This window comes from Lysinibacillus antri, from assembly GCF_003977595.1.
GTDB classification, from domain to species: Bacteria; Bacillota; Bacilli; order Bacillales_A; family Planococcaceae; genus Ureibacillus; species Ureibacillus antri.
In genome coordinates, this window is sequence record NZ_RYYR01000028.1 from 1 (window position 1) to 53,146 (window position 53,146).

Below are 53,146 nucleotides of genomic sequence, written 5' to 3' on the forward strand. Positions count from 1 at the left end.
AGTGTTACGGGGACAATAGCTAATTTTTGTTGTGGCATAAGAAAGCACCTCCTTTAATTGATACATTTATAGTACCGGGAGGTGCTGCGTGTTACTATGCGTTGTTTGATTGGGGGCTTACCGTTTTCTTTTAAGTTTTGTTCTTTATTTAGAAGATGAAAACCAGTTCTACTGATTTTCTCAGGTCATTCGCTCTCAAACTCGGCCATTCGCTCTCAAACCCGGCCTATCCGCTCTCAAACTCGGCTATCCGCTCTCAAACTCGGCTTATCCGCTCTCAAACTCGACTATCCGCTCTCAAACCCAACTATCCGCTCTCAAACTCGGCTATCCGCTCTCAAACTCGGCTATCCGCTCTCAAACTCGGCTATCCGCTCTCAAACTCGACTATCCGCTCTCAAACTCGACTATCCGCTCTCAAACTCGGTCTCCTCACTTTTGTCCTTCATCAAGCTTATCTTCTAAAGAATACCTAAATCTCAATCGCCCCACCATCTACCCGTTTAAACCCTCTTAACTTCCCTAGCTCTTCCACAAGTTTTAAAGCTGCTTTGTCCTTTGCTTTAGCTTCGATCATAATATCCGCCGATCTGCCAAATGCCTTTAATGCTTTAATAAACGGTAATGCAAATTCCAAATTAACATAATCCGCATGGGCTCGTATTAGTTTTTCTGATTTTGGAGAAGATAAATGAAATTTAGGTGCCTTTCCTGTTCGTTCCCATGTAGCAAATATTCGAGGCAGTAATTCCTCAAACTGCTCTTCTCCTGGATTTACCCAGTGATGATGGTAATCAAAAACGAATGGTACTCCTTGCTCTTCACAAACTTCCAACGTTTCTTTCGCCGTATACGTTTTATCATCATTTTCAAGAGTTGTTTGAAATCGAATTGCTTGCTCGAGCTTTGGAAAATTCTCATTGAATCGCTTAATTGCCTCCTGTTTATTCCCATACGCTCCACCCACATGGATATTAATATTGGCGTCCTTATGTAATCCCATTGCTTCAAGCATCTCATAATGATAGGTCATATCAATAATGGCATTCGCTGTAATATGCTCCTGGGGACTAGTAAACAACGTGAACTGATTGGGATGAAAGCTGACTCGCAAATTATTGTTATGTACCAATGTTCCAATTTCTTTAAACACTTCATAAAAAGGCGTCACAAAATCCCATTTAACCTCTGGATGTGTGGCAAGGGGGACTAGTGATGAGGACATGCGATATAAATCAATGCCATGTGCAATATTGTAATGTAAAATTCGAATGGTGTTTTTCAAATTTTGTTCAGTAAGATGATAGAGCTTGTCCTTGCGATCTATACTATTTTGTTTTTTCCAATTCGTAAAAGTCATCGTCCGGGAAGGAGAAGCCTCCCACAACGAAAGCGCCGTTGAAACGTATCCAAACCTTAGTATCATCGTTTCACCCCACCTAACTTTAGATGGATGTAGTGTTTGTGATTTGGCAAATTTCATACGCATCCCATTCCACTACAAGAAAAAAGCAAAGCGCACAATTCACGCCTTGCTTAAGAACACATTAATTATTCGTGTTTCGAGAATTCGATTTGCCTTTACCTCTTCTTTGTTCATTCGGTATTTTAGGCTTTGCATCATTTGTTTTTTTCTTTGGTGCATGTGAGTCTTTTACCATGATAGTCGCCTCCGTTTTTCAATTGGGCTAATGCATCTTTACTTATTGCCCGGATAGATGAATATACCTTTCCTACTTGCAGACATTAAATAAAGAACAGGAGCCAATATTAGATTAACCGGATTATGTTTCATTATGCTGCGAGTAGGAAATAGCCTAAAATTACTAATGTTGCAAGATCTTAATCCCATAAAAAATTTAATGTTAGAAGATGAGTATGACGTGTTATGATAACAATAAACAACATATAGAGAGAATCGGGAGAAAGCATGAGAAGAATACTGACAACTGGGCTTTTCGCAATCATATTGTTATTCTTTAGTCATATGAATGAAGCCTCTGCGAAAGAATTTGACCGGGCAACATGGATATGGAATCCTTGGGAACTCGTTACAAATGAAACAAAAATAATTGATTTTTTGAACGAAAAACAAGTCACAAAAGTGTATCTTCAAATTGATGAAGAAGTATCACAAGATGTATATAAACGTTTTATTGAAAAGGCAAATGAAGCAAATATTACGGTGTTTGCATTGGACGGCGCGCCAAATTGGATACTAAAGGGTGGTTATAAATCCCAAGATAATCTTTTTCAGTGGCTTTCCACCTATCAACAAACACATTCTACCGCTTCATTTGCAGGTGTGCATCTGGATGTTGAACCATATTTAGCAAAGCAATGGACAACTAATCGCAAAGCAGCTATTACATCCTTCCAAATATTATTAACACGTGCCAAAACGAGTGCCAATCAACTAGGGCTTCCGCTAGAGGCAGATATTCCATTTTGGTACGATGAAGTGACGTATAAAAACGGCTTTGGTGGAGGGAATTTAGCAGAGTGGATCATTCGAAAAATGGATGGTGTCACAATTATGGCGTATATCGATAGTGGTAGACAAATCATCAATCAAACGAAATTAGAAATGTTCTATTCACTAAAGTGGAAAACGCCTATCACCATCGCGGTTGAAACAATTGATTCCCACGAAGGAGATGACGTCACGTTTTATCAAGAAGGCGAACGCTCTATGAACCGTGTACTTCTTCAAGTCAAAGAGTTTTATCAAAAAAATAATTATCATAGTGGAGAAGCAATTCATCATGTTGATAGTTGGATGACGTTAGGAAAATAGAAAGGAGGGATCTCATAGACTTGTGAGATTCCTCCCTTTTTTGAATCTATTTAAGTTGAGTGGTAATCTGTCAATAATAGTTAAAAAATAAAACATATTAAATTGTAATAACAACTTTCCCCTTCGAATGTCCTTTTTCAAAGTATCGGAATGCTTCTGAGATCTCACTTAAAGCATAGCTTCGATCAATGACTGGCCTTACTTTCCCTTCTTCAATTAGCTCTTTTAGGCAAACTAAATCTTTTTGATTGTGCCTTTGCAAAAATGTGATGAACTTCTTTTTCCCGAATATCGATAACCATGGTCCACGCATCATGGTTTGGTACATTTGACGATTCGCGCCACCAACATGAATAAATGCCCCATTGTCTTTTAGTTTCCTTTTATAAGTAGCAATGGATTGCGAACCATTAACACCGACAATCAAGTCATAGGTCTGTTCAAGGTTTTGGAAGTTTTCCATTTTATAATCGATGACATGGTCCGCACCAAGGGATCTTGCAATATTTACATTTTGCGTACTTACTACAGCTGTCACCTTTGCACCAAAAGCTTTCGCGATCTGCACAGCAAATGTTCCCACACCGCCAGAAGCACCATGTATCAAAACTTCCTGCCCCGCTTGAATCTTTCCTTTGTCTCGCAATGCTTGTAGTGCTGTACTGGCTGCCATGGGAACAGCAGCAGCTTCAGAAAAGGATAGATTACTAGGTTTCAATGCTATTTGGTTTTCGTCTACCACTACATACTCCGCAAAAGTTCCCCATCCGCTACTCGATAAGTCTCCGTACACCTCATCGCCGACTTGAAATTGTGTAACATCCTCACCCTTGGCCTCTACTATCCCTGCCATGTCCCCTCCAGGAATTACGTATTTCGGCTTCCTCAGACCAAACGCTAATCGTGCTGGAAGTGGATTCCCCGTGAGTAAAACAAGATTTCCAAAATTAATCGATGATGCATGAACTCTTACTAATACTTGGTTTTTCTTAGGTGTAGGCGTTATGACCTCCCTTAGTTTAAGTAAATCAGGTGAACCATATTTTTCAGAGATGATTGCCTTCATCTTTATCCCCCTCCTCTATCTTTTTATACAGAGTAGTTGAATAACAAGGATGGTGCATTGACTTAAGTTAAGATGAGAGAAATATTTATTGAATTCGCTTTTTAATTCTACTTAATGACTCTGGTGTGATACCAAGGTAGCTTGCCAATTGATGCTGGGGAATACGCGTAGGGAGATCTGGTCGATTTCGGATAATCGTCTTATATCGTTCTTCCGGGGATGCACGGACAAATTTTGCGAAATCATTTTGAGCATGACTTAGGTAGGTTTCCATCATACGACGGGTCATTGTTTCAAGTTCTGAATATTGTTGATACATTTCTTGTTCGGATTCAAGGTCCGCAACAACCAATAGACATTCTTCTACACAAATTAACGAATGTTCAGATGTTTGCGCTTCTGGTTCCTCAAAATTAAATAATAGTATAGGTTGCTCTTCTGTATAAAAATTAGTCGTAACCTCTTTTCCATCATCCTCTATATGATATTGTCTGACACACCCCTTCAATACAAAAAAGCATTTCTTCGTTGGCGAATCGCCCTGTTTGATTAGGTAGGTCCCCTTTTTAAACCTCTGTACTATTAGTTCTTCTAAAATAGACTGCTGCTCTGCCTGACTTAGCGATGTATGTCTAGTCATATATTTCATGAGTATCTCTTTCAAGTACAGTCTCCTATCTTGTTGGCATTATTTAAAACCATAATAGCATTTCTGTTCGTATCAGTATGTTAATTTCCCCAATTCAAAAAATCTCCATGGCAATAAATCTCCTTTTCTATTTTAAATCGATATTAATTTCCATATATTGATAGGAATCTCACATCTTGAAATCGAAATTAGTATAAAGAAATAGAAAAGGGGTGTAAAAATTATGAAAAAAGTGGGCTTTCTATTCGTGATGATTGTTATGTTATTGCTTCCACATGCTGCTTCAGCAGAAGAAAACCAACTTATTATTGTTAATAAGGCAACTAATCAACTAGCATTCTACGATCATGGGGAATTGGTCAAAACCTTCCCTGTTGGAACAGGAAAAAAAGATAACTTAACACCTGAAGGGACTTTCCCAATCGTGAATAAAATCAAAAATCGTCCTTATTATTCAGGTGGTATTCCTGGTGGTAGCCCCAACAATCCATTAGGCGATCGTTGGCTTGGGCTGAATGCACGCGGTACATATGGGACGACCTATGCCATTCATGGGAATAATAATGAGGATTCAATTGGTAAATATGTAAGTGGTGGTTGTATTCGCATGCATAATGAAGATGTACGCTGGCTTTTTGACCAAGTCGAGGTAGGGACGAATGTAAAAATCGTGAATTCATCAAAATCCTTTAATGACATTGCCAAAGCATCCGGCTATCAACTTACACCACCTATTAAGATTATGCTCGATGGGAAGGAAATAAAAGTCGATTCGGAACCATTCATCCAGAACAATCGTGTGTTAGTTCCGATGCGTTCAATTTTTACAGCCCTCGGAGCAGATGTACATTGGGATTCTTCTACAGGAACAATTACGGCTACAAAAAAATGGGATACGATCAAGTTAACAATCAATTCGAAACAGGCCATTATTAATGACCAAACACATGCTCTTGATGTGCCTCCACTCTTACAAAAGAATAGAACCTATGTACCAACACGTTTTATTAGTGAGGCGCTAGGTATCGAAGTGAAGTGGGATAACAAAAATCGAATCGTTTCACTGATCTCACCTAAACCACCCACTAGAGCAATAATTGATGTGACAATTAATGGGCAAATGGTGAAAAAAGGTGGGTTTATTGAAGGAGCTATTTCCCTCGTACAAGTTAACGCCATTCTCTCTTCCTTAGGGGTAACACCTCAATATGATGGAAAGAATTCAACACTAACGATTTCATATGACGAGACAACACTAGTTGTAACTTCTAATAAAAAACAAGGTACGCTCAATGGGGAGAACATTACTTTACCAAAAGCAGCAGTAATCGTTGATGGACATTTCTATGTGCCGGCAATAACAATAGCCGATGCATTTGCTGGTACTCTCCAATACGATTCAGCAACAAAGCATTTAGTGATGAGACTGCCAGAAATTGTTGAAGAGGAAGCACATAACGATGAACTATCTCCAATTGAAGAAACTGAGGTAGTAGAATAAGTGAATAATAACCGTATACTTCGATTTTTTTATCGGAATATACGGCTTATTTTTACGTATTATTTCATTCTATAAACGAGATCCTTCAACTTTGAAAAATCACACTAGATGGAGTATTTTTCTTTGAATATCGGATTTATCTCAGTACCCACTTTCCCTCTCTTAAACCCATTCACAATAAATTTTATTGAATATTATACATACAAATCTATAATTGGGGGGTACGTAAATTGAGGAATAATCATCAAAATACCTTTAATCAAAATAACTCAAATCAAAATACTGAAAGCCAATCTGCACAACTTGCTCTTATTGCAGCATTAATAACAACGCTAGGAGATGGGCTTGCTACAGTTGCTGCTGCACTTGCTTTACAGGAAGCACAACAAAGTTCACAGAACGATTCCAACAATAATAGTGACCTGCAAAAACAAATTGATGACCTATCTAGAGAAATAAAACAGATTAAGAAACTGCTTAGAACTAAGAGCATTTAATCTTTTACATATTCGTATCAAAACTTCACTCTCAACTTCTCCCTTTTTTCTTATCATACTTCATAAAAAAATGGGTGACTCATTGCGTATGAGCCCCCACTAGTTGAAGAACCAATGTTTTTATATCAACAAGTCGATTATATTCAGGAAATTGATCTGTTCCTGCAATAATAAGCGGAACAATCGAGTCTATTTTGTGTAGTGAACCATGCGCTCCCCCTCCTGCATGATCATGACTATGTTCTTCAATGAATTCATAATCTGGCTTGGCATCGACAATAATAAAGCGTCCTTCTTGTGAATAAAGCGCTCCATACAGCCTAGCAAGGGCATCAGGATAATTTTGATAGTGAATACGTTTTTCGCCATTAATTGTTAAATCTAAAATGGAACTATCCCCATCGATAACCCACGATTGCCCATACTCATCAACATACGGACCATTTGGCGAAAATGTTAATGCTTCCTCACTTTTGGGACTTACAACATAGTTCATTTGCTCATCTTTCCAGGCAATAAAAGCAATACGCTCATCTTCTTTTAAAATATTCACAACTTCTGATAATTCTACTTGTTTATCATTTACGTAAATGTACGCCATACGCTCATTAATCGCGATAGCAAGCTGGGCATTCCTTTTTTTGCCTTCCCAAAACGTATAGTTCTTTAGTAAGTCATTTAAATCAATTAAAGCCGTTTCCTTTTCTTTTTTCACGAATGATTGGCCACTATCCCCCAGTACAATCCACGTTACCTCTTGGATAGCTTCCTCCCAAGAAGAGTAGTTATTCAGCATGTCCTGTAACGCTGCATCAGCTTTTTCTATTCCCTTTAAATCATCCGGTCCATGTTTGTGTATCGATTGATCCGCATCGGGTAGATACGCAAATGTAAAGGCTGGCAACTTATTTTGTTTAATGAAATAGCTTAACTCATTTGCCGTGAATTTATTATTGACTCCCATACGGTTCCATACAAATTTATGACGATCATTCTTTGGATTATATTGAGATAACGCACCCAGCGAAAGTAATGTTGGACCATTTATCTCGATTTCATTTGGTAACAGATTGACCATTGAAATGAGTTTGGGCACATTCAACTGATGTTGAACACTTCCTCGGTATAAAAGACCATTAATTGAAGCCGATGAGATTTGACGGTTTGCTAGCTCTTCATGAATGGTTTGAACCTCATCACTTAAATGATTTTTATTCAAATGTACAATACTATCCAGTGCAACGTGCCTCACACCATTATTCACTATTTCACGAATGCCACTGCCATAGCTAATCATGCGATTTTCATCCGTCTTAAACCAGATCAATCCCGGTATTTTATGTTGATTTGGATAAGTCCCCGTTAGTAACGTACTATCAATGGCTACAGACATCGTTGGATAAGAGCTAATAAACTCAGGATATAGTTTTCCATTGTTTATTAAAAATGAAAATGCAGGGGCTTTTCCTTCTTCAATTGCTTTTTGTAATGGCTCACTCATTAATGAATCAACGGTAATTAAAATAACTGGTTTTGTTGTTTTGTCTAATACTATTTCATTTACTTTTTTTGTTGGTGACATGGACATTCCTAATGCAATTCCAGCACAAACAATAAGTAATATAATCAAACCTAGTAATAGTTTTCGTTTCAAAAGAGTCACCCATCTTCTAATTAATTAGAATTAGTATGGTGATAAGTAATGTGTCATTATACAAAAATTAGAGTAGATGTTTCAATTGATACTACTGTTTTATGAACATCCTTGGTAACTATTTAATTCTTTCCTTCTCTATTATTGTGATCTTGATATAAATCAACAAACAAATTCCCTTTAGAATCTACTTGAGCAAGAAATACATCCTTTAATGATTGGGCACCTTGCTTTTGAATTTCCTGCATCAACCACTTTTTTGAATATCCTAAAGTCGACATATTTTTGTTTAATATGTGACCATCAACAACTAAGAGAGTCGGAGCATGTTCAAGTGTTAATTTCATGCCAAGTAAACGAGGCGTAATTGGTTCGAGATCTGATTTTTTCATCACGCTCAGTTCTCCATTCGTTTCTAATATTGCGATTTCAATATCATCCACTTTAAATATGCCTTTTTCTCTCAGTAGCATCATCAATTCATCGATGGCAATTTGATTTTTCTTCATGCTTTCTTCCAACACTTCACCATTTTTAATTAAAATAGAAGGTCTACCATCTGTTATTTGTAAAAATTTTCTCGATTTCAAACCAAGAAAACCTAGCAAAATCGGGAAGATCCCCCAAATAGCTAAGGAAACAATTCCATTGGATATTTGAATATTTTTATCGACAGACATTGTTGCGGCAATAGAGCCTATTGTAATTCCTACTACGTAATCAAAAAATGTAAGTTGAGAAAGCTGTTTTTTCCCCATAATCCTAGTCAACACTAACAATAAAATAAACGCAATTGTAGAACGAATTAAAATTAATATAAAATCCGGCACTATAAATTCCTCCATATTTTTAGTGGAGTTGAGTAAGTTTTTTATATTATTGGTTAAAATTAACATAACTATTCAAATAAATGGAGGATGAAGAGATGATGAAAAAATGGGGTCTTCTACTGCTCCTTTCGATTTTTTTAAGTGCATGCTCAAAAATGAATGGAGAATATGAAATGTCTGAGAAAATTCATTCAATCGAACAAATTGTAAATGAACCTAATTGGGAGCAAATCCAGTCACTTGGTGATGAGTTAAAGCAACTGCATAAGCAAAATGAATGGAAAATACAATTATTGGGGGATGAAGATGAATATGAAAGCCTCCAGGAAAGCATTAATAATTTACTCGTTGCTATTGAAGAGAAAGACTTAACGGAAACAAAACTTGAACTTTCAACAATCAAGACGTATTTAGATGATATTTATTCATTATAAGTATCTACTTGTTAAACTTTGTATGATTTTGCATAGAAATTTCAAGTTATTACCACTCTTTTAATTAATTCATCCATTATACTTGTAAAAAGGTTATTTTTTCAGAGTTTTTTCATCTTAGTTTCTTATAATGACTAATCAACACATTTAAAGGTGGGGACATTTTGAAAATTTTAATTGCAGAAGACGACAATCGATTACGAAAAAACATCGTCCATATTATACAAAAGGAAAATCATCAAGTAGATTCGGTTGAAAATGGACAAGACGCATTAGACTATACACTTTTTGAGCAATACGATCTTCTTATTTTGGATTGGATGATGCCGGAATTAAGTGGAATTGACGTGTGCCTCGAAGTAAGAGAACGTGGTTTTTCAGGGGGTATACTCATGTTAACCGCAAGAGATGATAGTTCTGACATCATTAAAGGGCTAGATGCCGGTGCTGATGATTATTTAGTCAAGCCTTTCAAAATGGACGAACTGTTAGCTAGAATACGCGCCATTTTACGAAGAAAAGAAAAAGCTTTTGAACAAGTTATTCAAATCGGGAACCTAATACTACACCTAGATTCACGTACACTAATTCATGGAGGGAATAAAATAGCCTTAACAAGAAATGAATTTCTTTTATTAGAATATCTTTTTATTAATAAAGGAATTGTCCTTACAAGAGAACAAATTTGCTCACATGTTTGGGGGTATGACCACGACACGACAAATAACAACTTAGATGCATTAGTCAAACTTGTACGCAAAAAAATCGATGACGGTCATGAGAAATCAATCATTGAAAATGTTAGAGGCATCGGTTATAAAGTGCGTGAACCGAATGTTTAATCAAACACGAAAAAAACTATCCTCTTTTTATGCTATTTGTTTTTTCCTATTCTTCGTCGGCTTTATTATTATTCTATATTTTGCTCTTGTTCAATTAATGGAGCATCAACAACTAGAGGAACTTGAAACATACTATACCGAGGAACAACATGACTTTTTTGAACATTTAGATGAGCAAGATAAAAAAATTAAATATGCTCCAAATCGCACGTATTTTTATTATGTTTATACACAGGACCATAAATTTGTGCACGGTGATGAAACAGTGAAAGGTTTCTATCAAGAAATTGAAAAAATCTTTCAGTCTGAGGATATTTCACAACCGTTGATCAAACGTACAGAATGGAAAAACAATCATTTTCTTCTTTTATCAAAACCTATTATCGGTGAACAGGATTCTGGCTATATTATCTTAGGCAAAATGGTTACTTCACAGCATCACTTTTTTCAAAAAATGATTTGGCTATTTATTATCTTAACATGTGTTTTTACTATACTCCTTGGGTTGGTTAGTTATTTTATGGCCGGAAAAGCGATGATTCCGATTCAACAATCTTTTGAAAAACAGAAGAAGTTTGTTTCAGATGCTTCCCATGAGTTACGTACTCCCTTAAGTATTTTCTATAGTTCACTGGATATTTTAGAAGCAGACGAAATAGATAATTTAAGTTCATTTGGAAAAGAGTTAGTTTCTGATTTAAAAGAAGAAGCGGAGTTAATGAAAGACCTTTTAGAGAAGATGTTGTTCCTAGCACGCCATGATCAAAATCGTTTAGAAATTAAAAAAGAAAGTATTTTTTTATCTGAAATGCTTGAAAATATTAGTGGAAAATTTGAAAGAACTTTACCAAAAACAATAACATTTCATTCAGAAATTGAAAAAAATGTTCAATTGACGGGTGATTCAAAAAGCATAAATGAATTAATTTATATTTTATTAGAAAATGCCTCCCAATACACTCAGCAAGGCTCTATCATCATGAAACTAGCAACAACAGACACAGCCATTAAAGTCTTTATAGAAGATACAGGGATTGGTATTTCAAAAGAGGATTTGCCCCTTATTTTCGATCGTTTTTATCGGAGTGATCTTGCACGAAAAAGAGATGGTACAGGGTTAGGTCTTTCCATTGCCAAAGCGATCGTTGAAGAACATGGCGGTACGATACAAGTACAGAGTGAATTAGGAAAAGGAACATCCTTTTGTATCGAGTTTCCTTTTTCAAAAAATAAAGAGGCTGTCTAAGTGCTTATAAATTGTAATAGTAGATTTAGAAATGATAAAAATTCGCTCAATTACTATATACTAACAGAGTTTCGAAAAAAGTAGCGTAGTGAGCGGACTAAGCACACAAGCCGCAAAGCCACGTTGCACGTGTCTTTACGACTTGTCTTAGTGCTTTGTGGTAGGCCGCGCTTTCTTCATTTAGGTTATACTACTGTTGTTTTATTATAAGTAACTTATTGATTGAAACGAAGGTGGCGACTATGCGTGGGAACAGCAAAATTCTTTCTGCACTCAAAAGCATCCACCGTAGCGGAAATCAACATGCTCCAAAAGCTAAAAGGACATAAGTAGATTTTTTAATAAAGTGAAACTTCAATCAGTGGGGGTTTTCCACATCCCCCACTGATTGTTAGTTGAACCAATCGGGCTTTTACGGGCAGTTGATCTCCCACCTATCCTTTTCGTTTTACTTAAGTCTTGAGGTGGGAGTCTTACTGCCCGTTAATGCGGGATAAATATTCAAATCTTCTTATGTCTAATGACACCTCGAAAATTTTTGAATTTCAATTAGGCTTTACTTTCATTGCCTTTTCTTTTTTCTTATCATGCTCACTAATGTGTCTTATTAAGAAGATTATGACCACTAGAATAACTGTACACCAATAGAATAATAGAATATACACATTTTCTGAGTCTGTACCTATGAACACACCGTGTACTAATGATAAGATCCATGCTGGTAATACAGCCAAATGCACCTTTTTCCAAATAGTAAAACCTATTTTACGTATCCAAATATCAGATGTTAAGAAAACGATTAAAAATAGATAAAACGAGATTGTACCAAGGCCTGATAAAACTGGTTGATAATCTGAAGCAAAAGGAATGAGCAGTTCTGCAATGCGATACGGTTCATACTGATCTACTATTAGCAATAGCATATGGGCGATTACTGCTACGAAGCCAAACCATCCAGCACTTTGATGAATTTGAAATAGTAAATTTTTATGCGACTTTACAGTAGATGATTTTCTTAGCAAACCAAAGATAATGGAAACAGTAAAATAAAAATAGGAAACAAAACCTAATAAACGAATCCATTCCCACGTACTAATGGACATATTGCTTTTCTCCTCCTTTGATCCAATATTTAGTGTCATTCTCTTCTATAATAAATTGAGCACATGAAATACCATTTTTTTCTAGCCAGCATTGCAATTCAACTTCTCTCATTAAAAAGCAAAGTTTTGCGATTACTTCCGCATCACTTAAAGAATTCGTTACAACAGTTGCTTGGACTATGTCAGTTTTCGCAACCTCCCCTGTTTGTCCATTCAATAAATGATGTTTTGTTTCTTCCCCTTGCTTCCAAGATCTATAGACCCGATTTGACGTTGCAATAGCCCCATTTTTTAGTTTGATATAACTTATTTCTTCCTGTTCTTTATACGGATGGGCGATTCCAATTGTCCATTCTTTTTCACATTTCGACCAAAATTGCATATCCCCACCACCATCTATAATTCCATATTCAGCTGCTGTTTCATGTTGTAACCATTGTGCAATCTTTTCAACAACATATCCTTTTGCAAAACCACCTAAATCAATTTGCTGTTCGCCTGTTTTTAAAATGAATTCATTATTTAAAAGGAGAATAGGCGATTGTTCGTTTACTGTATGTAGCAGCTGTCTTTTTTTAGAATTACTAAAAGGGAATGATTCCGTGTATCCATGTTGCTCTAATTGATTTTTTAAATAAGGGGAAAACAATCCTTGTGTTTGGATATAGTAGTCGTTTGCTTTCTTAATACAATCATAAAGAATAGGCGAAAGCTTGATTATTTCCCCTTGTTTTAATTGATTTAACCGATCTAACTCATTGCCTGCTTGAAATCTAGACCATTCCTTTGCTACATATTGCAGCCATTTTTCTATAGGATTTTTCCAGTCCCTTAAAGTACCTTTGGGAACACCTATAAAATAGTCGGTATTCATCACATGAAGTGAAAGGGTGTCCAACTCGTTCAGCTCCTCGTTCATATTGACGAAAACAATTAAGATCTTCTCGTTTTCCGATCGCTTTTCACCATTGTTTGTTGTGGATTCATTGTGACAATTTCAAAATTTGTCCAATCTAAAGCGACTAACTCTTTTTCTCGTTCTGTCATATTTTCCTCTTGTTGTTGAGTAAATGCTGGTACAGCGACATCAGTATTATCCGCTTCTGTCTCATCATTAAATTGAGACAAGATTAATGCACAAAAAATTACACCCGAGCTTCCTAATATCCATTTCGCTTTCTTTTGATCTTTCAAGCGAAACACCTCCTAATTTTTATCTCATCAATTCTTTAGTTCGATGTTAATGGTCGACAAATGAATGTATTATTTTCTGCCTGCCATTCCACTGAATATCCTAAGGCATTTGTAATCACACTGATTGGAATATAAATATCGTTATTCATATAAAATGCGACAGATGGTAAAGGTGTTTTTAAATTATTATCATAAGCAACATTTTTATCTGCTCGTAAGATCATTTCCGTATTATCAGTAGTAACTTCTAATATTTTGCTCGTATTATAAACAGTAGCCTTTGCTCCTAAAGTTTCAGCAACTGCTTTTCCTGGAACAAAAAACTCTCTGTCTCTCGGAATAACATAAAAAGATAGTGGATTATTTTCATTTTCTACTGTTAATGTAACGTTTTTTGATTCATTGAAAGGTAATTCCCCTTTCTGAACCATCATTGTTCTTGTCCAGATATTCCATGTATCTTGTGTGGAAACGGTTGGATCTGTGTAATTATCATATTCATATTCATCATCTTCTTCATATTCGTACTCGTATTCCTCATCATCGTCTTCATACTCGTACTTATCATCATCATGGTATTCCTCATGAAATTTATGTTCATCATCGTCTTCGTCATCATCCGCTTTTACTAATAATCCATTTGAAAGTGTTCCAACTAATAGTAATGTAGTGGCAGATAGAGCAATTTTTTTAAAATCCATTTAAACAACTCCCTTCATTTGTACACATTGTATAAAGGGAAAATGATAAATAACTGAAATTTGATGACGAGTTGCTATTTTATTAAATGAAAACATAAAAAAATCAAATCTCTCAGAGGTAAATTGAGAAATTTGATTATATCCATTACGTTTCTACATGTTTTTACTTTGTTGAAGAAGTTTAGATTTCCCTGTTCGTTCCCATTCATCTGGTATCTTGCCAGAAATTACGGTATTTCCATTTTTATGACCGTTTCCCTATTTAGCATCTGCCTTCGTAGGGTGAACTGTACCAAATGGATGGTTAGGCGGTGCATAGATGGAATAAAGTTTTAGTGGAATATTACCTGTGTTTGTTAAGTTATGCCATGTTCCAGCAGGGATAAAGATAGCCCAATCATCAGATACATTTCTTTTAAAGTTTAAAGACTCTTTACTTTTTCCCATCTGAGTAATGCCTTGCCCCTGTTCGATACGTAAAAATTGATCGACATTCGGATGCATTTCTAATCCAATATCTTCTCCAGGATTCAAACTCATCAATGTCAACTGCAAGTGATTTCCAGTCCATAAAGCTGTACGATACGTATTGTTTTGCTTTGTAGCTTCGTTAATGTTGATAACAAATGGATTTGCTCCAGCATCCTTTAACATTCCGCTTCCATTGCCATTCATACCGTGATAATAATCTAATGGATTTGCTTGAATTGCTCCATTAGGATACTGCCAGTAATTCGGCATTCTACCGTAATCATACATTGGTGCATTCACATAATGAACGTTTGGATATGGATACCCATAAGGAAGATAATACACTTTAGTTCATTCCCTTCATAGATTCATCGTATTATCTTATGCGAATGTCTTAAAAACGCCATTCAATATATTTACAAGATTTGGATCACATCAAAACATGTTCCGCTTTAAAAAGTGAATTTTGTTGTTGATAAGACATGAATTGGGCTCTCAAATTGCAGGACTTTATTATTTTTTTACATCCTCCATGAAAAATGCATACTTTCCACTTATACTTAATCTAGTTATGTGGACTTGTGAGAAACTAAACCGATCCAAATTGAAAAACCATTCATGCTACATTGTCTCTTACATGTATCATAGTCGTAGTTACAATCATTGTTCACTTATGAAAACATTATTATTTATGGAGGTTTGAAAATGAAAAAAATATTACTCCCCCTTTTCGCTGCGATTATTCTCGCTCTGTCTGCTTGTAGCGCTACAGAAGATCAACAAGGAAGTGAGAAACAAGTGGAAAATAAAAAAACTGAAGAAGGAAATCACACATCACATAATCATTTATCAGGGGATCTTCAAGAATTAACTGCTTCAGCTAAAGAACTACCAAAGTTTTTAGATACTCAATCTGAGGAAATTCGTCTTGTTTATGCAGCAGCAGGACAAGCAACCGATCTATTGCAGTGGATTCCATGTTATTGTGGTTGTGGCGAATCAGCAGGACATCGTAGTAACCTAAATTGTTTTATTGCTGAAACTCGCGAAGATGGTTCAATTGTTTGGGATGACCACGGTACGCGCTGCCTCGCTTGTTTACAAATTGCGATTGAATCTGTTCGACTTTACCAAGATGGAAAGTCTATAAAAGAAATTCGAAATGCCATTGATACAAAATATATAGATGGCTATGCTGCACCTACTCCAACAGAAATGCCCGCTTAATGTTATTATTGTCGTTTAAATTAAAAGGGCCTTCCGAAATTTTTCCGGAAGGCCTTTTTTTATAAATTATTTAACCTCGATTTGCCCCATCATTCCGTTTTCTTCATGTTCAAGTACATGACAGTGGAACATATAGATACCTTTGTTATTAAATTTCACAGCTAATTTAACAGTTTGACTAGGTTCAATTGAGACTGTATCCTTCCAGCCCTGTAAGTTTGCAGGTGGTTCTTTTCCATCAATTGAAACAATCTTAAATTGTGTCCCATGAATATGGAATGGATGGATCATACCACCCATCATATCAGGCTTGTTGTAAATTTCCCAAATCTCCGTCTCACCTTGTTTTTGAGTGAAATCAATTCGGTTCATATCAAATTGTTTCCCATTGATAGATACCATAGGCCCCATTCCAAAAAGTTCAAGTTTTTTCGTTACAGGTAGGTTTCTCTCTTCATCTGTAACAGCAAAATCATTTAAACTATCTGAAATCTCGATTGAACTCGTTTTTTGATCATCAATATGAAATGGTAATAAAATTGTATTTTCTTCATTCACAAGTGCAATATTATGATCTGCATCATACTTTGAAAAATCAACAATAATTTCTGCTCTCTCGCCAGGTGTTAATGTGATTTCACTCATTGTAATTGGTTTATTTAAGAATCCACCATCAGTTGCTACTTGTTGGAATTTATCACCTGTATTTAATTTAAATGTATAATTCCGCGCATTCGATCCATTTAATAAACGTAGTCGTACTTTTTCTTTTCCTATTGTAAGCTTTGGATTGAATGTACCATTTACTAATAACGTATCCCCGATTGTACCATCTTCATTCCGTACAGCTTGGTAATCAAATTGTTTTTCTTCAGTAAACACTCTATCTTGGAATACTAGAGGGAAGTCATTTTCACCATATTTACTTGGTAATCCAAGTTTTTTAGAGTTTTCATCTTCAACATAAATTAATCCAGCTAACCCTTTATATACTTGTTCAGCCGTGGCACCTTCTGGATGAGGATGAAACCATAGTGTTGAAGCACCTTGATTAACCGTAAATTTTACATCATGAGATGCGCCTGGTTGTAAAATTTGATGTGGACCCCCATCACCTTCACCTGAAATCTCTACACCATGCCAATGGAAAGTCGTTGGCTCGGCTAAATTATTTTTAGTTCTAAATGTTACGGTTTGTCCTTCATTTACTCGAATAACTGGCCCTAAAAATGACCCATTGTAGCCGTATGTTTCCGTTTCCACACCTTCAAATATTTCTGTTTTCCCTTGTTGAGCTGTAATGTCTACAACCCCATGTTTAGGTTCAAGTAACGGTGGTAGCGCTAATTCATTGTCACCTGTTGAATCATTTAATGGTAATGGATTTGTATGGCTCGCATGACCGTTTTCCATATTCATCATCTCGTCATGAGACATATTTGAATGATCCATGCCTTCCATATTTGTCGTTTCTTCATCTGTCATATTCGAATGATCCATCGTTTCATGTTTTCCAGATTGTGAATTACTTGCACTACAACCACCTAAAATAACACTACCAACTAGTAAGGTAGTAACGAATAGTTTAGACTTCATTCTATTTCCCCCTTGTGCTTCATTACAATTAAACTGTAACAAATAAATATGGAGAAATTATGGAGTTCAAGATTCTATTTTTAAATTTTAATAATAGATTTACCTCTAGCATATAGTTTTTCGAGGTGAATAATTCATGAAATATAAAGCACAAGTTTTTTGGGGATATATTCTACTATTATTTGTATTACCAATGATTGTAGCGAATTTTACTAGTAAGGTTAATCAAGAAAAGACTATCGTTGCAGAACAGTATGAAAGTAAACTAGAACAAATGGTTGTAGAACCGAGTAACCCCGAACAAAACGTGGTTCTAGAAGAGGATAAAGATAACTTCAAACAAGACATAGTTGCAGAACAGAATAAAGTTAACCTCGAAAAAGACGTGGCTACACAACAGGATAAGGATAACCTCAAACAAGACACGGTTGCAGAACAGGATGAAATTAACCCAGAGCAAGATGATACTAAACAACTTGAACAACCTACTGTTAAACAAACTGAACCTAGTAAAGCTTTAGTGCTTTTCACTCACTCACATGAAGCTTTTATTCCGATGGTAAAAAGCGAAAATGGGAAAACACCCGTTTATCATGCAAATTCAAACATTATGGAATTTGAAGGTGTTATTAAAAATCATTTTGAACTTAACTCTATTAATACTGAATTCCTTGGAGTCGATACAATGACTGAAATGAAAAAAACTAATCGCAATTTTTCAGAGGCATATGTCGTTGTTCGTCCATATCTTGTTGAACAAATTAAAAAAAGTAACTATGATATTATAATTGATTTACACAGAGATTCCGCAAAGAGAGATATTTCCACATTAAATTACAACAATGAGACTTTTGGAAAACTTTATTTTGTAGTAGGCGAAGATAATCCGAATTATTCCTCAAATAAAGTATTAGCTGATAAAATCTCAACTAAATTGAACGAATTGGTACCTGGAATATCTCGAGGTGTTATTGGGAAAAAGGGTAATCATGTAGACGGTATTTATAATCAAGATTTATCTAAAAACATGGTATTGATTGAACTTGGAGGAATAGAAAACACGCAAGATGAGATTAATCGTACCATATCAGTACTTTCCAAAGCGGTTTCCACCGTTATACAAGAGCCACCTATAGAAAATAAAGTTTTATCTGATACTAAAACAATCTCAAATTAATTTCGGATAAATGAAAAAGTGCACCCTGTAAAACGAGGCCACTGAAAAACTAAATCCTTATAAAAAGTTATAGTAATTATTTGCTTCTTATTATGAAGTGGGATTCACTTCGCTTTCCACGGGCTTGGCTTCAGCTTCCTCGTCGCAAGCTCCTGCGGGGTCTTCAGCTCAAGCTTTTCTGAGTAGGAGTCTTCGTGAATCCCACTTCCAAAATAGAATAGTATATTTTTACTATAAAAAATTATTAACAACTACTTTTTTCAGTGACCTCCTGTAAAACAAGTGCACTTTTTTCTTTACTTATTCATCTTACAAAAACCTCTACTTTTAAGAGACTCTTTTATTTTTTATCCAATATATTAGAAAGAAAATCATTGATATAATAATTACAATTTTCCACCTTAACTCCACTTGCATGAAGCCATAAATTGCACCCGCTTCTATAATTAGTGAAGGGATTTTCCCTAAAGTACTAGCGATTGCAAATAAACTTAAAGAGACTTTGGAAAACGCACTCCCTAACGTTATTACACCTGATGGAACAAATGGGAGAATTCTTAAACTAAGAATAATCCAAAATGCTTTATATCCTTCTAAATCGTTTAGTTTAAACATTACTGGATGTTGGAAATCCTTAAATCTCCAACTTTTTAATCCTTTCCGATATAACACAAAACTAACAATTGCTCCTAGTCCTTCTCCTATTATCGAAACTATTAACCCATTATATAAACCAAAAAATAAAAGATTGGCTGCTGTTATAAATACACTTGGTAATACACCAATAATACTTACAAGTACATTAACAGTTATACTAATTATTAGTGCAAATAAGCCTGCATGTTCAAGTACATTTAGAAAAGTTTCTGTCATAATCCATCTCATTCTATTAATTAGTTTTATCTTTATATATCAATTCAAGCGAACGAAAAAGTTATCATTCTAAGAAATCTAAAAAACCCCCTTGTTTCTTGGTTATATCGAACTCAAGAATGGGTTCGAGGAATAAAGGATTTAATTAAAAAAACAAAACATATTGTTCCAAACTCTTACTATTTAATTACTGTGCAATTTTAAGTTAAAAACTTTACTAGAATATACATCATTGTCATTGTTAAACCGACTAACAATGCAAAAAAACTAATTGCCTTTAGGTTTTCGCTTTTTTCAATTCTTCTATATTCTTTATAAGTTATTTCTCCTTTTGCAAACCTTAAACCATTAGCATCAGGATTTATTATATAGGATTTCCCCTTAGTATCTTCTAAGATTACTTTCGTTATTAAGGCTTTACCATCCCAGTAATTTTGAGTGTTTTGTGGTTCAATAATCCACCCTTCTGAAATCTCTAACCTAACCAATGTGTACACAGATTGTTTTCTAATTTCTTCACATATGTTATAAGCTTGTAGCTCAATAAAATTACTGGATATACACATTTATCTCCACTCTCTTTATTTTGATTTAGAAAAAAGCATCATCAACATTGTATTTCATTATATTCCCTTTACCCCGAAATTTCCCCATTAATTATGTATATAAGAAAATTATAAATAAAAAAATATGCAAAATTTATCGAGATTTAATCCCTTTTTATATTAATGGAATCATATAAAAAAGAATGGGTTGCCCCAATCTTTTATTTCACTATTATTTTCCCAACCATCCCCGACTCTTTATGTCCGGGAACTGTACAAACAAATTCGAATGAACCAGTCGTTGTTGGTGTAAACCTTATACTCTTTATTTCCTTAGATTGTGCGTGTAAATGAATCATATTTTCTTTCGAACTATGTTCATGCTCTAATTGAGTGCCCTCATTAAGATTAGGTATTATTACTTCAATATCATGTTCTATATTATCCTGATTGTTTAGTGTTAGACTTACTTGTTGATCCTTTTCTAAAACAATTTCTGTTGGTGTATATTTCATATCAATAGTCTGAATTGTAATATCTTTCGAATCTATAGCCTGCTTGTCCTCTGTTATGATATGTGAATGATTGTTATGTATTAATCGCTCTTTGATTTTGACCTGTTTCTCTGCAAATGTTACTCCCCCCAAAAAATAAGATGCAATAAATAATCCTAATAATAAAGGCTTTAAAGTTGCCCATTTGCTTTGTAAGTTCTCTTTCCCATTTTTTCTAGGAAGAATAGCAAATAAAAAGATTGTTGAAATTGATAAGAACAAGAAAATTCTTACTAAGGTAATTGATTGATTTTCATTTATCATTTCTCCTAACATCGCACCCATCATACCACTCATTAATCCAGTCATTACACCCTCTAATGCAGATAACACACCAAAGTTACTACCAATTAATACCCCTGCAACAGAACCTATTATGCAAGCTAATATTGTTGAAAAAAATAAGTCACCTTGCAATGAAGCACCGAAGAGTATCCCTACTGTTAAACCAGTGTTCATACTAAAAAACATTGTTATCATCATACCTTGCATCGAATTAATTTGATTTTTTGCATTTCTAGATATCAGCAATACCAAAATTGTTAGTACTGTCAGTGAGGCTAAAATGAATATTTGATAAAATCCCATCAATCCACCCTTTCTAACTTTTTATAACTTCATACCTTTATATGGTATGCATGAGTTTTTGATTTAATTAAAGATTCTTATTATTACAACAAGAAACTAAACAACTACAAGATTTATAGCGAAATTAAAAGGAACTTAAACTGTATATTGTCTTATTCTGCATAATTTTGTTACAAAAACGAAAAATTAAATACTACTTCTCTATGCTAATCTTACTTTATTCATATAAAGCAATAGTTTATGAAAGGAGTAAGATAATAGATGAAGAAAAGATGGTTACTACCAGTATTTGCATCCTTTATGATTTTCACGGGTGTAGGTGCAAATAATGCAGAAGCAGCAACAGTAGCTGACTTAACAAATACAGCTAAAGATTATATCGGCGCCCCCTATAAATTTGGAGGAACAAATATTAGTACGGGTGTTGATTGTTCAGCATATACACAATTCGTATTTTCAAAATTAGATATCTCTTTGGATCGAACTTCAAGAGCACAATATCAACAAGGAACTTCTGTTTCAAAAAATGAATTAGAGGCGGGTGACTTGGTATTCTTTAATACTTCAGGTTCAGGTATTTCTCATGTTGGAATATACATAGGAAGTGGTAAATTTATATCAGCAACACCGAGCTCAGGTGTTAGGATCGATAAAATCAATGACCCGTATTACTGGGGTTCACGCTATGTTGGTGCGAAACGTGTAGCTGAATTTACAACAGATACTAAGGAAGAAGTTAAGGTAGTAGCTAAAGGAGAAGTTAAAAATGCAGAAATCGACTTTTCTTACTATGCATCTCGTGGTGAAGTAGCCCTTCAACTTTCAAAAGTATTAGGGTTAGATACTTCTGATACGAACTCGCCATTCCTAGATGTGAAATATACTTCTAAGTATGCAGGTGCCGCTACCGCATTAGGAAAGATTGGCATCTTTAGCGGAGATGGCAACGGAAAATTCAATCCAAATTCGCCTATTACACGTGGACAACTTGCAAAAGTATTAGTTGAAGCTTTCGATCTAAAACAACAAGGTAATGCAGAAAATTTCTCAGATATTTCCGCATCTCATTGGACAAAAGATTATGTTTCAATTTTATCTTCAAATAAAATTACTAATGGTAAAGGTAACGGAACATTTGGTGTTAACGATAAGGTTACACTAAAACATTTAGATGTCTTCTTAGATCGTTTAACTCAATAATAAAAGACGTCTCAAAGTTGAGGCGTCTTTTATTGTTTCTAAATTATACAATTTTACTAATCTTTATAGGAAGCTAGTTTTTACTTATATCCCAATGCACTAATATTTCCTGTTAGCTGACATAGTGCAGTAGCCCCAATTAATCCAAGTAGAAGCGCTATAATAATTGGAGAATGACTATATGAATTTTTAAAAATAGACACTGGCTCGCTTATTATTTGACTTATTTGAGAAAAAAACTATACATTTTATTGTCACCTTCAATACTTATTAATTCAAAGTTAACTTACCGTTAGATGAAAGCTTATCCCAAGAAAATCCTTGTACTTTAGTTTAGGGAATACTCCTATTAACTCCATTTATATCCTATCCCCCAAGCAGTCCTTAAAAATTCATTTGTTGGAAATCCAGCTTTTTTAAGTTTATCCCTTAAATTACGAATATGAGAATCTACAGTTCGGATATCTGTTTCTGTTTCGTATTCCCATGCTGCTGCTAGTAATTCTTCACGAGTAAAAGTTTTAGACGGTCTAGAAATTAACGCCTTCAATATGTAAAATTCCTTTAACGTAAGATGTACTATTAAATCTTGGTATTGTAAGGAATACGTTTCTGTATTTAAAAGAAATTCATTGTGACTAATAGTTACGTTATTGTCTTTTTCATCTTCTGAGAAACGACGTAAAATAGCCTTTACTCTCGCAACCAATTCCCTTTCATCAAAAGGCTTTGAAATATAATCGTCAGCTCCAATGTTTAACCCTTTCACTAAATCTAATTTATCTGATCTTGCCGTAAGCATAATAATCGGGACTTTGGAAAATTCACGGATCTCTTTGCATACTTCCCATCCGTCCATTTCAGGCATCATTACATCTAAAAGAATAAGATTAATTTTCTCTTTCTTAACAATTTCTATCGCCTTTTTGCCACTTGTCTCCTTAATACACTTAATTCCATGCGGCATTAGAAATAATTCCACTAAATCCAACATTCTTAGTTCGTCATCTACTAAAAGAACTGTATGCATTTAACCAACCCCCTTTATATTGTTACCCTAAAAGTACTACCTTCGCCTAATTTACTTTGAACCTCGATTGTCCCCCCATGTGCCTCCACTAACTCTTTGACAACAGCGAGCCCAATTCCAGAACCCCCATATTCACGTGATCTTGATTTCTCTACACGGTATAAATTTTCAAAAATAAATTCCATTTCTTCTAATGGAATCCCAATTCCTGTATCGATAACAGAAATTACCGCTTGATCACCTTGTTTATAAGCCTCTAGCGTAACTTCCGAATTTTCATTGGAATACTTTAAAGCATTATCTAATAAATTTAAGACAATCTGCTCTAATCGAATTGAATCCGCATAAATTTGGAAATCATTTTTACAAACTAGATTTAGTTTTATATTTTTGATTTCATATGAAGGGACAACAAGCTTACAAAGATCTTGCAAGAAAGGACTAGCCCAAAAGTATTCCTTAGAAACGGTAAATGAGGTTTCATCCATCCTAGCCAAATCTAATAAATTTTTCACTAAATCTTTCATTCGATTTGACTCTTCAGCAATAATTTCAAGATAATGTTCACGTTCCTCTTCACTCAAGCCTTTTCTCATTGCCACTTTTGAATAACCAATTAAATAAGTTAATGGTGTACTTAACTCATGAGCAATGGATGCTAGAAATTCATTTCGCTCATTTTTTAAACGTTCTAAGTCATTCGCTAATTTATGAATGGAGTTTGATAATTCTCCTAGTTCATCTTTTCCTAAAGTGGTTAAACTTACTTTAAAATCACCCTTACTTAATTTCTCAGTTGCTTCTTTCATATGGATTAATGGTCTTGTAAGAATTTTAGATAGTAACGCATACACAATAAATAAAACAATAAAACTTGTAATGCCTGCTATGATAAAATGCATATTCATATTATCGACCATTTGATTAATTGAGTTTGTACTTTGAAACATAAGGACATAGCCAGATTGATTTTCTTTTACTTGATAGGGATGCGCGCTCACTATATACGGTGAATTTCTCCAATCTGAAACTACTATTTTGTCCTCTTCATTACCGAGATCTCTTAATAATTGTTGATACTCTTCTTGCAACATATAAGATTTGTCGGAGCTACCAACAATGTCACCTGTCGATTTTGTAATCATCACTTCTCGATTTTCGTTTTTTTCCATTAAAATGATATGTTTAATTGTCGTATCTGAATAATGCTCATTTAATACATCACGATGATTTTTACCGTTTGCTAATAATAAAGAAAATTCCTCTTCCACTCTAGTATGGATCATACTTTGGTGAAGGTAATACATAAGAGAGGACTCCATTACTAGCACCACTATAAAAAAGCAAACTGCTAATTTTGTAGAGATTTTATTCATTCTTACTTTTGCTCCTCTCGCATAAAAGGAAGTGTTATAACAAGTGATGACAGTGATAGTCATATGAAGTTAGTATAAACAATAAATGTGCAGAAAAGATGCAAACATTTTTTCAACTTTTACATAGAGGGAAATGGAGTCAGATTCATCAATGAATAAACAAGAGTTCTAACTCAGTAACGAGCTAGAACTCTTGTATGCTATTTTTCAGATATTATATTATCTATTTTGTCCATCCAATATCCTTTTATGTGATCAGTCTGGAGTCAAAGTGTTATAGAAATTTAACAATGATTTATCTCGTTATCAATGATGTTTTCCCTATTGAACTATTGCGCACTTTTCTTGAATAATCTAAATCTTTCTAAACGCTTTTGCCGTTTACTTTATAATGTAATTCTACAAATTGACTAAAGATTCTTGTTCTTTTCAATGAAAGGTTTAATTGATAATTTCCCTCCCTGAATAACGGAATTCCTTTACCGATTATAGTTGGGGCAACAGTTATGATAAATTCATCCACTAAACCTTCTTGTACAAAGGAATGTAATATTTGCCTGGTTAGTTTAATTACTTCAACAAAAAAGAGAATCTATCCTTCTTGAGTGAACCCACTGATCGTTTAACATTTTTTCACAATCTTTTATTGGGAAGAAAAAAGAAGTTCATCAAGACGATTACTATTCAACTTCCTCAATCCCTTTTATTACATAGATATTCCACCATATGTGTCATATTGATTATAATTATTTTGTATAAAAAAAATACCTAACTGTCAATTAGGTATTTCTAATATAATGAAGCTTCGAAGGAACACTATTACATTCGAAGGCTAAATTCTACAGTAATTATTGGAAATACTAGTAAAACCAAGCACAACACTACGATCACAGATTGCTTCAACATCATGTCGATCATGTGTCACCATAATACAGGTCATGTTGGCATTATTTAATATTACCCCTAGTTCTTCCCGAATCGTTTCTCTTAAATCTGCATCTAAGTTACTAAATGGTTCATCCATTAACAATATGCTGGGTTTAGGTGCAAGTGCTCTTGCAAGTGCCACCCTTTGCTGCTGTCCGCCACTCAATTCATGTGGATATCGATTCTCAAAACCCTCTAATTGAACAAGCTCTAACATCTCATCCATACGTTGCTTTCTTTCGTTCCGAGACATACGAGATAAACCAAAAAGTATATTATTCTTAACTGTCATATGAGGAAAAAGGGCATAGTCTTGGAAAACCATCCCCACTCCTCGTTCCTCTGGGTGAAGATAAACACGTTCACTTACAACAGTCTTTCCTGCAACTTTTATCGTTCCTTTTAATGGCATTTCTAAGCCAGAAATTAATCGAAGTAATGTACTTTTACCACTGCCACTACGTCCTAAAATACCGACAATTTCACCCTTTTCAATTGATAAAGAAAAATCATCAATAACTGGTTCTTCTTTTTTCGTAAAAGAAAAAGTTAGGCCTTCAATTTCCAAGATACTCATTATTTCACCTTCTTACCTAACAGTTGTATTAAAACTACAGATAAAATACTAATTCCAATAATTAAAAGCGAAGAAATAGAAGCCTCATAAATTTGCTCATCGTGTGCATATTGATATGTCTTCGTTGCAAGTGTTTCAAAATTAAAAGGTCTTAGTAATAAAGCCAATGGTAGTTCCTTACAAATTTCAACAAACGTTATTATAAAGCCACTAATTAAAGCCCCTTTTATTAAAGGAAACTCGACTTTAAAGAACGTTTTTGTGATACCTAGGCCAAGCATTCTTGAAGCCTCGGTATATTTCGTTCCTATTTTCTCAAAACCTACCTCGATTGCATTAAACCCTGTCGCCATAAAACGGATAAAATAACCTATAACTAACATGATTAATGATAAGCTTAAGATTAGCGGTGCTTCTCCTAGCCCAATACTCTTGTAAAACGGTGCAAGCCATTTATCTAGCGAAATAAAAATCGCCAGTACGCCAATTGCGATAATGGGTCCTGGAATCGAATAACCCGAAGTGATAATTTTTGAAATTACAAAAGAAAACGATGAATGAGAACGGCAAACATTCGCCACAATTACTGAAAATATAAGAATAATTATTGTAGCTATAACCGCCAAATACACTGTTTGATATATCAACGTAATAAATGAAAGATCCCAAACTTTATTAAAGGTCATTTTTGCCCAAGCAATAAGCTGTATGAAAGGAATAAGAAAACTTATTAGAAATACGAGCCCGCAATAAATGAAAGCGCCAATTCCTTTAATTCCTTTCAGTTTAACAGGAACAAGAGGTCTCGATTTGTTACTAATATGATAACGTCTTCTCTGTCTTAGCAATTTTTCTAATAAGAAGACACCCATAATAATAACCATTAGCCAAGCTGCAAGTCTCATTGCAGAATTCACATCATACATCCCGAACCATGTCTGAAAAATAGCCGTTGAAATAGTATGAATCCCTAAAAGACTTGTTACTCCATAGTCACCCAACACCTCGAATATAACTAAAACTGTCCCACCCACGATAGCTGGCCTTGCAAGTGGAAGTACTATTTTGAAAAATATAGCGATCGGTTTCCGACCTAACAATCTTGCATTTTCTATGTAAGATGTACTTTGACTTTCGAGAAATGCCCTAGTAATCATATAAACATAGGGGAATAAAAACATTGTAAAAATGAAAATGGCTCCCCTGATTCCAGAAATGGATAATAACTCTGAATTAATTTGGTAATCATATTGATTCCTTAAGGTCGATTGAATGATACCCGTGTAGCCTAACATCGTTCGATACGTATACGCAGCAATAAACGTTGGGATGGAAAGTGGTAACAACAAACCCCAGCGGAAAAATTTCCTAAGTGGGAAATCATACGCTGCAATTAGCCAAGCCAAACTTACACCAAGAAAAGCTGTAAAAATGCCAGTGAGTACCACAAGCAAAATCGTGTTTGTCACATAATTTTTTAGCAAGTACTGACGTATATGAAGCCAGTTTTCATTAGGTTCTTGAAAAATTGTGAAGAAAATAAAAAGGATAGGCAGTAGAATAACTACTGCCCCAACTAAACTGATAATCCACCAGCTATTAAGTTCTTTTTTTAGATTACGTTTAATCAAATCTAGTTTCATTACTTCCAACCTGTTTTATTAAAGATTTCAATTGCCTTTTTATTATGCTCCCCTAAAGTATCAAAATTCAAGTCTTGCATTTTAAATTCTCCCCAACTATCTAATAATTCTGGTTTTTTTGCATTAGGATTAACAGGGAATTCATAATTATTAGCTGATAAAAATTCTTGAGCATCAACACTTGTTATATACTCGATTAGCTTAGTAGCATTTTCTTTATTCTTACTATGCTTTGTTAAACCAATTCCACTAATATTTACATGCGTACCGTTAGTTTCTTGGTTCGGGAAAAAGACTCCAATACTTTCAGCAACTTTTACTTCTTCCGCATCTTCTGAATTTGCAAGTAGACCGACATAGTAGGTATTCATAATCGCGATATCCCCTATACCTGCAGCAATTGCTTTTGCTTGGTCACGGTCTCCTCCATCTGGTTGGCGAGCAAAATTATTTACGATCCCTTGAGCCCATGTTTGCGCTTGATCTTCACCATCTAATTCAATAAAAGAAGCAAGTAAAGATTGGTTATATAAGCTTGTTGAAGAACGTACTAATAATCTACCCTTCCATTTTTCATTCGTTAAATCCTCATATGTAGATAATTCCTCAGGTGATACTCTTTCCTTAGAATAAGCAATGATACGTGCTCTTGTTGCCATTCCAATCCAGTTATTATCAGCATCACGTAGGTTTTCAGGTACATTTTCATCAATAGTTTCTGAGCTCACTGGCTGGAAGATATCGTTTTTCTTAGCATTCGCTAAAACACCACCATCTACAGTGATAAATAAATCTGCTTGTGTACTTTCACCTTCACGTTTTAATCTTTCAATCAGTTCTTCGGCTTCCCCTTTGACAACATTTACTTTAATACCTGTTTCTTCTGTAAATTTCTTATAAATCGCTTCGTCAGCATCATAATGTCTTGCAGTGTAAATATTAACTTCTTGATTTTCAGGAGCCGATGCTTTCTCCTCAGTTGATTCATTTTGATTTGTAGCGCCACAACCTGCTAAACCAATTGCTAAAGCAGCACTGACTAAAAAAGGTTTAAATAATTTTGGTAATTTCATTTTACGTATATACTCCTTAACTTTAATTTTATTATTAAATAAATAATGAGTGTGATAATCATTATCAATAGGTTTAAAGTAATTCTACTTACAACTATGTAAAGTGTCAACTATTATTTTTTCTCTTTATCGTAATACATGAGGTAATTTTTTCTTACTAAAAATGAAGTATAGTCAATCTTTTATCGTAAAGTTTTAATCGCTCTACTCCATGCAACTTTAAACATCTACATACAACTTAGGCAGCTTTTTTTAAATTATCTGATTCTTTCTGGCTAAACAGTTGATTAATTGATAAAAACTTGCTATCAGTGATTGCAAGATATACTGCAATTGCCAAGAAAGCCAGATCCAATTCATATCCTGCCATCTGTCCATTACCCAATAAACCAACAGAAAGATTTACCTTTAAAATTGCCCCAATCATTAAAAGTGCATAGACTACAGATACGATTCTAGTTGCAAATCCAATAATTAAAGCAACACCACCAACGATTTCAAGTAATGAAACTCCATAAGCTAAAAATCCTAGTAATGCATTACTTTCAAACCAACCTACAATATTTTTAATCCCGCCCTGGAACTTTACTAATCCATGAACAAAAATAATGCTCCTAATGTTACTCTTAAAATAAGCGAACCGATTTCGTTTTTAATTTCATTGTTATGTTCTCCTTAAATATGGTTTCTTCATTCCTATCCTCCGTTATAAAGTTAAAAATTTGCCGTGCAAACTCTCCTGTTTTTTCATGTATAAACGCTTATAACAGAACTTGTCGCGCGCGCTCTTTAATTGAATACCAATCAACTTCTATTAGTTGGTTTTAGTGGAAAAAGAACCACTTCTTATTAAAGAAATGCACCTTATATTTAAATATGTATTTACTTATCCCGCATTAACGGGCAGTAAAGACTCCCACCTCAAGACTTAAGTAAAACAAAAAGGATAGGTGGGAGATTAACTGCTGGCATGCGCCCGATTGGTTCAACTAACAATCCGTGGGGGATGAAGAAAACCCCCACGGATTAAAGTTTCACTTTATTAAATTCTCTAAACTCATCAATATAGAAAGCTTCATAACCACAGTTTGGACATATAAATGCTTTAGGCTTTGCAGAAACACTATTGAAGATTCCTTTACTCTTTTGACTAATCTTCATTCCGTACATCCTGTCTGATTTCACCCAATGAATGTTATTTTTTCTGAACAATGTATTAATATCGAATCTGATTGCTCATTAAACATATACTTATTTGAATAATAAGAATGTATTAACGTAGGAGAATATATAGATTACTCAGACAAAAGAAGTGCATTTACGACGTATTCAACACCTCACTCATGAAAATATGGATGAAATGAATTTAAGATTTCTTGAATATTCGCTCAACTATATAGAACAAAAATTGGAAAGTGCCCATTACCTATTATTTAAAAATCCCAAAGAGATACATTTTCATCTTTAATCCCTCTTAAACTTACCTAATATATATTTTTTCTCCATTTTTTTAAAAAAGGATATAAAAATAATTCAACAAACTTGAATGAAAATGATAGTTATTATCAATACTATAAATAATAAAAGGTAACCAAAATTTTGGTTACCTAAAGAAAATTAATGCTCTGGTTTAAATGTTTTACAATCTGTTTCTTCACTAGTGGACGCTTCTTTACCTTCTTTATTGCTTACTACGTAAATAGTATCAGCACTACATTTGTTTCCAGAACCCCAATACGTACAGTTGTTGACTTCACAAAGAACATCTTGAGCCATAGTATCACACCTCCTTTTTTGTTATCATTAACAAATTGGAGGTGGTTGATACTTTTTTCCTTTAATTTTTAATCAATGTATATTAGTTAGCGTAAAATTTTTTATCATATAATTTTATGCAAATTCGATTCAATATTTTTATTGTAGGCTTAATCTTTCAAATCGGTCATAAATAGCCCAATTTCTTGAGGTCCTTGTAAACTATCCAAGAAAACATTTTTCTTCCCTCTCTGTTTAAATGATCTGGATCGATGAAATAATCTTTGTTGTTTACGAATCTTTGATCACCCATATAATTTAAAAAAGGGACATCTAATTTAAGAGCTTTTAAGTACTGAAAAACAAGTCTATTCATTACTTCTTCATTGAAATATTCTTGATAAGACTCATGTACTGGCTCCATGGTTAATATTACTCGATAGCCTTTCTCGCTACAATAATCTACAATCTCTCTTAATTGCTGCACATTCCGTTCAATATTATTGCTTTCAACCGCTTCTCTGTATTGTGCTTCTACTTTCTCATACTTTCTTTCCGAATAGTTTTTACCGTTATTTGCCCAAGGTTGATGAGAATTCCATTTAAAGTTTTTCAATTTCCCCGAGAGCGCAGAATTAAAACTTCCACTATTTGTCCCAGGTAAGTACAAGTAACTATAATAATCAATTAAACTAAACGGTTCAATTTCGGTACGATCCAAAACATTATAATAATTTCCTAAGTGCTTGGTCTCAAAATTTGCGAAAGTTATTTGAGAGATGGAAACAATAACTATACCACCAGGTTTAAGATGCTTGCCATACTCTTTCAACAATTTAAAGTCGTACTGAATTGTCTGAGCAGGAAGTGCTAAGTCCAGATGGGACAAACCCGTAGGCTTAAAATAATAAGCATACATTGAATGAGATGCACCTAGATTGATAATATCAACTGGATATGGATCTTTCTTAAAAGCCAGCATTGCATGATTTATGTTGTAATCATGAGATTGCTTTACAAAATTATTTACTGGTATAAACAGTAGTAAACCAACAGTAATGATAATTGTTAACTTAATGAATAAATGTCCCATAGCAAATCCTCTCAATTCAGTGCTTCTTTTACCAAAATTACTGAATGGCTCCTGAATACAACACAACCAATTCCCATGTAGTTTATATTAAGATTAAAAACCACCATAAACAAACCCATTACCCGAAACACCGAATATAAGGACTGAAACAATAATAAAAATATAAAATGCAAATCTAGCGAATATCGAGTGCTGGGATAGCCATTCCCATGTTGAACCTTTTTTTCTTTCGATATACTGAAATACTTGTACAATAATAAAGAAAAAAATAAAAATCACTAAATCTAGTAGCGAAAATATTTCAAATGCTTTAACAATTCCCGATGGTCTCCAGGAGTTAATTGTTAAGTAAAGCTGTGCATTTTCAAATGCATGTGTTACGGAATCCGATCGAAAAAAAACTCTAGAAAAGCAAACTAGTTGGAAAGTTATTGCAATTTTTACCCATCTGTGAATCACTGGATTTCTATCCAATTGAATAAATGAAGTCATTTTTTCACGAGAATGTTTTGTAAAATCCCCAAACACGCGGTAAATCCCATGAATTAGACCCCATATAACAAAATTCCAAGCGGCTCCGTGCCAAATGCCGCTTACTAAAAAGGTAATCACTATTGCTAAGTAAATTTCACTTCGCTTCTTTTTCCCCTTACATAACGGGACAAAGATATAGTCCCTTAGCCATGTAGAGAGCGTTATATGCCATCTACTCCAAAAATCCGATATCGAAACTGCAAAGTGCGGTTGCTTAAAGTTTTCTGTCAAATTTATCCCTAGCATTCTTGCACAACCGATGGCAATGTCACTGCATGCTGAAAAATCAGCGAACAATTGTATCGAGAATAGAATAGTAGCCAGTACGATTTGTGAACCAGTCGGGTTAGGACTATCGAAAACACTAGATACAATTGGAGCTAGTCGATCTGCAATTAATGTCTTTTTAAAAAAACCCCATGCAATTCGCTTCATCCCATAGCTTAAATTTTCATAATTTAAACTCTGTTCAACTTTAAATTGCGGAAGTAATTTCTTAGCACGCTCAATCGGACCAGCAACCAATTGTGGGAAAAATGCAAAATATATCGAAAAATAACCATAATGTCTTTCAGCCTTTTGCTTTCCATAGTAGATATCCATAAGATAACTTACTGCCTGAAACGTATAAAAAGAAATGGCTAACGGTAGGACAATTTCTTGGTATGGTACGGTATAATTCCAATCCATGAATTTCGCAATCGCTCGAAGTGAGTCATTTACAAAATTAAAATATTTAAACCAACCGAGAAAAAACAATAATACGGAAATACCAACTAGCATGACTTTTTTCTTCTGTTTTTTTGTCTTCTGTTTTTCAATTATAATTCCAGTAAAAAAAGTAAAAGCTGTGCTTGCAAGTAGTAACGGTATAAATTGGATACTTAAGGTAACATAAAAAACGTAACTTGCTACTAATAAAAGAATCCATCTCAATCGATGTGGAATTAAATAATAAGTAAAAACGATTATTGCGAAAAATAGGAGAAACTCAATTGATATAAAAGTCATCCAATCACCTGATAAAAATAAACTTAAAATTTTTCATAAAACGAGGCAAAAAATGACCTTATTGTTGTCCAATTTGCGTGAAACCCTGAAATGTGTCGACAAAACGCTTAAGAACTAATTAAACTATGTAATAATGTAGGATTCACGTTATTTTAATGTTTACCTAGAAGGTGCACACTCATTTCAGATCTCAGTATTTAAAGTTTTGTCACATGTATCACATTCCCTTGGTTCCAAGTGGCTATAAATTATTCATATTTAGGTAACTCGGAATAGAGGATTTTTCCAAAATGATTACGTGGGATTTCCTCAATTCTCATAATCTTAAAGCCCTTTAAGTTTAATTTTTCCTTAATTATTTTTTTTATTTGAACACAATCATCTTTTAATGTGTAAATATACATTTGGTCATCCGTCCCGGCGCAGATACAATCATGACCACGCTCATTTAAAAGTCCTTCAACTTCATCAAGGCTGATACGATTTCCATAGACTTTAATCATTCTTTTGATTCGGCCACATATAAAAAAATACCCATCCTGATCAAAGTAAGCCATATCACCTGTACGCAAAATTCCGTTGTTCTCATCTTTTTTCGAAAGATCGAATAACGACTCAGCATACCCTAAAGAAACATTTGCTCCTTTGTATATCAATTCGCCGACAACATTAGGCGATGTAATTTTATTGCCATTGTCATCTTGCAGAATCAGTTCTCCCCCTGGAATGGCAATGCCAATACTTCCGACTTTATCGAGATTTTTTTCACATGGTAAATAGGTCATTCGCGCCGTTGCTTCAGTTTGACCGTACATGGTAAAAAATTGAATCCTTTTCTGATTACATACTTTAGCAAATTTGCTCGATAGAATTGGGCTTAATTTCCCACCTGCTTGAGTTAGTTTTTTTAAACTTGGAAGATTAAACTCTTCAAACTTCAGCCTATTAAGCATCTCATACACGAAAGGAACTCCTCCAAAAGTTGTTGCTCGTTGCTCTCTACATAATTCCCAAAACTCTTTTTTCATAATAGATGCATCGGTTAAAATTATCGTCGCACCACATATGAAATGACTATTGATGATAGATAGACCATAGGAGTAATTCATTGGAAGTGTTGTTATAGGTTTATCGTTTGCATTGATGTCAAGGTACTTTGCTATTGATTCAGCATTTTTGAAAATATTTTCATAACTTAAACGAACAAATTTGGGACTCCCTGTACTCCCAGAGGTTGTTAAAAGTAGCGCAAGTTGTTCATGAAGATTATGTTGGAAAAATGTCGGACATCTAAATAATGTGTAATCTCCAAACAAAAATGAACTTTCCATTTCTTTTAATAGGTATTGATTTTCACTACTTGCCCAAATGTATGTGGGCTTATAAAGGTTAATCATTCTGCGTAACCGATCAATATGTATGGATGCATCCAAAAGTACAGGTACAACACCACCCCTAATAAATCCCACGTAGCCAAATAAAGACTCTTTGTTGTTAGAACATAAACAAAAAACGAGCGTTCTTTCACCTACTTCACCACAAATAGCGTCAGCAATTTCTAACATTTCAAAGTAAGAATAATTTCGTTCAGCATATACAGCGATACGGTTCCCAAACTCCTCAATTTTTTTGAAACCATTCATTAATCAAAGTCCACCCCCAACCGTTTCAATATCTCTATTCCTGACAGGTAAGAATCGAACTCTGTAATCCATTCAGAATCTAATGAGACATCAAAAACATCCTCAATCTCAGAAATGAGTGTCATATGTCCAATTGAATCCCATTCCCTTGTTACTCCAAGTGCTAAATCTTCACATACATCATCTTCCTCCAAGTCCAGCACATTGATAAATGCATTTCTATATTTTTCAATATTTCTCATCATTTACACCCTTTCAATAATTACTTTCTGCATCTGTGTGAAGAGCTTTTTAGCTTAAACAGTTTCTATATTTAACAAATTTTTTAAGGTTCCACATCCATCTCTTAAATATGAAACACTTGAAATTTACGGTAACCTAATCCATATTCATGTCTAAAGTTATATTTTTTATCGAGGATAATGCACACTTTATCCTAATTTCTTAAGTACTGAAAAAAACACTCTAGCTCAGAGAAAAATATTTAGAATATTATTGGAAGAAATAATAGACACAATGCGCAACCATTATGGATTACTCAAATCAATAATTCTGTTATTTTTCATCGAGACACCACTTATTAGCACATTTTCATTACCCCTTATTGATAACGATAATCATTTTCGTATATGATTCTAGCATATCGCTTTTCGAAAGGTCAATAATCCATGCAATAATTTGTGTTATGATACTTTCTGTAAAAGATGTCAATGAATCTTTTGTGATATTCGTAAGCTTTACATTTCGTAAACATCTACTTTTTGGGAGATTTTAGAGGAACATTCACCAACGAAAAACAAAGTAAATACTAACATTATCAATAATTGAGACAATCTTCTCAACGAAAATCCCCCATCTGAATAACTAGACAATTTATATCGAATAAAGATACATATATATTCAATTATTGAATTAACCTGCTTCGTTAGTTTAAGTACATTTCTTCATAATACCCATTACAACTTATTAACAGGTGCTATTCAACAATCTGAATTTTAATTGAATAACTACCACTTACTTCATAATAATTTAATTACTTTCTCTAATATAACTGTTTTTTTATTCCAGAAATCGTCTAACTAACCTAACATTAAAAAGCACAATTCTGTGTGAACTGCGCTTTTTAATAACTAATTATCTAATTCCATCACCATCAAAATATAAATATTTATAACGATCTTTACTCGTTCCAGAAAATAAGAATATCGAGTCGCCATATGGATCTAATTCAAGCGAGTCTTGAATCAATGTCGTTAGCCCATCAATACCTTTACGCATATCCGTTTTCCCACAAATAATGTAGATATTTTTCACGCTTGTATAATGATGCCTCATAAGTTTTTCAACTCCCTCATGACAGTTTGAATCACGTACTCATCTACGCCATGGTGAGAGGATATTTCCGCATTTGACGTTTTGATCATACAAATGCTTGTAGAAGAATCTTTTGAAAAAGTAGGTGTTGAAGAATTTTTATGATCTGGTTGAGGTGTTGAGGCCACTGAAAAACTAAATCCTTATAAAAAGTTATAATAATTATTTGCTTCTTATTATGAAGTGGGATTCACTTCGCTTTCCACGGGCTTGGCTTCAGCCTCCTCGTCGCAAGCTCCTGCGAGGTCTTCAGCTCAAGCTTTTCTGAGTAGGAGTCTTCGTGAATCCCACTTCCAAAATAGAATAGTATATTTTTACTATAAAAAATTATTAACAACTACTTTTTCAGTGGCCACTGTTACGAGGACAATAGCTAATTTTTGTTGTGGCATAAGAAAGCCCCCCCTTTAATTGATACATTTATAGTACCGGGAGGTGCTGCGTGTTACTATGCGTTGTTTGATTGGGGGTTACGTTACGATAATAATATTTGATAATTTGTGTGTTTAAAGTGGATACCAGTGGTTGGGGTCGAACCGACACTCCAGAAGGAACACAATTTTGAGTTGCAAGAAGTAGTTATATCCTACTTTCCACCGTATCTTTTATTGTCCAAATCATCTATCTTATGCTATTTTTCCAATGTTAAACTTTTCTTTTTGTCCATCTAAAATTCTTTTGTGTGGTCAGTTTGGGGTCAATACTGGTTGAACAATCTATCACCTAGTCTATATGCCCCATTATAATGTGAAAAATGTAATGAATGATAACAGTATAGATGTTATTAGCATAGCGATAAATGGACGTAGTGCTTTTGAACACAATTCTTTCAGGTTTACATTTAACCCCAGACCCACCATAGCCATTGTTAACAGTAAGGTCATTAAATTGGATATATCATCTAAGATGGTTGTTGGAATAATAATCAATTTCCCTAGAACATAGCTTCCAATCAGGCTCATAATCAAAAATCCAATTAAAAACCAAGGAAATTCAATTTTCATATCGGATTCAAATCTCCCTGTATGTCTTAACCAATATATAAGGATAAAACTTAAAGGAATAAGGAGAAAAATCCTTCCTAATTTAGCTAAAAGTGCAATTGCTAAAGCATCCTGTCCTGCTGGTGCCGAGGCTAAAGCAACGTGGGCAAGTTCATGCAAGCTTATTCCAGTCCAAATACCGTACTGCATATTCGTTAAATGGAAAAATGGTTTTAAAAGAATATAACCTATTGAAAATAATGTACCAACAAGAGCGATGATTCCTGCTCCTATTGCGGTATCCTCTTCTTTTGCCTTCAGTATTGGTGAAACGGCGGCAATAGCTGCTGCACCGCATACCCCCGTACCGATTCCCAATAGTAGGGACAAAGAAAAATCTGCCTTAATTTTTTTGGCTAACCACATCGTTAAAAAAATGGAAAAGACAATGGTTCCAATATCACGAACAAGCAATCCCATTCCCTGATGGAAGACGACATCAATATTTAATTTTAGACCGTATAAAATAATTGCATATCGTAATAGTTTTTTAGCTGAATATTGAATACCTAAACGAATTTTTTCCGGATAACCAAAAATTTGACGATATATAACAGCAATAATGATCGCAATTGCTAATGGTCCTATGTAAGCAAATCCAGGTGCTTTTGCTAAAACAAATCCTAGAATAGCGATGATAAAAGTAAAGAAAATACCAGCTAACCATAATGAAGCAGAAGGTAGAAAGGTGTGTTTGAATTTTTGCGGGAAAGTTTCTACTTTACTTCCGCTTGGTTCAATCTCTTCATCCTGCATTTTTTTCACTTCCTTTATCTTTTATAAATTCATCATATGCTTGTTTTTATCATAAGGAAAATAAATTATAATAATGATAATGATAAGTAAATATATATAATTAAAACGCAGTTACGTTAAAAAAAGGAAGTGAAAAAATGGAACAGCAACTACTCGTTTTTGTTACCGTTGTAGATAAACAAAATTTCTCCAGAGCAGCAGAAGCCTTACACATGACTCAGCCTGCCGTAAGCCAATATATTCAAATGCTTGAACGTAATGTTGGAACGAAACTCTTAAATCGGAATAATAAGTATGTCCGCTTGAATAAAGCTGGGGAAATTGTTTATCATCATGCAAAAGAGATTCTAGGGCTATACACGAAAATGAAGAATTTGGTAGATGATCTAACAAATACAGCAACCGGAGAACTATCTATTGGGGCAAGTTATACTTTTGGTGAATATGTACTTCCACATATTATTGCAAGGCTACGAGAACAATTCCCCTTAATTAAACCAACCATAACAATTGGCAATACGCATGAGATTGAAGAACTGGTGAATAGCAATCAAATTGATTTAGGAATTGTGGAAGGGGAAATAAAAAGTAAAAAGCTCTATATTGAGGATATTGCGGAGGATTTCATGTATATTATTGTCTCTGCAAAACACCCTTTCATTAAGCAGGAGGATTTAACACTAAAAGCTTTACAAGAAGAGACATGGATTGTACGGGAACAGGGTTCAGGTACAAGAGAAGCAACGGAGGGAATGTTTGGGAAATTTCAATTTAGTCCCAAGGATATGATGGAGTTCGGAAGTACACAGATTATTAAAGAATCAGTCGAGGCGGGACTGGGTGTATCACTTCTATCACACTGGGTTATTCATAAAGAGTTGAAACTTCAAAAGCTGAATATATTAAAGATCAAGGGATTACCTGTTATCCGTAAATTCTCACTTGTTACTCCATCCACAAAATTTCAAACAAAAGCATCAGAAATCTTTATTAAGCTTTTAAGAGATAAAGAAGGATACGATATAATTTAACAAAATACGTTGTATATTTTTAAAGATACAAACAAAAGTATGGAGGGCCTCTCTGTACTTTCTATCTTTTAAAAATATAATCTACCGATATTCCTGTTCCTTCTTTAACTGTCCTTCAGTTTAAGTGTATTCCTTTACAATCCCTATCTACTTTAACATAAATATTCATTTTTCTTTATGGTCATTGTTCAATTATATAGCCCTTAAATGAAAATAGGCGCATTTCTTAATGAAACGCGCCCGATTATGAAATATGAATAACGTGGAAGCTGCTTAATAGTTTATCAACAACTATTCTAAATTTGAAAATTTCGCTAAATCATTTCGATTTCCTATCGTTACTAGAATATCCTCATTTTGAAGTAACTCATCCGGGGAAGGTGAAATAATGATATCGCCGCTTCTTATAATGGCAATAACACTTACTTTAAATCGTGCACGAATATCAAGTTCTCGCAAATTTTTCCCAACCATTTTTTTAGGTAATATAATTTCCTCAAGATTATAGTCTTTAGATAATTCAATATAGTTCAGCATATTTGGTGATAGCAACTGATTCGCAACTCGTTCCCCCATATCTCTTTCTGGGTATATTACCCAATCTACTCCTATTGTTTCTAGCACCTGCCCATGACGCTTACTAGTTGCCTTCGCAATAATTTTTTTAATGCCTAAATTTTTTAGAAGCATTACCGTTAGGATACTTGATTGAATATCATCCCCAATTGCAACAATGACACAATCAAAGTTCGTTATTCCTAACGACTTAAGTGCCTTCTCCTCGGTAGAATCAGCTATCGCACTATCTGTTACATAAGGCTCAGCGTTTTCAACACTTTCCTCATTAATATCAATCCCCAATACTTCTTGCCCAGCTTCATGCAATCTTCTAGCAATACTTGTTCCAAATCTTCCTAAACCGATAACTGCATATTGATTTCTAGCCATTTTCTAACTCTCCCTCTATTCGATTATCCAATCATCATATTTCCTTTTGGACGTTTATAAGCTTCTTTTGTTTGTCTTTTCGTAATCGCAAATCCTAGTGTCAATGGTCCTAATCTTCCTATAAACATCGTAATAATGATTAGGATTCGTCCGATTGGTGATAATTCTGTTGTTAAGCCCATAGAGAGCCCGACTGTTGCAAATGCTGAGGTTGCTTCAAATAAATACATCATGAAATCATGGCCATGCTCTGTAATGCTTAGCAAGAAGGTAACTATAATGACAATCATCATTCCACTAACAGCAACTGTGAGTGCTTTTAGAATGGTTTCTTGAACAATTCTGCGTTTGAAGATCACGACATCTTCTTTACCTTTCAACTGAGAAAGAACTGTTGCCATTAACACTGCAAAAGTAGTCACTTTAATACCACCTGCTGTAGAACCTGAACCTCCACCGATAAACATAAGGAATATTGTTAAGAACAGCGTTGCGTATGTTAAATCGGCCATAGGTAACGTATTGGCACCTGCTGTTCTAGGACTTACACCGTGGAAAATAGCCCCTAATATTTTTCCTCCTATATTTAAAGGACCTAATGTTTTATCGTTTCCATACTCAAATAAGAAAACTAAGATGGATGCTCCTACAAGTAGAACAATCGTTGCAGTTAAAACCACCTTTGTATGGAGTGAAAGTTTGCGTGTTTCACGATATTCGTATAGCTCATTGATTACAACAAATCCAAGACCACCAATAATAATCAAAGCACATATGGTTAATACAACAAATGGATCATCTACATAACCTGTTAAGCTATTGTAATCTCCAAAGATATCAAATCCTGCATTGTTAAAAATAGAAATGCTATGGAAAATCCCGAAGTAAATTGCTTCTCCCAAAGGCATATCAAATGTAAAACGAATGGCAAGTAAAGCTGCCCCCATACTTTCTACAATCACTGTAAAGAGCAATATTCTTTTCATTAATTTCACCATACCAGCAGTAGAAGTTGCATTATATGCTTCCTTTAAAAGAAGTCTTTCTTTTAGTGAGATTTTTTTACCTAACAATGTAAATAAAAACGTCGCAAAGGTCATAAACCCTAGACCGCCAATTTGTATAAGTATCAGGATAACAATTTCACCAAACATCGAAAAGGTATTACCAGTATCAACAACAACAAGCCCTGTAACACATGTAGCCGATGTCGCAGTAAAAAGAGCATCTAAAAATGCTAAGCTTACGCCATTAGCTGTTGCCATGGGGAGTGTTAGTAAAAATGCTCCTACAAAAATGACTAGAACGAACCCTAGCACCAAAACTTTAGAAGGATTAAGCTCTTCTAAAAATATATTTTTCATGTTCTTTCTCCTCGGTTTTTGAAGTAGTAGAATTTACTTCTTGTATATAATTGTTTTTCCCTCAAATAAATTACTTATTACTATTTCATTTAATATTTTTCCATAATAAAAAGACCGCATTTAAAACAAGTAGCTATCTGTTGGATTACCAACAAAAAGGCACCTTGAATTAGGCGGTCATGTAGACCTCCTTCGCTTTAGCCGACGAAGTTAGCTGACGGGTAGGATGGCGAAGAAGCATAAATCATCCCTTCTGCAAAAGCAGAATTAACCCCAAAAGATTGGGTCCTCCGTTCTCAATATGAGATTTGGCCATTTATTATTATTTAATAGTGGATTTATTGTACTCTTCTCTAAATCACTTGTAAATATGAAATATAAAAGGGTTAAAACTTTATTACACTAACGTATAAGTTTGTACTTTATTCAACAATAATGGACCATCATGCTTAATTCTTATTGAATTAACCTGTGAGTCTGTATTTTTGAATTTTTTTACATCAAAAAATAATAAATCTTTTGTCTCGATAAAGATATTGATTTTCCTATTGTTACAAGTTCCCTCCATCCTTTCTATATATGTTCATTATTAAATAATCATTTCCGCTTTTCCCTCTACGTACCTATCTATAACATTTTTTCGATCAGTATAATCTAGTATCGATATTGGATATATGAAAAATATATACTATATTAGTTTAATAGAAAGTTTTACATAATCAGGGGGTAAAAATGAAAAAAATTGAAGCGATTATAAGACCTGAAAAGCTCACTGATGCGCTAAAAGGATTAAAGACTATAGGAATTACAGGCTTCACAGTATCCCAGACAGTTGGAAGAGGGAAACAAAAAGAATCACAGGGGGTTTATCGAGGAAAAAATTATAAAGTAACTCTTCGCCCCAAAATTAAATTGGAGATTGTCCTTTCAGATTATATGGTCAAGCAAACAATTGAGACAATTGTTGCTTCTGCACAGACAGGTGAAGATGGGGATGGCAAAATTTATGTTTATCCCATTCTAGAAGCCTATAACATTAAGACTGGTGAGGCAGACCTAAGTATAGATGATTTAGCAAATCCGGAGGGGTAAATAACATGGAACTAATATATTTAAATACAGTATGGATTGTGCTAGCTGCAGCAATGGTCTTATTCATGGAGGGTGGCTTTAGTTTACTAGAATCTGGTTTAGTTCGAACTAAAAATGCTGTCAATGTTACGATGAAGATTTTTGTAGATTTAACAGTTGGCATCTTAGCTTTTTGGCTCATTGGTTTTGGAGTGATGTTCGGAAAAGATGCCTTTGGATTGATTGGTACAAATTTATTTGGTAGTCCTGAAAACATTGCTTTATCAATTGAATTACCTAGTGCAGCTTTTGTTCTTTTTCAAATGGGATTTGCTGTTGCTAGTATCTCGATTGTTTCAGGTGCAGTAGCCGAACGTATGAACTTTAAAGCCTATATTGTAGCGGTAGCACTTATTTGTATTATCATCTATCCTCTTTCGGGTCATTGGATTTGGAATAACGAGGGTTGGTTAGCAAAACTGGGAATGAAGGATTTTGCAGGATCCGCTGCTATTCACGCGCTTGGTGGATTTGTTGCTTTTGCGATAGCAAAAATATTAGGACCAAGAAAAGGAAGATTTAATTCGGATGGTAGTGCGAATGTATTTGCACCTAGTAACATTCCTTTAGCTTCAGCTGGTGCTTTTATTTTATGGTTCGGTTGGTTTGCTTTTAACGCTGGAAGCACATTAGATGCATCCAATACATCCCTTGCAACGATTGCCCTTAATACAATACTTGCTGGTGCAAGTGGCGGCACTGCTGCTCTTTTCGTGACAATGAAAAAGTTTGGAAAAGCAGACCCAAGTATGACAATTAACGGTGTATTAGCAGGCTTGGTAGCTATAACTGCTGGATGTGCATTTGTTTCTCAATGGAGTGCAATCATTATTGGCGTTACTAGTGGTGTGATTGTTATTTATGCTACTTTATTAGTAGATACTTTAAAAGTGGATGACCCTGTTGGAGCTGTGGCTGTACACGGTTTTAATGGAGTATTTGGAACAATTGCAGTTGGACTGTTCGATACATCTCAAGGTCTTTTTACAACTGGTGATACTTCTCTCATAAAAGTACAATTATTGGGTTCAATTGTCGTAGTTCTCTGGGGTCTTATCGGCGGAACTTTTATAGCAAAGGTATGTAAAGTAACAGTCGGTTTACGAGCAAGTGAACGTGAAGAAGAAGAAGGGTTAGATATGTCCTACCACGGTATTCCTGCATATAATGAATTAGAACGATTCACTGATTTACCTACAAATTTATATGATTTTGAAGAAACAACAGGTATCTTAGTTGCTCCTGCTAACAATAAAAAGTCGTTAGATAAAACCCCTTTTAGTTCACGATAAATATAGCCTAATTTAGATTAAAAATAATTGTTCATTTGATAGCTTTTTGTGTAAGTAAACATTGTCTCCAATATTGGTAAGCCTATCAATATAAGTGCCAGCCTGCTATCGGACTGGCACTTTACTATTTCTCATGAAAAACGAACTACTTATAATAAGATTCACCACCATAAATCCTAAACCTTATAATTCGTGCTTCTAAAAGAATAGCTAAAGATAGCTTTTCATTAAACTGTATGTTGAAGAAGAATTTTACTATCACGAAAAAAGGAAGTATCATACACTGCTAATTGACCAAATTTATTCTACTAACATAAACAATGGTAAAAATATCGTCAAAACTTTTACATGTGTTGAGTTCTTGAACAATTACTGGATCTTTAAGTATTTTAACCATTTCTTCAAGTATCTTCTTAGGAATATGGAATTGGTGTTTACCCCTATTCAAACGAGGATCTCTTCCTCAAACCTCATCTTCAATAAGATCTTCAATTAACTTTGAACTATTTTTAAAATCACTTAATTTCCAGTCCTCATTTCTTTCATGATTACGATTATAAATCTCAATTAGTTCAATCAGATTTTTCAATTATTATTCCTCCTTAATTTATAAACTTCAAAAAAAATCCCATAACTAAAGATTAGATATATTGGTAGCTTAATTTAAATATGTTTTTCATCATTCCAATTACTTTAAGCTTTTAGTCGAACGAAAAAATAATTAAATCCAAACTTCACTAAATGTTGGTTTAAATAAAGATTCTTGAAGAGAGTGCGATCAGATTGTGGTCAATTTAATGAATTACAACTAAACAAAAAAGAGTTCTAACTCAGTAACGAGCTAGAACCCTTGTCATTTCAATGTTTAGTTTAAGGATACCGGTGGAGCAAACCCCGCTTCAAACACACAGCTTTTATAATCTTCCAGAATTCGGTTAAAATCAGAGTTGAGAAGTAATTTTATTTGGTCAACTATTTTTTCGAATTTTTCATTATAGTCCTCAACCAAATTTTCTTTTGCATCTATTTGCGCATTTATTAATAATATTTTATTTCTCTAGTTTATCCTAATCTACTAATTTGTTACGACAAACTTAGGTAATGGATCTATAAACTTCGACCAATCACTTTTCATTTCTTCATCTGTTAATAAACAGTTATCCAACTGTTTTTCGATGGTTTGACGATTTAATTCAATACCTATGAGTACCAGTTCAGTCTGTTTATCTCCAAATTCTGCATCCCATCGTTGAATTAAGCTTGGATCATTTTTAAATTCATTTTCTTGTTCTTCCTTTGGTAAATCGGCAATCCATTCGCCAGCCCCTTGAAACTGAATCGATGAACCTGCTTGTGAGATAATGCCTGGCATATTACGTGATGCTAGCCAGAAAAAGCCTTTTGCTCGTACAATTTCAACTGGTAAATTATCTAACCATTGATACCATCTTTCTGGATGGAATGGACGTCTCCTACGATAAACAAATGACGATATTCCATACTCTTCTGTTTCTGGTACATGCTCTTCATTTAACTCTTTAATCCATCCAGCACCTTGACTTGCTTTATCAAAATCAAATAACCCTCGATTTAATAATAAATCGCTGTTAATAACACCGTTCTTTACAATATATTGCTCTGCATCTGGATTTAATTTTAATAAAAATGCTTTTAATGTATCTAAATACTCAGTTGTAACCAAATCAGATTTTGTGATGCAGATGATATTTGCAAATTCAATTTGGTCAATTAATAAATCAGAAACATCTCGTTGATCATTTATATCGTCAGTTTGCTTCCTTTCTAGTAAAGTTTCACCACTTTCATAATCATCCCAGAAGCGATTTGCATCTACTACTGTAATCATGGCATCAAGTTTACAAAGTGGTGTTAAATCAATTCCAGTTTCTTCATCAATATAGCTAAATGTTTGTGCAACAGGGATAGGTTCACTAATTCCTGTTGATTCAATAACGATGTACTCAATATCACCTTGCTCCACTAACTTTTCGACCTCAATAAGTAAATCCTCACGTAAAGTACAGCAAATACAACCATTAGTCAGTTCTACTAATTTCTCTGTTGTACGTGAGAAACCTTGTTCATTGATTAGTTGTGAATCAATATTAATCTCACTCATATCATTGACAATTACAGCAATTTTTTTTCCTTCTCTATTGGCTAATAATTTATTTAAAATAGTCGTTTTTCCGGCACCTAAGTAACCACTTAAAACGGTAACAGGGATTTTTTTCATTTCATAACCTCTTTTAAATTTCTATAATTTTATTACTACTTCTACGGTTTTCATCATACTGTGTCACTTCCTTACCAACTAAAAGGATTTTCTAATAGACTCCAATCGTTATTTATCTCATCAGTGGTTAATAAGCATTTATCTAAACTCTTCACAATTTCCTCTTTAGGTAAATCAATCCCAATAATCACTATTTTCGTCATTCTATCGCCATATTCTAGATCCCACTCTTCTTCAATTAAAGGATTTTGTTTTAAAATACTTTCTTGTTGGTGTTGAGGTAACGCAGCGACCCAATAAGATACAGGTTTAATATTTACTGAATTACCTGCTTGAGACATTATAATCGCAAATTTATTATGAACAGCACTCCAAACGATTCCTTTTGCTCGTACAATTTCTTTAGGCATATTTTCCGTCCATTTTTTAAATCGAATAGGATGAAATGGCAGTCTTCTAACGTATGTGAATGAATTAATTCCATATTCTTCTGTCTCAGGTGTATGGTTTTCATGACCTAGTTGCAATTCTTTCAGCCAACCAGCAGAATTTGATACTTTATCAAAATCAAAGCGATTTGTATTTAACAATTCATTCGTATCTACCTCACCATGACTTGTTCGAATAATCTTCGCCTCAGGTTGTAATGTTCGTATAACTTTTTCAAGTTTTTCTATAGTTTGTTTATCTACTAAATCACACTTATTTAAAATCAATACATCACAAAATTCAATTTGATCGATTAATAAATCAGCTACATTTCGGTCATCTAATTCGCCAACTGCTTCTTTTCTTTCTAATAAAGTATCTCCAGATTGGAAATCATGCCAGAATCGATTCGCATCTACAACTGTAACCATTGTATCTAAACGACAGACAGTGGTTAAATCGATTCCTAATTCTTCATCAATATAACTGAATGTTTGTGCAACAGGGATAGGTTCACTAATTCCTGTTGATTCAATAACGATGTACTCAATATCGCCTTTTTCAGCCAATTTTTTGACTTCAATTAATAAATCTTCTCTCAAAGTACAACAAATGCAGCCATTCGAAAGCTCTACGAATTTTTCTTCTGTTCGAGAAATGCCACTACCTTTTTCAACTAGTTCTGCATCGATATTAATTTCACTCATATCATTTACAATAACTGCAATTTTTAAGTTTTTCGTATTTGATAATAAATTATTTAAAATTGTTGTTTTACCAGCACCTAAATAACCACTTAATACTGTAACTGGAATTTTTCTCATCATTACGCCTCCATATATAGTAATAATTATGATTTGAAACCTGTTTAGTAAACTACATATTTTAAAGTAGTGTAAGTATTTCAATTAATATTTTCATATTCCATATTTAAATCTAAAAAATACATCTTTATAAGAAGTTAACTGTAAAAGCTTACATTCTTATAAAGATGTTTTTAAATTTATAAAGGACTACTTTGTTTCTCTATGAAGCGTTACACGTTTTAGACGTGGGCAATATTTTTTCAATTCGATTCTTTCGGGATTGTTACGCTTATTTTTAGTCGTAATATAATTTCGATCTCCTGTTTCTGTACAAGCTAAAGTAATATTTACTCGCATAATTTACACTCTCCACTTAAATAGTAATGATTACGATTTATATCGTACGCTTAAAAATTTCAAACGTCAAGAACTAAGTTAACAATGAAATCCAAATTGATGCTTTTGCTCAACCTGCATTAGCAATTGGACTAATATTAGCAGGTGCTTTACAGGATATAGGAGATACAAAAAGTTCTATGTACAGTACGGCAATTTGTATGTGGATCATTCGTATAGTTGATGTTTATATTTTAGAAATAAAATTTGAGATGAGGATTGCTGGGGTTTGGTTGTCTATAGCTATTAATCTATTTGTGAAAGCAATTTTCTTACTCTTTAAATTTAAAAATCATTTTAAAACGATTACTAATCAAGAACAAACTAATATTTAATAAACCTTTGTACAATCCACTATTATTACATCAGTGGATTCTTTTTTTATATAAAGTTATGAAAATTATTGTTGCAAAAAATGAAGTGGTTAGCTATTATTTAATACGTTAATAGTAACGATTACTATTTGAAAGGAGAATAAAAGTGAAAAGATATATTTGGATACTAATGCTTCTATGCTTTACCCTACTAGCTGCATGTAGTAATGATAATATTCAGAATGAAGAGTCAGATGAAAACGCAGAAGAACAAACAAAATTAAAAGTCTACACTACGGTATATCCGTTAAGTTATTTTACAGAACGTATTGGAGGAGAGTTTGTTGAAGTTGAATCCGTTTATCCTCCAGGGGCAAATGAACACTCATTTGAACCAACACAGCAAGATATGATCAAGTTTGCAGAGGCAGACTTATTATTCTACATTGGTTTAGGTCTTGAAAGCTTTATTGATCATGCTCAAGAGACATTGAAAAATGAAAATGTTGAATTTATCGCTACTACAGCCAATGTACCTGAAGAGAAGTTTAGTATGAGTACTGGTCATTCACATGACGAGCATTCGGAAGAAGCTGAAGATGCTCATACAGAAGAACATACTGATGAAGAAGGTACTAGTGAATCCGAAGATGAACATGCCTCACACGCAGAGGATGGCCATGAAGAACATAATGAAGATGAACTTGCTTCTCACACAGAAGAAAGCCATGAAGGTCATAATGAAATTGATGCACATGTTTGGCTTTCTGCAGCTATTTCCTCAGATTTAGCATTTTCTATCAAAGATGCACTTACTGAAAAAATGCCAGATCAAGCTGAAACATTTGAAACAAATTATCAAGCGCTAGTACAAGAATTAGAAGCGTTGGATGGTCAGTTTAAAGATATGGTTGCTCAAGCTGATTCTCAAACATTCTTTGTATCACATGCTGCATTTGGCTACATTGCAGGAGAATACGATTTGCAACAAGTACCGATTGCTGGTCTTAATTCACAAAATGAACCTTCCCAAAAGGAATTAACAGAAATCGTAGCTCTAGCAAATGAATTAAATATTAAATATATTTTATTTGAACAAAATGTTTCCTCGAAATTAGCTGAAACTATTCAATCTGAAATCGGGGCTGAAGCGTTGACATTGCATAACCTAAGTGTCCTTACAGAAGAAGATATTGCTAATAATGAAACGTATTTCACATTAATGGAACAAAATATTGAAACTTTAAGCAAAGCATTAGAAAATAAATAATCCGCTTCACATTTAAAGTAAGTCAATGTAATTAGGATGCGCTTTAAAACCCGTTACAAATTGTAACGGGTTTTTGTTATATCTACCTTTTATAATTCTTATCACCGCTAATATTTATTCACCAATTTCCAAGCTCTTCTTCAGGGATACTGTGAGATAATTTAAGTGCATTTTTTCATAAACATCAATAAAAACTACCTTTTGACTGATGAGTTTTACTTGTTCAGGTTTTACACAGGACTGCATGAAACATAATTATTGAGCCCTTTTGTATTGGGATTCAATCTTTTAGGAAGTTAGGGTTAAAACTGGATATACATATGGTTCAGATGGTTCATCAATTACTTGCCACTCGGTAGTTTTAATTACTGGAATCTCCACCCCACCATAGTTAGTCACATCTAGCACTCCTTCAATTTCGATCCAAGTATCTTCGGCCAACTCAAAGGCCTCATCAATTTCAGTTAGAAACCCTAAAATACTCGCATCAGCTAAACAATGGGTGATCATAAAACGCGAGACTACAAACTGATTGGCATTAAATCCTTCCTCTTTATAAACAAACCCACTTATTTTAATTGTCTTTCCAATATAAGTACTAAGATTATCATTGATTGCACCATAATATGTTCCAAACATGTCCTCGCTCATGTGAATAGTCTCAGATGCTTCGAAACTCTTCACTTTTTCTTCATATTCTTTATTCGACATATAGTTGTTATTTTCTATTGGAAGATAGTCTTCAGAATAAATATCAATATTCTCATGTTCTGCTAATGTATTTGCATTTTCAAATAAGTCTGGGCTCTCATCATTATTTTGCTGAACGGGTGGTAAAAATGATCCTTTATTTCCTGCAATTGATGCATTCAATGTTGCTGGCTCAAACGAAAAACCTGTAATGATCGGAAATGTAATGATTCCGTAACTTACTAACCTTGCTAGACTAAAATGTCCATTCCCATGATCATGATTACAAGTTGAGGAACAAATATGATGTGTATGCTGTTTCGGTTGGAGGATACGGAATAGTTGTATAACAAATAACAAAATAAAGATCCCAACTGCGATTTTACTAATATACTCATACTTTGGATTAACATATTTTAAAATATCGCCAGAAGTGTGCAAATCAATAAAAAACCACAAAAACAATCCTAAAATAATCGTTTTAATAAAGTGCTGGATATTAAATGTCATAAGAGCCCCCTTAAATGAAGGTTGTAAGATGGACAAAGATAAATACAATCGATGTGATTAAAATAAATAAAATAAATACAAATTTTGCTTTAAAAACACTTAATAGCATGATTGTATTTTTTAAGTCAATCATCGGTCCGTAAACTAAAAAGGCTAGTATGGATGTAGATGGGAATAGATTTCTAAAGGAGGCACCAATGAACGCATCTGCTTCTGAACATAACGATAAAAAATAAGCAAGTCCCATCATCACGAAGCTTGTATAAAAAATATTATCTTCAAAAAGTAGGAACGATTGCATAGAAACATAAACCTGCAATGCAGAGGCAACAAATGCACCGATGATTAAATATTTACTCATATCGAAGAATTCATCTACGGAATGATGTAACATCCCCTTCACTCTATTAAATATCGATTCCTCTTTCTTTAGCGTTGATGGTTCCTTGTGTTTTAGTTGATTTGAATTAAATAAAATTCCGATTATAAATGCAATAACAAACGCTGCTATAAAACCAATCCCCATGCGCATTAATGCCATTCTGAAATCATTTCCAAAAGCCATATATGTTGACAAAATAACAATTGGATTAATGAGTGGCCCCGTTAATAAAAATCCTATACCGGCATACAAAGGGACACCTTTACTGATTAGCCGACGAACAATCGGAACAATTCCACATTCACAAGCTGGAAACAATGAACCGACCACACAGCTCATAAAAACGGCTTTTGCTTTATTTTTAGGTATCCACGCACGTATATGATCCTCTGTAATAAAGATCTGTATAAACCCTGAAATCAGCACACCTATTAATACAAATGGAATAGCTTCTATTAAGATACTAAGAAAAATGGTATTTAACTGTTGAAATGAACTAATACTTGATTCATTGAAAGGTAAGATTGAATTTATTAATACAAAGATTAGAAAAATAATAAGAAGACCCATTGTTAACATATTTCCGGACGAATGATGGCTATGTTGCATTAGATATCCTCGCTTTTATAATTAATGTATTTCCCTATTTTAATCATAGTAATGAAAATCTAAAAATATGCATTTTAATAATAGTTTAATCAAATACAAAGATAGCTATATTTATTTTATATTTTCTATCCATTAAAAAAACTTTCTCGTTAAAACAGGCATAAATTGGATCATCGAAATTTATTATATTCCTTATGTTGATTTAAATTAAAAATATTTTTTCAACTAATTCTGGTTGCCCAATCATCGTTTCAATTCAATATAAAGAAACCTTTAATAGTAATGATTAGATTTATACTGAAAATAGTAAAATATGTATTTATAAGTGTTTTAACTGTAAGCTCAATGCTTATAGGACAACATAAAGGTGATATGACCGTCGAGGAATATAAAACGTATTATGACATTGGCTACAAAAGAAATACAGAACGCGTCGTAATTGAGAGCAACAATGCGACGTTTTATGAAAATGGAAAAGCTTTTACAGGAGAATATCAAGCAGATGGATACGAAATTCTCACGTATGAAGCTGGAAATCGCGGCGTACGTTATGTATTTAAACTAGTAGAACCTGCAGATAAACTACCACAGTATATTCAATTCAGTGACCATAGCATTTCGCCAACAAAAGCAGGTCATTATCATTTATATTGGGGTGATGATCGAGAAGTATTATTAGAGGAAGTAACAAATTGGGCTACATATTTCCCTTCTAATATGGATGGGCATACAATTGCACATGAGATGATTGCGCATTAATTCTAAGCTCACTATTTTCTTCTTTAGCTTGTGTAAACCACTGTTTATACGCTTCTTTTAGCTCATAAGCCTTTTTCAATTCAGGTGATTGGACAACTATATTCTTTTAGCGGCATCGAAATATAGACTAAAATACGATTTTCTTGTTCGATGATTTCTTCAATATTTACACCTTTGAATCCTAGTAATTCCATGTTAAAATTCATACAGCACAACTCACCTTTACTACTTGTTTCTCAGCAATTCAAGTTTAGTAAAATAGGTGATGTTGTGCTATTTCTTTGTAAGCCCGTAATCAAATAACGCATATTATCTGATCACACCTCCCGGTACCATAAAGGTATGAAATTCAAAGGAGGTGTTTTCTTATGCCAACAA

At 34.0% G+C, this 53,146-nt stretch carries 52 protein-coding genes, 1 pseudogene and 1 riboswitch; of the genes and pseudogenes, 15 read left to right on the top strand and 38 right to left on the bottom strand.

Annotated features, from left to right (window positions below; genetic code table 11):
* Positions 1–472 precede the first annotated feature (472 nt).
* A complete protein-coding gene (gene uvsE, locus EK386_RS15940) occupies positions 473–1,426 on the bottom strand; it encodes a UV DNA damage repair endonuclease UvsE (protein WP_126660176.1) in 954 nt (317 codons plus the stop codon).
* A gap of 504 nt (positions 1,427–1,930) precedes the next feature.
* Here uvsE and EK386_RS15945 point away from each other — a divergent pair.
* Entirely contained in the window at positions 1,931–2,797 is an 867-nt protein-coding gene (locus tag EK386_RS15945) for an amidase (protein WP_126660177.1), read from the top strand.
* Between the two features lie 97 nt (positions 2,798–2,894).
* Here the strand turns inward: EK386_RS15945 and EK386_RS15950 are convergent, their stop codons facing one another.
* Together EK386_RS15950 and EK386_RS15955 are read right to left on the bottom strand one after the other, a co-directional pair.
* Positions 2,895–3,863, bottom strand: coding sequence for an NAD(P)-dependent alcohol dehydrogenase (locus EK386_RS15950; RefSeq protein WP_126660178.1), 969 nt, complete (start codon positions 3,861–3,863; stop codon positions 2,895–2,897).
* 85 nt (positions 3,864–3,948) lie between these two features.
* Positions 3,949–4,527, bottom strand: coding sequence for a Crp/Fnr family transcriptional regulator (locus EK386_RS15955; RefSeq protein WP_126660179.1), 579 nt, complete (start codon positions 4,525–4,527; stop codon positions 3,949–3,951).
* Positions 4,528–4,735: 208 nt separating this feature from the next.
* Here EK386_RS15955 and EK386_RS20605 point away from each other — a divergent pair, with 208 nt between their 5' ends.
* Together EK386_RS20605 and EK386_RS15965 are read left to right on the top strand one after the other, a co-directional pair.
* Positions 4,736–6,013 carry a L,D-transpeptidase family protein gene (locus EK386_RS20605; protein WP_126660180.1) on the top strand — a complete coding sequence of 426 codons (1,278 nt, stop codon included), beginning with the start codon at positions 4,736–4,738 and terminating at the stop codon, positions 6,011–6,013.
* 230 nt (positions 6,014–6,243) lie between these two features.
* Complete coding sequence (locus EK386_RS15965) at positions 6,244–6,510, top strand: hypothetical protein (RefSeq protein ID WP_126660181.1); 267 nt, start codon at positions 6,244–6,246, stop codon at positions 6,508–6,510.
* A 79-nt stretch (positions 6,511–6,589) separates the two neighbouring features.
* Here EK386_RS15965 and EK386_RS15970 read toward each other — a convergent pair whose 3' ends face one another.
* Both EK386_RS15970 and EK386_RS15975 read right to left on the bottom strand, forming a co-directional pair.
* Complete coding sequence (locus tag EK386_RS15970; protein ID WP_439331242.1) at positions 6,590–8,173, bottom strand: alkaline phosphatase family protein; 1,584 nt, start codon at positions 8,171–8,173, stop codon at positions 6,590–6,592.
* A 113-nt stretch (positions 8,174–8,286) separates the two neighbouring features.
* Positions 8,287–8,994 (bottom strand): DUF421 domain-containing protein, encoded by a 708-nt coding sequence (locus tag EK386_RS15975; RefSeq protein ID WP_126660183.1) that lies wholly within the window; start codon positions 8,992–8,994, stop codon positions 8,287–8,289.
* A gap of 95 nt (positions 8,995–9,089) precedes the next feature.
* Between EK386_RS15975 and EK386_RS15980 the strand changes: the two genes are divergently transcribed.
* The 3 genes from EK386_RS15980 (at position 9,090) to EK386_RS15990 (ending at position 11,516) form a co-directional block, all read left to right on the top strand.
* A complete protein-coding gene (locus tag EK386_RS15980) occupies positions 9,090–9,428 on the top strand; it encodes a DUF4363 family protein (RefSeq protein ID WP_158674449.1) in 339 nt (112 codons plus the stop codon).
* 164 nt (positions 9,429–9,592) lie between these two features.
* Positions 9,593–10,270 (top strand): response regulator transcription factor, encoded by a 678-nt coding sequence (locus EK386_RS15985; protein WP_126660185.1) that lies wholly within the window; start codon positions 9,593–9,595, stop codon positions 10,268–10,270.
* Positions 10,263–11,516: a sensor histidine kinase gene (locus tag EK386_RS15990; protein WP_126660186.1), complete on the top strand. Its 1,254-nt coding sequence runs from the start codon at positions 10,263–10,265 to the stop codon at positions 11,514–11,516. The genes EK386_RS15985 and EK386_RS15990 overlap by 8 nt, the downstream gene beginning before the upstream one ends.
* Positions 11,517–12,061: 545 nt before the next feature.
* Here the strand turns inward: EK386_RS15990 and EK386_RS15995 are convergent.
* The 5 genes from EK386_RS15995 to EK386_RS16015 form a co-directional block, all read right to left on the bottom strand.
* Positions 12,062–12,619, bottom strand: a complete 558-nt coding sequence (locus EK386_RS15995; protein WP_126660187.1) for a ferric reductase-like transmembrane domain-containing protein — start codon at positions 12,617–12,619, stop codon at positions 12,062–12,064.
* Positions 12,609–13,517, bottom strand: coding sequence for an FAD:protein FMN transferase (locus EK386_RS16000; RefSeq protein WP_126660188.1), 909 nt, complete (start codon positions 13,515–13,517; stop codon positions 12,609–12,611). The genes EK386_RS15995 and EK386_RS16000 overlap by 11 nt, the downstream gene beginning before the upstream one ends.
* A gap of 35 nt (positions 13,518–13,552) precedes the next feature.
* A complete protein-coding gene (locus EK386_RS16005) occupies positions 13,553–13,813 on the bottom strand; it encodes a hypothetical protein (RefSeq protein WP_126660189.1) in 261 nt (86 codons plus the stop codon).
* 35 nt (positions 13,814–13,848) lie between these two features.
* The gene (locus EK386_RS16010; protein WP_126660190.1) at positions 13,849–14,514 is read right to left on the bottom strand and encodes a copper amine oxidase N-terminal domain-containing protein; all 666 of its coding nucleotides are present in this window, start codon (positions 14,512–14,514) and stop codon (positions 13,849–13,851) included.
* 258 nt (positions 14,515–14,772) lie between these two features.
* Positions 14,773–15,330 (bottom strand): cupin domain-containing protein, encoded by a 558-nt coding sequence (locus tag EK386_RS16015; RefSeq protein WP_126660191.1) that lies wholly within the window; start codon positions 15,328–15,330, stop codon positions 14,773–14,775.
* Positions 15,331–15,690: 360 nt separating this feature from the next.
* Between EK386_RS16015 and EK386_RS16020 the strand changes: the two genes are divergently transcribed.
* A complete protein-coding gene (locus EK386_RS16020) occupies positions 15,691–16,212 on the top strand; it encodes a PCYCGC motif-containing (lipo)protein (RefSeq protein ID WP_126660192.1) in 522 nt (173 codons plus the stop codon).
* A gap of 66 nt (positions 16,213–16,278) precedes the next feature.
* Here the strand turns inward: EK386_RS16020 and EK386_RS16025 are convergent, their stop codons facing one another.
* Complete coding sequence (locus EK386_RS16025) at positions 16,279–17,808, bottom strand: multicopper oxidase family protein (protein WP_126660193.1); 1,530 nt, start codon at positions 17,806–17,808, stop codon at positions 16,279–16,281.
* A gap of 136 nt (positions 17,809–17,944) precedes the next feature.
* On the opposite strand from EK386_RS16025, the gene spoIIP reads away from it, so the two are divergent.
* The gene (gene spoIIP, locus EK386_RS16030; protein WP_126660194.1) at positions 17,945–18,985 is read left to right on the top strand and encodes a stage II sporulation protein P; all 1,041 of its coding nucleotides are present in this window, start codon (positions 17,945–17,947) and stop codon (positions 18,983–18,985) included.
* A 327-nt stretch (positions 18,986–19,312) separates the two neighbouring features.
* Here spoIIP and EK386_RS16035 read toward each other — a convergent pair whose 3' ends face one another.
* The 3 genes from EK386_RS16035 to EK386_RS16045 all read right to left on the bottom strand — a co-directional run bounded on the left by EK386_RS16035 (position 19,313) and on the right by EK386_RS16045 (position 21,545).
* Positions 19,313–19,858, bottom strand: coding sequence for a TVP38/TMEM64 family protein (locus EK386_RS16035; RefSeq protein ID WP_158674450.1), 546 nt, complete (start codon positions 19,856–19,858; stop codon positions 19,313–19,315).
* A gap of 200 nt (positions 19,859–20,058) precedes the next feature.
* Positions 20,059–20,424 carry a hypothetical protein gene (locus EK386_RS16040; protein ID WP_126660196.1) on the bottom strand — a complete coding sequence of 122 codons (366 nt, stop codon included), beginning with the start codon at positions 20,422–20,424 and terminating at the stop codon, positions 20,059–20,061.
* A 200-nt stretch (positions 20,425–20,624) separates the two neighbouring features.
* Entirely contained in the window at positions 20,625–21,545 is a 921-nt protein-coding gene (locus tag EK386_RS16045) for a plastocyanin/azurin family copper-binding protein (RefSeq protein ID WP_246027695.1), read from the bottom strand.
* 261 nt (positions 21,546–21,806) lie between these two features.
* Between EK386_RS16045 and EK386_RS16050 the strand changes: the two genes are divergently transcribed.
* A complete protein-coding gene (locus EK386_RS16050) occupies positions 21,807–22,745 on the top strand; it encodes a C40 family peptidase (RefSeq protein WP_126660198.1) in 939 nt (312 codons plus the stop codon).
* A 349-nt stretch (positions 22,746–23,094) separates the two neighbouring features.
* On the opposite strand, the gene EK386_RS16060 is transcribed toward EK386_RS16050, so the two are convergent.
* The 15 genes from EK386_RS16060 to EK386_RS16125 form a co-directional block, all read right to left on the bottom strand.
* Positions 23,095–23,775 carry a response regulator transcription factor gene (locus EK386_RS16060; RefSeq protein ID WP_126660199.1) on the bottom strand — a complete coding sequence of 227 codons (681 nt, stop codon included), beginning with the start codon at positions 23,773–23,775 and terminating at the stop codon, positions 23,095–23,097.
* A 14-nt stretch (positions 23,776–23,789) separates the two neighbouring features.
* Positions 23,790–25,151, bottom strand: coding sequence for a HAMP domain-containing sensor histidine kinase (locus EK386_RS16065; protein ID WP_126660200.1), 1,362 nt, complete (start codon positions 25,149–25,151; stop codon positions 23,790–23,792).
* Between the two features lie 364 nt (positions 25,152–25,515).
* Positions 25,516–25,743: a dihydrofolate reductase family protein gene (locus EK386_RS16070; RefSeq protein WP_126660221.1), complete on the bottom strand. Its 228-nt coding sequence runs from the start codon at positions 25,741–25,743 to the stop codon at positions 25,516–25,518.
* Between the two features lie 240 nt (positions 25,744–25,983).
* Positions 25,984–26,655: an ABC transporter ATP-binding protein gene (locus EK386_RS16075; RefSeq protein ID WP_126660201.1), complete on the bottom strand. Its 672-nt coding sequence runs from the start codon at positions 26,653–26,655 to the stop codon at positions 25,984–25,986.
* Positions 26,655–28,298 carry an ABC transporter permease gene (locus tag EK386_RS16080; protein ID WP_126660202.1) on the bottom strand — a complete coding sequence of 548 codons (1,644 nt, stop codon included), beginning with the start codon at positions 28,296–28,298 and terminating at the stop codon, positions 26,655–26,657. Before EK386_RS16080 ends, EK386_RS16075 begins: the two co-directional genes overlap by 1 nt.
* Positions 28,298–29,371 carry a Fe(3+) ABC transporter substrate-binding protein gene (locus EK386_RS16085; protein ID WP_126660203.1) on the bottom strand — a complete coding sequence of 358 codons (1,074 nt, stop codon included), beginning with the start codon at positions 29,369–29,371 and terminating at the stop codon, positions 28,298–28,300. Before EK386_RS16085 ends, EK386_RS16080 begins: the two co-directional genes overlap by 1 nt.
* 238 nt (positions 29,372–29,609) lie before the next feature.
* Positions 29,610–29,990, bottom strand: a complete 381-nt coding sequence (locus EK386_RS16090; protein ID WP_342774269.1) for a DoxX family protein — start codon at positions 29,988–29,990, stop codon at positions 29,610–29,612.
* Between the two features lie 407 nt (positions 29,991–30,397).
* On the bottom strand, positions 30,398–30,532 hold the full coding sequence (locus EK386_RS20610) for a hypothetical protein (RefSeq protein ID WP_281274273.1): 135 nt from the start codon (positions 30,530–30,532) through the stop codon (positions 30,398–30,400).
* A gap of 456 nt (positions 30,533–30,988) precedes the next feature.
* On the bottom strand, positions 30,989–31,147 hold the full coding sequence (locus EK386_RS16095) for a DUF1540 domain-containing protein (protein WP_126660204.1): 159 nt from the start codon (positions 31,145–31,147) through the stop codon (positions 30,989–30,991).
* A 166-nt stretch (positions 31,148–31,313) separates the two neighbouring features.
* On the bottom strand, positions 31,314–32,219 hold the full coding sequence (locus EK386_RS16100) for an SGNH/GDSL hydrolase family protein (RefSeq protein WP_126660205.1): 906 nt from the start codon (positions 32,217–32,219) through the stop codon (positions 31,314–31,316).
* 93 nt (positions 32,220–32,312) lie between these two features.
* Positions 32,313–33,536, bottom strand: a complete 1,224-nt coding sequence (locus EK386_RS16105; protein ID WP_126660206.1) for an MBOAT family O-acyltransferase — start codon at positions 33,534–33,536, stop codon at positions 32,313–32,315.
* 476 nt (positions 33,537–34,012) lie between these two features.
* The gene (locus EK386_RS16110) at positions 34,013–35,407 is read right to left on the bottom strand and encodes an AMP-binding protein (RefSeq protein WP_126660207.1); all 1,395 of its coding nucleotides are present in this window, start codon (positions 35,405–35,407) and stop codon (positions 34,013–34,015) included.
* Complete coding sequence (locus EK386_RS16115; RefSeq protein WP_126660208.1) at positions 35,407–35,649, bottom strand: acyl carrier protein; 243 nt, start codon at positions 35,647–35,649, stop codon at positions 35,407–35,409. Before EK386_RS16115 ends, EK386_RS16110 begins: the two co-directional genes overlap by 1 nt.
* 892 nt (positions 35,650–36,541) lie before the next feature.
* Positions 36,542–36,742 carry an IS66 family insertion sequence element accessory protein TnpB gene (gene tnpB, locus EK386_RS16120; protein ID WP_126660209.1) on the bottom strand — a complete coding sequence of 67 codons (201 nt, stop codon included), beginning with the start codon at positions 36,740–36,742 and terminating at the stop codon, positions 36,542–36,544.
* Positions 36,743–37,521: 779 nt separating this feature from the next.
* Positions 37,522–38,580: a YeiH family protein gene (locus tag EK386_RS16125; RefSeq protein ID WP_126660210.1), complete on the bottom strand. Its 1,059-nt coding sequence runs from the start codon at positions 38,578–38,580 to the stop codon at positions 37,522–37,524.
* Positions 38,581–38,717: 137 nt separating this feature from the next.
* Between EK386_RS16125 and EK386_RS16130 the strand changes: the two genes are divergently transcribed.
* The gene (locus tag EK386_RS16130) at positions 38,718–39,611 is read left to right on the top strand and encodes a LysR family transcriptional regulator (RefSeq protein ID WP_126660211.1); all 894 of its coding nucleotides are present in this window, start codon (positions 38,718–38,720) and stop codon (positions 39,609–39,611) included.
* Positions 39,612–39,902: 291 nt separating this feature from the next.
* On the opposite strand, the gene EK386_RS16135 is transcribed toward EK386_RS16130, so the two are convergent.
* Both EK386_RS16135 and EK386_RS16140 read right to left on the bottom strand, forming a co-directional pair.
* Complete coding sequence (locus tag EK386_RS16135; RefSeq protein ID WP_126660212.1) at positions 39,903–40,559, bottom strand: potassium channel family protein; 657 nt, start codon at positions 40,557–40,559, stop codon at positions 39,903–39,905.
* A 23-nt stretch (positions 40,560–40,582) separates the two neighbouring features.
* Positions 40,583–41,923 carry a TrkH family potassium uptake protein gene (locus EK386_RS16140; RefSeq protein ID WP_126660213.1) on the bottom strand — a complete coding sequence of 447 codons (1,341 nt, stop codon included), beginning with the start codon at positions 41,921–41,923 and terminating at the stop codon, positions 40,583–40,585.
* Between the two features lie 184 nt (positions 41,924–42,107).
* Positions 42,108–42,247: riboswitch (cyclic di-AMP (ydaO/yuaA leader) on the bottom strand.
* A 408-nt stretch (positions 42,248–42,655) separates the two neighbouring features.
* On the opposite strand from EK386_RS16140, the gene EK386_RS16145 reads away from it, so the two are divergent.
* Together EK386_RS16145 and EK386_RS16150 are read left to right on the top strand one after the other, a co-directional pair.
* Positions 42,656–43,015, top strand: a complete 360-nt coding sequence (locus tag EK386_RS16145; RefSeq protein ID WP_126660214.1) for a P-II family nitrogen regulator — start codon at positions 42,656–42,658, stop codon at positions 43,013–43,015.
* 5 nt (positions 43,016–43,020) lie between these two features.
* Positions 43,021–44,346, top strand: a complete 1,326-nt coding sequence (locus EK386_RS16150) for an ammonium transporter (protein ID WP_126660215.1) — start codon at positions 43,021–43,023, stop codon at positions 44,344–44,346.
* 463 nt (positions 44,347–44,809) lie between these two features.
* On the opposite strand, the gene EK386_RS20615 is transcribed toward EK386_RS16150, so the two are convergent.
* The 4 genes from EK386_RS20615 to rpmG all read right to left on the bottom strand — a co-directional run bounded on the left by EK386_RS20615 (position 44,810) and on the right by rpmG (position 48,195).
* Complete coding sequence (locus EK386_RS20615; RefSeq protein ID WP_281274274.1) at positions 44,810–44,935, bottom strand: hypothetical protein; 126 nt, start codon at positions 44,933–44,935, stop codon at positions 44,810–44,812.
* 486 nt (positions 44,936–45,421) lie between these two features.
* Positions 45,422–46,603 carry a GTP-binding protein gene (locus tag EK386_RS16155; protein ID WP_126660216.1) on the bottom strand — a complete coding sequence of 394 codons (1,182 nt, stop codon included), beginning with the start codon at positions 46,601–46,603 and terminating at the stop codon, positions 45,422–45,424.
* Positions 46,604–46,674: 71 nt separating this feature from the next.
* Positions 46,675–47,856 carry a GTP-binding protein gene (locus EK386_RS16160; RefSeq protein WP_158674451.1) on the bottom strand — a complete coding sequence of 394 codons (1,182 nt, stop codon included), beginning with the start codon at positions 47,854–47,856 and terminating at the stop codon, positions 46,675–46,677.
* A 189-nt stretch (positions 47,857–48,045) separates the two neighbouring features.
* Positions 48,046–48,195 carry a 50S ribosomal protein L33 gene (gene rpmG / locus EK386_RS16165; RefSeq protein WP_066461706.1) on the bottom strand — a complete coding sequence of 50 codons (150 nt, stop codon included), beginning with the start codon at positions 48,193–48,195 and terminating at the stop codon, positions 48,046–48,048.
* Positions 48,196–48,329: 134 nt separating this feature from the next.
* Between rpmG and EK386_RS16170 the strand changes: the two genes are divergently transcribed.
* Positions 48,330–48,569, top strand: a complete 240-nt coding sequence (locus tag EK386_RS16170) for a hypothetical protein (protein ID WP_246027698.1) — start codon at positions 48,330–48,332, stop codon at positions 48,567–48,569.
* A 145-nt stretch (positions 48,570–48,714) separates the two neighbouring features.
* Positions 48,715–49,818 (top strand): metal ABC transporter solute-binding protein, Zn/Mn family, encoded by a 1,104-nt coding sequence (locus tag EK386_RS16175; protein WP_246027696.1) that lies wholly within the window; start codon positions 48,715–48,717, stop codon positions 49,816–49,818.
* A 288-nt stretch (positions 49,819–50,106) separates the two neighbouring features.
* Here EK386_RS16175 and EK386_RS16180 read toward each other — a convergent pair whose 3' ends face one another.
* Both EK386_RS16180 and EK386_RS16185 read right to left on the bottom strand, forming a co-directional pair.
* Positions 50,107–51,018: a TIGR03943 family putative permease subunit gene (locus tag EK386_RS16180; protein ID WP_126660218.1), complete on the bottom strand. Its 912-nt coding sequence runs from the start codon at positions 51,016–51,018 to the stop codon at positions 50,107–50,109.
* A gap of 10 nt (positions 51,019–51,028) precedes the next feature.
* A complete protein-coding gene (locus EK386_RS16185; protein WP_126660219.1) occupies positions 51,029–52,009 on the bottom strand; it encodes a permease in 981 nt (326 codons plus the stop codon).
* Positions 52,010–52,366: 357 nt separating this feature from the next.
* On the opposite strand from EK386_RS16185, the pseudogene EK386_RS16190 reads away from it, so the two are divergent.
* Positions 52,367–52,768 (top strand): annotated as a pseudogene (locus EK386_RS16190) (ZinT/AdcA family metal-binding protein); the annotation flags it as partial.
* Between the two features lie 80 nt (positions 52,769–52,848).
* Here the strand turns inward: EK386_RS16190 and EK386_RS20620 are convergent.
* Positions 52,849–52,974, bottom strand: a complete 126-nt coding sequence (locus EK386_RS20620; protein WP_255507981.1) for a hypothetical protein — start codon at positions 52,972–52,974, stop codon at positions 52,849–52,851.
* Positions 52,975–53,146 lie beyond the last annotated feature (172 nt).

Bases quoted from the DNA above. Each gene is read 5' to 3' on its own strand.
- uvsE (WP_126660176.1), bottom strand. From the start codon at position 1,426: ATGATACTAAGGTTTGGATACGTTTCAACGGCGCTTTCGTTGTGGGAG.
- EK386_RS15945 (WP_126660177.1), top strand. From the start codon at position 1,931: ATGAGAAGAATACTGACAACTGGGCTTTTCGCAATCATATTGTTATTC.
- EK386_RS15950 (WP_126660178.1), bottom strand. From the start codon at position 3,863: ATGAAGGCAATCATCTCTGAAAAATATGGTTCACCTGATTTACTTAAA.
- EK386_RS20605 (WP_126660180.1), top strand. From the start codon at position 4,736: ATGAAAAAAGTGGGCTTTCTATTCGTGATGATTGTTATGTTATTGCTT.
- EK386_RS15980 (WP_158674449.1), top strand. From the start codon at position 9,090: ATGATGAAAAAATGGGGTCTTCTACTGCTCCTTTCGATTTTTTTAAGT.
- EK386_RS15990 (WP_126660186.1), top strand. From the start codon at position 10,263: ATGTTTAATCAAACACGAAAAAAACTATCCTCTTTTTATGCTATTTGT.
- EK386_RS15995 (WP_126660187.1), bottom strand. From the start codon at position 12,619: ATGTCCATTAGTACGTGGGAATGGATTCGTTTATTAGGTTTTGTTTCC.
- EK386_RS16010 (WP_126660190.1), bottom strand. From the start codon at position 14,514: ATGGATTTTAAAAAAATTGCTCTATCTGCCACTACATTACTATTAGTT.
- EK386_RS16020 (WP_126660192.1), top strand. From the start codon at position 15,691: ATGAAAAAAATATTACTCCCCCTTTTCGCTGCGATTATTCTCGCTCTG.
- EK386_RS16025 (WP_126660193.1), bottom strand. From the start codon at position 17,808: ATGAAGTCTAAACTATTCGTTACTACCTTACTAGTTGGTAGTGTTATT.
- spoIIP (WP_126660194.1), top strand. From the start codon at position 17,945: ATGAAATATAAAGCACAAGTTTTTTGGGGATATATTCTACTATTATTT.
- EK386_RS16035 (WP_158674450.1), bottom strand. From the start codon at position 19,858: ATGACAGAAACTTTTCTAAATGTACTTGAACATGCAGGCTTATTTGCA.
- EK386_RS16040 (WP_126660196.1), bottom strand. From the start codon at position 20,424: ATGTGTATATCCAGTAATTTTATTGAGCTACAAGCTTATAACATATGT.
- EK386_RS16045 (WP_246027695.1), bottom strand. From the start codon at position 21,545: ATGGGATTTTATCAAATATTCATTTTAGCCTCACTGACAGTACTAACA.
- EK386_RS16050 (WP_126660198.1), top strand. From the start codon at position 21,807: ATGAAGAAAAGATGGTTACTACCAGTATTTGCATCCTTTATGATTTTC.
- EK386_RS16060 (WP_126660199.1), bottom strand. From the start codon at position 23,775: ATGCATACAGTTCTTTTAGTAGATGACGAACTAAGAATGTTGGATTTA.
- EK386_RS16065 (WP_126660200.1), bottom strand. From the start codon at position 25,151: ATGAATAAAATCTCTACAAAATTAGCAGTTTGCTTTTTTATAGTGGTG.
- EK386_RS16075 (WP_126660201.1), bottom strand. From the start codon at position 26,655: ATGAGTATCTTGGAAATTGAAGGCCTAACTTTTTCTTTTACGAAAAAA.
- EK386_RS16080 (WP_126660202.1), bottom strand. From the start codon at position 28,298: ATGAAACTAGATTTGATTAAACGTAATCTAAAAAAAGAACTTAATAGC.
- EK386_RS16085 (WP_126660203.1), bottom strand. From the start codon at position 29,371: ATGAAATTACCAAAATTATTTAAACCTTTTTTAGTCAGTGCTGCTTTA.
- EK386_RS20610 (WP_281274273.1), bottom strand. From the start codon at position 30,532: ATGAAGATTAGTCAAAAGAGTAAAGGAATCTTCAATAGTGTTTCTGCA.
- EK386_RS16095 (WP_126660204.1), bottom strand. From the start codon at position 31,147: ATGGCTCAAGATGTTCTTTGTGAAGTCAACAACTGTACGTATTGGGGT.
- EK386_RS16100 (WP_126660205.1), bottom strand. From the start codon at position 32,219: ATGGGACATTTATTCATTAAGTTAACAATTATCATTACTGTTGGTTTA.
- EK386_RS16105 (WP_126660206.1), bottom strand. From the start codon at position 33,536: ATGCTAGTTGGTATTTCCGTATTATTGTTTTTTCTCGGTTGGTTTAAA.
- EK386_RS16110 (WP_126660207.1), bottom strand. From the start codon at position 35,407: ATGAATGGTTTCAAAAAAATTGAGGAGTTTGGGAACCGTATCGCTGTA.
- EK386_RS16115 (WP_126660208.1), bottom strand. From the start codon at position 35,649: ATGAGAAATATTGAAAAATATAGAAATGCATTTATCAATGTGCTGGAC.
- tnpB (WP_126660209.1), bottom strand. From the start codon at position 36,742: ATGAGGCATCATTATACAAGCGTGAAAAATATCTACATTATTTGTGGG.
- EK386_RS16125 (WP_126660210.1), bottom strand. From the start codon at position 38,580: ATGCAGGATGAAGAGATTGAACCAAGCGGAAGTAAAGTAGAAACTTTC.
- EK386_RS16130 (WP_126660211.1), top strand. From the start codon at position 38,718: ATGGAACAGCAACTACTCGTTTTTGTTACCGTTGTAGATAAACAAAAT.
- EK386_RS16135 (WP_126660212.1), bottom strand. From the start codon at position 40,559: ATGGCTAGAAATCAATATGCAGTTATCGGTTTAGGAAGATTTGGAACA.
- EK386_RS16140 (WP_126660213.1), bottom strand. From the start codon at position 41,923: ATGAAAAATATATTTTTAGAAGAGCTTAATCCTTCTAAAGTTTTGGTG.
- EK386_RS16145 (WP_126660214.1), top strand. From the start codon at position 42,656: ATGAAAAAAATTGAAGCGATTATAAGACCTGAAAAGCTCACTGATGCG.
- EK386_RS16150 (WP_126660215.1), top strand. From the start codon at position 43,021: ATGGAACTAATATATTTAAATACAGTATGGATTGTGCTAGCTGCAGCA.
- EK386_RS16155 (WP_126660216.1), bottom strand. From the start codon at position 46,603: ATGAAAAAAATCCCTGTTACCGTTTTAAGTGGTTACTTAGGTGCCGGA.
- EK386_RS16160 (WP_158674451.1), bottom strand. From the start codon at position 47,856: ATGAGAAAAATTCCAGTTACAGTATTAAGTGGTTATTTAGGTGCTGGT.
- rpmG (WP_066461706.1), bottom strand. From the start codon at position 48,195: ATGCGAGTAAATATTACTTTAGCTTGTACAGAAACAGGAGATCGAAAT.
- EK386_RS16180 (WP_126660218.1), bottom strand. From the start codon at position 51,018: ATGACATTTAATATCCAGCACTTTATTAAAACGATTATTTTAGGATTG.
- EK386_RS16185 (WP_126660219.1), bottom strand. From the start codon at position 52,009: ATGCAACATAGCCATCATTCGTCCGGAAATATGTTAACAATGGGTCTT.
- EK386_RS20620 (WP_255507981.1), bottom strand. From the start codon at position 52,974: ATGAATTTTAACATGGAATTACTAGGATTCAAAGGTGTAAATATTGAA.